The 57,671-nt window shown below is 69.7% G+C and carries 49 protein-coding genes and 1 pseudogene (2 of these 50 cut by a window edge); 25 read left to right on the forward strand and 25 right to left on the reverse strand.

Annotated elements, in window-relative coordinates; genetic code table 11:
* The 7 genes in view from M8I34_RS10880 to M8I34_RS10910 are tightly spaced (at most 35 nt apart) and all read right to left on the reverse strand, a layout consistent with a single transcriptional unit that may run on beyond the window.
* Nucleotides 1–1,994, reverse strand: the 5' portion of a protein-coding gene (locus M8I34_RS10880) for an NADH-quinone oxidoreductase subunit G (RefSeq protein ID WP_250049220.1). The gene continues 514 nt to the left of window position 1, outside the view; 1,994 of the gene's 2,508 nt are visible here — the first part of the coding sequence; it begins with the start codon at nt 1,992–1,994; its stop codon lies off the left edge, out of view.
* The gene (gene nuoF, locus M8I34_RS10885; RefSeq protein ID WP_250049221.1) at nt 1,991–3,373 is read right to left on the reverse strand and encodes an NADH-quinone oxidoreductase subunit NuoF; all 1,383 of its coding nucleotides are present in this window, start codon (nt 3,371–3,373) and stop codon (nt 1,991–1,993) included. Before nuoF ends, M8I34_RS10880 begins: the two co-directional genes overlap by 4 nt.
* A complete protein-coding gene (gene nuoE, locus M8I34_RS10890; protein WP_250049285.1) occupies nt 3,373–4,236 on the reverse strand; it encodes an NADH-quinone oxidoreductase subunit NuoE in 864 nt (287 codons plus the stop codon). The genes nuoF and nuoE overlap by 1 nt, the downstream gene beginning before the upstream one ends.
* Nucleotides 4,237–4,271: 35 nt before the next feature.
* Nucleotides 4,272–5,648 (reverse strand): NADH-quinone oxidoreductase subunit D, encoded by a 1,377-nt coding sequence (locus M8I34_RS10895; RefSeq protein WP_244414059.1) that lies wholly within the window; start codon nt 5,646–5,648, stop codon nt 4,272–4,274.
* Nucleotides 5,648–6,430, reverse strand: coding sequence for an NADH-quinone oxidoreductase subunit C (locus tag M8I34_RS10900; RefSeq protein WP_250049222.1), 783 nt, complete (start codon nt 6,428–6,430; stop codon nt 5,648–5,650). The genes M8I34_RS10895 and M8I34_RS10900 overlap by 1 nt, the downstream gene beginning before the upstream one ends.
* The gene (locus M8I34_RS10905) at nt 6,427–6,981 is read right to left on the reverse strand and encodes an NADH-quinone oxidoreductase subunit B family protein (protein WP_030074638.1); all 555 of its coding nucleotides are present in this window, start codon (nt 6,979–6,981) and stop codon (nt 6,427–6,429) included. Before M8I34_RS10905 ends, M8I34_RS10900 begins: the two co-directional genes overlap by 4 nt.
* A gap of 9 nt (nt 6,982–6,990) precedes the next feature.
* Complete coding sequence (locus tag M8I34_RS10910) at nt 6,991–7,350, reverse strand: NADH-quinone oxidoreductase subunit A (RefSeq protein WP_006604811.1); 360 nt, start codon at nt 7,348–7,350, stop codon at nt 6,991–6,993.
* A gap of 725 nt (nt 7,351–8,075) precedes the next feature.
* Between M8I34_RS10910 and M8I34_RS10915 the strand changes: the two genes are divergently transcribed.
* Both M8I34_RS10915 and M8I34_RS10920 read left to right on the forward strand, forming a co-directional pair.
* Nucleotides 8,076–8,876: a C40 family peptidase gene (locus M8I34_RS10915; protein WP_250049223.1), complete on the forward strand. Its 801-nt coding sequence runs from the start codon at nt 8,076–8,078 to the stop codon at nt 8,874–8,876.
* 269 nt (nt 8,877–9,145) lie between these two features.
* Complete coding sequence (locus tag M8I34_RS10920; RefSeq protein WP_250049224.1) at nt 9,146–9,982, forward strand: ATP nucleotide 3'-pyrophosphokinase; 837 nt, start codon at nt 9,146–9,148, stop codon at nt 9,980–9,982.
* 232 nt (nt 9,983–10,214) lie between these two features.
* Here M8I34_RS10920 and M8I34_RS10925 read toward each other — a convergent pair.
* Nucleotides 10,215–11,591: pseudogene (locus tag M8I34_RS10925) on the reverse strand (geranylgeranyl reductase family protein); the annotation flags it as partial.
* A gap of 40 nt (nt 11,592–11,631) precedes the next feature.
* Between M8I34_RS10925 and M8I34_RS10930 the strand changes: the two are divergent.
* Nucleotides 11,632–12,165 carry a GNAT family N-acetyltransferase gene (locus tag M8I34_RS10930; RefSeq protein ID WP_308372162.1) on the forward strand — a complete coding sequence of 178 codons (534 nt, stop codon included), beginning with the start codon at nt 11,632–11,634 and terminating at the stop codon, nt 12,163–12,165.
* Between the two features lie 67 nt (nt 12,166–12,232).
* Here M8I34_RS10930 and M8I34_RS10935 read toward each other — a convergent pair whose 3' ends face one another.
* From M8I34_RS10935 to M8I34_RS10955, 5 genes are all read right to left on the reverse strand, one after another.
* Complete coding sequence (locus M8I34_RS10935) at nt 12,233–12,934, reverse strand: demethylmenaquinone methyltransferase (RefSeq protein ID WP_250049225.1); 702 nt, start codon at nt 12,932–12,934, stop codon at nt 12,233–12,235.
* A 68-nt stretch (nt 12,935–13,002) separates the two neighbouring features.
* Nucleotides 13,003–13,569, reverse strand: coding sequence for a hypothetical protein (locus tag M8I34_RS10940; protein WP_250049226.1), 567 nt, complete (start codon nt 13,567–13,569; stop codon nt 13,003–13,005).
* 7 nt (nt 13,570–13,576) lie between these two features.
* Nucleotides 13,577–14,776: a cyclic dehypoxanthinyl futalosine synthase gene (gene mqnC / locus M8I34_RS10945; protein WP_250049227.1), complete on the reverse strand. Its 1,200-nt coding sequence runs from the start codon at nt 14,774–14,776 to the stop codon at nt 13,577–13,579.
* Nucleotides 14,777–14,949: 173 nt separating this feature from the next.
* Nucleotides 14,950–16,938 (reverse strand): serine/threonine-protein kinase, encoded by a 1,989-nt coding sequence (locus M8I34_RS10950; RefSeq protein ID WP_250049228.1) that lies wholly within the window; start codon nt 16,936–16,938, stop codon nt 14,950–14,952.
* Nucleotides 16,939–17,173: 235 nt separating this feature from the next.
* Complete coding sequence (locus tag M8I34_RS10955) at nt 17,174–18,073, reverse strand: menaquinone biosynthesis protein (RefSeq protein ID WP_308372165.1); 900 nt, start codon at nt 18,071–18,073, stop codon at nt 17,174–17,176.
* A 249-nt stretch (nt 18,074–18,322) separates the two neighbouring features.
* Here M8I34_RS10955 and M8I34_RS10960 point away from each other — a divergent pair, with 249 nt between their 5' ends.
* Nucleotides 18,323–18,526 carry a cold-shock protein gene (locus tag M8I34_RS10960; protein ID WP_003984261.1) on the forward strand — a complete coding sequence of 68 codons (204 nt, stop codon included), beginning with the start codon at nt 18,323–18,325 and terminating at the stop codon, nt 18,524–18,526.
* Between the two features lie 283 nt (nt 18,527–18,809).
* Here M8I34_RS10960 and eccCa read toward each other — a convergent pair whose 3' ends face one another.
* Nucleotides 18,810–22,766, reverse strand: coding sequence for a type VII secretion protein EccCa (gene eccCa / locus M8I34_RS10965; RefSeq protein ID WP_250049230.1), 3,957 nt, complete (start codon nt 22,764–22,766; stop codon nt 18,810–18,812).
* A gap of 117 nt (nt 22,767–22,883) precedes the next feature.
* Here eccCa and eccD point away from each other — a divergent pair, with 117 nt between their 5' ends.
* The 7 genes from eccD to M8I34_RS11000 all read left to right on the forward strand — a co-directional run bounded on the left by eccD (nt 22,884) and on the right by M8I34_RS11000 (nt 31,890).
* Nucleotides 22,884–24,419 (forward strand): type VII secretion integral membrane protein EccD, encoded by a 1,536-nt coding sequence (gene eccD, locus M8I34_RS10970; protein ID WP_250049231.1) that lies wholly within the window; start codon nt 22,884–22,886, stop codon nt 24,417–24,419.
* A gap of 84 nt (nt 24,420–24,503) precedes the next feature.
* A complete protein-coding gene (eccB, locus tag M8I34_RS10975) occupies nt 24,504–26,084 on the forward strand; it encodes a type VII secretion protein EccB (protein WP_250049232.1) in 1,581 nt (526 codons plus the stop codon).
* 15 nt (nt 26,085–26,099) lie between these two features.
* Nucleotides 26,100–27,386: a type VII secretion-associated serine protease mycosin gene (gene mycP, locus M8I34_RS10980; protein WP_374210886.1), complete on the forward strand. Its 1,287-nt coding sequence runs from the start codon at nt 26,100–26,102 to the stop codon at nt 27,384–27,386.
* Between the two features lie 190 nt (nt 27,387–27,576).
* The gene (locus M8I34_RS10985; RefSeq protein WP_250049233.1) at nt 27,577–28,059 is read left to right on the forward strand and encodes a hypothetical protein; all 483 of its coding nucleotides are present in this window, start codon (nt 27,577–27,579) and stop codon (nt 28,057–28,059) included.
* A gap of 1,767 nt (nt 28,060–29,826) precedes the next feature.
* A complete protein-coding gene (gene mycP / locus M8I34_RS10990; RefSeq protein WP_250049234.1) occupies nt 29,827–30,993 on the forward strand; it encodes a type VII secretion-associated serine protease mycosin in 1,167 nt (388 codons plus the stop codon).
* A gap of 166 nt (nt 30,994–31,159) precedes the next feature.
* Nucleotides 31,160–31,522: a WXG100 family type VII secretion target gene (locus M8I34_RS10995; RefSeq protein WP_037839414.1), complete on the forward strand. Its 363-nt coding sequence runs from the start codon at nt 31,160–31,162 to the stop codon at nt 31,520–31,522.
* A gap of 71 nt (nt 31,523–31,593) precedes the next feature.
* Entirely contained in the window at nt 31,594–31,890 is a 297-nt protein-coding gene (locus M8I34_RS11000; protein ID WP_250049235.1) for a WXG100 family type VII secretion target, read from the forward strand.
* A 195-nt stretch (nt 31,891–32,085) separates the two neighbouring features.
* On the opposite strand, the gene M8I34_RS11005 is transcribed toward M8I34_RS11000, so the two are convergent.
* The gene (locus M8I34_RS11005) at nt 32,086–32,454 is read right to left on the reverse strand and encodes a hypothetical protein (protein WP_250049236.1); all 369 of its coding nucleotides are present in this window, start codon (nt 32,452–32,454) and stop codon (nt 32,086–32,088) included.
* 967 nt (nt 32,455–33,421) lie between these two features.
* Here M8I34_RS11005 and M8I34_RS11010 point away from each other — a divergent pair.
* The 4 genes from M8I34_RS11010 to M8I34_RS11025 all read left to right on the forward strand — a co-directional run bounded on the left by M8I34_RS11010 (nt 33,422) and on the right by M8I34_RS11025 (nt 36,442).
* Complete coding sequence (locus tag M8I34_RS11010; RefSeq protein WP_250049237.1) at nt 33,422–33,880, forward strand: hypothetical protein; 459 nt, start codon at nt 33,422–33,424, stop codon at nt 33,878–33,880.
* An 8-nt stretch (nt 33,881–33,888) separates the two neighbouring features.
* Nucleotides 33,889–35,688, forward strand: a complete 1,800-nt coding sequence (locus M8I34_RS11015) for an alpha/beta hydrolase (protein WP_250049238.1) — start codon at nt 33,889–33,891, stop codon at nt 35,686–35,688.
* Between the two features lie 61 nt (nt 35,689–35,749).
* The gene (locus tag M8I34_RS11020; RefSeq protein ID WP_250049239.1) at nt 35,750–36,190 is read left to right on the forward strand and encodes a hypothetical protein; all 441 of its coding nucleotides are present in this window, start codon (nt 35,750–35,752) and stop codon (nt 36,188–36,190) included.
* Nucleotides 36,191–36,304: 114 nt separating this feature from the next.
* Nucleotides 36,305–36,442 carry a hypothetical protein gene (locus M8I34_RS11025; RefSeq protein ID WP_159481560.1) on the forward strand — a complete coding sequence of 46 codons (138 nt, stop codon included), beginning with the start codon at nt 36,305–36,307 and terminating at the stop codon, nt 36,440–36,442.
* Between the two features lie 735 nt (nt 36,443–37,177).
* Here the strand turns inward: M8I34_RS11025 and M8I34_RS11030 are convergent.
* Entirely contained in the window at nt 37,178–39,145 is a 1,968-nt protein-coding gene (locus M8I34_RS11030) for an AMP-dependent synthetase/ligase (protein ID WP_250049240.1), read from the reverse strand.
* Nucleotides 39,146–40,251: 1,106 nt separating this feature from the next.
* Nucleotides 40,252–40,959 (reverse strand): TetR/AcrR family transcriptional regulator, encoded by a 708-nt coding sequence (locus M8I34_RS11035; protein WP_250049241.1) that lies wholly within the window; start codon nt 40,957–40,959, stop codon nt 40,252–40,254.
* 200 nt (nt 40,960–41,159) lie between these two features.
* Here M8I34_RS11035 and M8I34_RS11040 point away from each other — a divergent pair, with 200 nt between their 5' ends.
* Both M8I34_RS11040 and M8I34_RS11045 read left to right on the forward strand, forming a co-directional pair.
* Complete coding sequence (locus M8I34_RS11040; protein WP_250049289.1) at nt 41,160–42,038, forward strand: alpha/beta fold hydrolase; 879 nt, start codon at nt 41,160–41,162, stop codon at nt 42,036–42,038.
* Nucleotides 42,039–42,561: 523 nt separating this feature from the next.
* Nucleotides 42,562–44,757 carry an IPT/TIG domain-containing protein gene (locus M8I34_RS11045; protein WP_284050184.1) on the forward strand — a complete coding sequence of 732 codons (2,196 nt, stop codon included), beginning with the start codon at nt 42,562–42,564 and terminating at the stop codon, nt 44,755–44,757.
* A gap of 222 nt (nt 44,758–44,979) precedes the next feature.
* Here M8I34_RS11045 and M8I34_RS11055 read toward each other — a convergent pair whose 3' ends face one another.
* The 5 genes from M8I34_RS11055 to M8I34_RS11075 form a co-directional block, all read right to left on the reverse strand.
* Nucleotides 44,980–46,335: a dicarboxylate/amino acid:cation symporter gene (locus M8I34_RS11055; RefSeq protein ID WP_250049242.1), complete on the reverse strand. Its 1,356-nt coding sequence runs from the start codon at nt 46,333–46,335 to the stop codon at nt 44,980–44,982.
* Nucleotides 46,336–46,826: 491 nt separating this feature from the next.
* Nucleotides 46,827–47,117, reverse strand: a complete 291-nt coding sequence (locus tag M8I34_RS11060; protein ID WP_030985976.1) for a DUF4229 domain-containing protein — start codon at nt 47,115–47,117, stop codon at nt 46,827–46,829.
* 237 nt (nt 47,118–47,354) lie between these two features.
* A complete protein-coding gene (locus M8I34_RS11065) occupies nt 47,355–47,879 on the reverse strand; it encodes a GNAT family N-acetyltransferase (protein WP_250049243.1) in 525 nt (174 codons plus the stop codon).
* Nucleotides 47,880–47,933: 54 nt separating this feature from the next.
* Nucleotides 47,934–49,097, reverse strand: coding sequence for an aminofutalosine synthase MqnE (gene mqnE, locus M8I34_RS11070; RefSeq protein WP_250049291.1), 1,164 nt, complete (start codon nt 49,095–49,097; stop codon nt 47,934–47,936).
* Nucleotides 49,098–49,254: 157 nt separating this feature from the next.
* Nucleotides 49,255–49,713 carry an Lrp/AsnC family transcriptional regulator gene (locus M8I34_RS11075; RefSeq protein WP_030074599.1) on the reverse strand — a complete coding sequence of 153 codons (459 nt, stop codon included), beginning with the start codon at nt 49,711–49,713 and terminating at the stop codon, nt 49,255–49,257.
* Between the two features lie 119 nt (nt 49,714–49,832).
* Here M8I34_RS11075 and M8I34_RS41260 point away from each other — a divergent pair, with 119 nt between their 5' ends.
* On the forward strand, nt 49,833–49,967 hold the full coding sequence (locus M8I34_RS41260; protein ID WP_260639410.1) for a hypothetical protein: 135 nt from the start codon (nt 49,833–49,835) through the stop codon (nt 49,965–49,967).
* On the opposite strand, the gene M8I34_RS11080 is transcribed toward M8I34_RS41260, so the two are convergent.
* Entirely contained in the window at nt 49,964–50,698 is a 735-nt protein-coding gene (locus tag M8I34_RS11080) for a UbiX family flavin prenyltransferase (RefSeq protein WP_250049244.1), read from the reverse strand. The two genes, M8I34_RS41260 and M8I34_RS11080, sit on opposite strands and share 4 nt — an antisense overlap.
* Nucleotides 50,699–50,815: 117 nt before the next feature.
* On the opposite strand from M8I34_RS11080, the gene M8I34_RS11085 reads away from it, so the two are divergent.
* Both M8I34_RS11085 and M8I34_RS11090 read left to right on the forward strand, forming a co-directional pair.
* Nucleotides 50,816–51,409 carry a rhomboid family intramembrane serine protease gene (locus M8I34_RS11085; protein WP_250049245.1) on the forward strand — a complete coding sequence of 198 codons (594 nt, stop codon included), beginning with the start codon at nt 50,816–50,818 and terminating at the stop codon, nt 51,407–51,409.
* Nucleotides 51,410–51,517: 108 nt separating this feature from the next.
* The gene (locus tag M8I34_RS11090; RefSeq protein ID WP_250049246.1) at nt 51,518–52,252 is read left to right on the forward strand and encodes a DUF4870 domain-containing protein; all 735 of its coding nucleotides are present in this window, start codon (nt 51,518–51,520) and stop codon (nt 52,250–52,252) included.
* 357 nt (nt 52,253–52,609) lie between these two features.
* On the opposite strand, the gene mqnP is transcribed toward M8I34_RS11090, so the two are convergent.
* Entirely contained in the window at nt 52,610–53,512 is a 903-nt protein-coding gene (mqnP, locus tag M8I34_RS11095; protein WP_250049247.1) for a menaquinone biosynthesis prenyltransferase MqnP, read from the reverse strand.
* Nucleotides 53,509–54,963, reverse strand: a complete 1,455-nt coding sequence (locus tag M8I34_RS11100) for a menaquinone biosynthesis decarboxylase (RefSeq protein WP_250049248.1) — start codon at nt 54,961–54,963, stop codon at nt 53,509–53,511. Before M8I34_RS11100 ends, mqnP begins: the two co-directional genes overlap by 4 nt.
* 88 nt (nt 54,964–55,051) lie before the next feature.
* Here M8I34_RS11100 and M8I34_RS11105 point away from each other — a divergent pair, with 88 nt between their 5' ends.
* The 5 genes from M8I34_RS11105 to M8I34_RS11125 all read left to right on the forward strand — a co-directional run.
* Nucleotides 55,052–55,498, forward strand: a complete 447-nt coding sequence (locus tag M8I34_RS11105; RefSeq protein WP_250049249.1) for a PLD nuclease N-terminal domain-containing protein — start codon at nt 55,052–55,054, stop codon at nt 55,496–55,498.
* Between the two features lie 154 nt (nt 55,499–55,652).
* Nucleotides 55,653–56,198: a nucleoside deaminase gene (locus M8I34_RS11110; protein ID WP_284050185.1), complete on the forward strand. Its 546-nt coding sequence runs from the start codon at nt 55,653–55,655 to the stop codon at nt 56,196–56,198.
* Between the two features lie 118 nt (nt 56,199–56,316).
* Nucleotides 56,317–56,655, forward strand: a complete 339-nt coding sequence (locus M8I34_RS11115; protein ID WP_250049250.1) for a hypothetical protein — start codon at nt 56,317–56,319, stop codon at nt 56,653–56,655.
* A 64-nt stretch (nt 56,656–56,719) separates the two neighbouring features.
* Nucleotides 56,720–57,355, forward strand: a complete 636-nt coding sequence (locus tag M8I34_RS11120) for a DUF4291 domain-containing protein (RefSeq protein WP_250049251.1) — start codon at nt 56,720–56,722, stop codon at nt 57,353–57,355.
* A gap of 214 nt (nt 57,356–57,569) precedes the next feature.
* On the forward strand, nt 57,570–57,671 hold the start of the coding sequence (locus tag M8I34_RS11125; RefSeq protein WP_250049252.1) for an alkaline phosphatase family protein. 1,326 nt of this gene lie beyond the right edge of the window; 102 of the gene's 1,428 nt are visible here — the first part of the coding sequence; its start codon is at nt 57,570–57,572; its stop codon lies beyond the right edge, outside the window.

The raw sequence follows: 57,671 nt of genomic DNA on the forward strand, positions 1-57,671 counted from the left end.
AGATGCCGGCGGGTCATCTGGTCCGGCTTGAGGGCGGCCTCGAACAGCCGCGCCCGGCCCTCCCAGTTGAGGAACGTGCCGGGCTTCTCGACCACGGCCGCCACCGGGAGGACCACGTCCGCCCGGTCGGTGACCTGCGAGGGCCGCAGCTCCAGGCTGACCAGGAAGCCGACCTCGTCCAGGGCGGCCAGCGCGCGGGCCGGGTCCGGCAGGTCCGCGACCTCGACGCCCGCCACGAGGAGCGCGCCGATCTCGCCGGTCGCCGCGGCCTCGATGATCTGGCCGGTGTCCCGGCCGTGCCGGTGCGGCAGCGCGGCCACGCCCCAGGCGGCCGCGACCTCGTCGCGGGCCCGCGGGTCGGTGGCCGGCCGGCCGCCGGGCAGCAGACCGGGCAGCGCGCCCGCCTCGACGGCGCCGCGTTCGCCGGCCCGCCGGGGGATCCACACCAGGCGGGCGCCGGTGGCACGGGCGGCGCGGACGGCGGCGGTCAGTGCGCCGGGCACCGCCGCCAGCCGCTCGCCGACGATGATCACCGCGCCGTCGGCCCGCAGCGCCTCGGCCGCGGCCTGCCCCGCACCGTCCAGGCCGACGCCGCCCGCGAGCGCGTCCAGCCATTCGGTCTCGGTGCCGGGCGCGGACGGCAGCAGCGTGCCACCGGCCTTGATCAGCCCGCGCGAGGCGTGACCGGCCAGCCCGTAGGTGCGCTGTCCGCTCCTGCGGTGCGCCTTGCGCAGCCGCAGGAAGACGCCCGGGGCCTCCTCCTCGGCCTCGATACCGGCCAGCAGCACGGCCGGCGCGTTCTCCAGCGCGGTGTACGTGACGCCCTCGCCGTCCACGTCGCGGCCGCGGCCGGCGACCCGGGACGCCAGGAAGTCGGCCTCCTCGGCGCTGTGCAGCCGCGCCCGGAAGTCGATGTCGTTGGTGTTCAGCGCGATCCGGGCGAACTTGGCGTAGGCGTAGGCGTCCTCAACGGTCAGCCGGCCGCCGGTCAGCACGCCCGTGCGCCCCTTGGCCGCGGCCAGTCCGCGGGCCGCCGTCTCCAGGGCCATCGGCCAGCTCGCCGGCTCCAGTTCGCCGGACTCCGGGTTGCGCACGAGCGGGTGCTCCAGCCGGTCACGCTGCTGCGCGTACCGGAAGGCGAACCGCCCCTTGTCGCAGATCCACTCCTCGTTGACCTCGGGGTCGTTCGCCGCCAGCCGCCGCATGACCTTGCCGCGCCGGTGGTCCGTACGGGTCGCACAGCCGCCCGCGCAGTGCTCGCACACCGACGGCGAGGAGACCAGGTCGAAGGGGCGGGAGCGGAAACGGTACGCGGCGGAGGTGAGCGCGCCGACCGGGCAGATCTGGATGGTGTTGCCGGAGAAGTACGACTGGAAGGGGTCGCCCTCGCCGGTGCCGACCTGCTGGAGGGCGCCGCGCTCGACGAGCTCGATCATCGGGTCGCCGGCGATCTGGTTGCTGAAGCGGGTGCAGCGCGCACACAGCACGCACCGTTCGCGGTCCAGCAGCACCTGCGTGGAGATCGGCACCGGCTTGGCGAACGTGCGCTTCTTGCCCTCGAAGCGCGACTCCGGGTCGCCGACCTGCATCGCCTGGTTCTGGAGCGGGCACTCACCGCCCTTGTCGCAGACCGGGCAGTCCAGCGGGTGGTTGATCAGCAGCAGCTCCATCACCCCGCGCTGGGCCTTCTCGGCCACCGGCGAGGTCAGCTGCGACTTGACGACCATGCCGTCGGTGCAGGTGATGGTGCACGAGGCCATCGGCTTGCGCTGGCCCTCGACCTCGACGATGCACTGCCGGCAGGCGCCCGCCGGGTCCAGCAGCGGGTGGTCGCAGAAGCGCGGGATCTCGATGCCGAGGAGCTCGGCGGCACGGATGACCAGCGTCCCCTTGGGGACGGAGATCTCGATGCCGTCGATCGTCAGGGTGACGAGGTCCTCCGGCGGGATCGCCGCCTCGCCGCCCCCCGAGGGAGCATTGGTCGTGACGGTCATGTGTTCACCCCCTGGTGAGCGTCGTTGTCGCCCCACAGGGTCGACTTGGCCGGGTCGAAGGGGCAGCCCTTGCCGGTGATGTGCTGCTCGTACTCCTCGCGGAAGTACTTCAGCGAGGAGAAGATCGGCGAGGCGGCGCCGTCGCCGAGGGCGCAGAAGGACTTGCCGTTGATGTTGTCGGCGATGTCGTCGATCTTGTCGAGGTCGTCCATCACGCCCTTGCCGGCCTCGATGTCGCGCAGCAACTGCACCAGCCAGTAGGTCCCTTCACGGCAGGGCGTGCACTTGCCGCAGGACTCGTGCGCATAGAACTCGGTCCAGCGGGTGACCGCGCGGACGACACAGGTGGTCTCGTCGAAGCACTGGAGCGCCTTGGTGCCGAGCATCGAGCCGGCCGCGCCGACGCCCTCGTAGTCGAGGGGCACGTCGAGGTGCTCGTCGGTGAACATCGGCGTCGAGGAGCCGCCCGGCGTCCAGAACTTCAGCCGGTGGCCTCGGCGCATACCGCCGCTCATGTCCAGCAGCTGGCGCAGCGTGACGCCCAACGGGGCTTCGTACTGGCCCGGGTTGGTGACATGGCCGCTGAGCGAGTAGAGCGTGAAGCCCGGGGACTTCTCGCTGCCCATCGACCGGAACCAGTCCTTGCCCCGGTTCATGATCGCGGGAACCGAGGCGATGGACTCGACGTTGTTGACGACGGTGGGGCAGGCGTACAGGCCCGCCACCGCCGGGAAGGGGGGACGCAGCCGGGGCTGGCCGCGACGGCCCTCCAGGGAGTCGAGCAGCGCGGTTTCCTCACCGCAGATGTACGCACCGGCGCCCGCATGCACGATCACATCGAGGTCGAGGCCCGAGCCCAGGATGTTCTTCCCGAGGTAGCCCGCCGCATAGGCCTCGCGCACGGCCTCGTGCAGCCGGCGCAGGACGGGTACGACCTCGCCGCGCAGATAGATGAAGGCGTGGTGCGAGCGGATCGCATGGCAGGCGATCACGATCCCCTCGATGAGGGAGTGCGGGTTGGCGAAGAGGAGCGGGATGTCCTTGCAGGTCCCGGGCTCCGACTCGTCGGCGTTGACGACCAGGTAGTGCGGTTTGCCGTCGCCCTGCGGGATGAACTGCCACTTCATCCCGGTCGGGAAGCCGGCGCCGCCGCGGCCGCGCAGCCCGGAGTCCTTGACGTAGGCGATGACGTCGTCCGGGGGCATCGCGAGCGCCTTGCGCAGGCCTTCGTAGCCCTCGTGCCGGCGGTAGGTCTCCAGCGTCCAGGGTTCGGGCTGGTCCCAGAAGGCGGACAGCACGGGCGTCAGAAGCTTCTCGGGGTTGATCTCCCCGCCGGCCTCCGGCCGGGAGGCGCCCCCGTGTTCGGCTGCCACTGTCATCACTCCCCCTCCTCTGCTGTGGGGCCGGCCGGGTGCTGGTCGTCCGAGGCCGAGGTCTGCTGCGGTGCGTCGTGGGAGCTGGGGTGCCCGGCGGGCGGCTCGTCGGCGGGGTGGCCGGACGGGGGTTCGCCGCCGGTTCCGTCGGAGGGGCCGTCGGTGGTGGCGCGCGGCGCGATGACGTGGTCGGCGCCGCGGCCGGGGACGGCTTCGCCCTTGGCGAGCCGCAGCCCGATCAGCGAGGCGGCGCCCGCTCCGCCGGTGGCCTCGACGGCGCCCGGCCGCTCGTCCGGGAATCCGGCGAGCATCCGGGCCGTGTCCTTGAAGGTGCACAGCGGTGCGCCGCGGGTGGGCTCGACGCTCCGGCCGGCCCGCAGGTCGTCGACCAGCTGCCGGGCGGACCGCGGCGTCTGGTTGTCGAAGAACTCCCAGTTGACCATCACGACCGGGGCGAAGTCGCAGGCCGCGTTGCACTCGATGTGTTCGAGGGTGACGGCGCCGTCCTCGGTGGTCTCGCCGTTGCCGACGCCGAGGTACTCCTTGAGGTCCTCGAAGATGGCGTCGCCGCCCATCACCGCGCACAGCGTGTTGGTGCAGACCCCGACCTGGTAGTCACCGCTCGCCTTGCGGCGGTACATGGAGTAGAAGGTCGAGACCGCGGTGACCTCGGCGGTGGTCAGGTCGAGCAGCTCGGCGCAGAAGCGGATGCCGGTGCGGGTGACGTGCCCTTCCTCGGCCTGGACGAGGTGCAGCAGCGGCAGCAGCGCCGAGCGCGCGCCGGGGTAGCGGGCGATCACCTCCTTGGCGTCCGCTTCCAGCCGGGCCCGTACGTCCACCGGATAGTCGGGGGCGGGGAGCGCGGGCATCCCCAGCTGCACGTCATGGTTTGCCGGAGTGGCGTTCACCGGTCGACGCCTCCCATCACGGGGTCGATGGACGCGACGGCGACGATGACGTCGGCGACCTGGCCGCCTTCGCACATCGCCGCCATGGCCTGGAGGTTGGTGAAGGACGGGTCGCGGAAGTGCACCCGGTAGGGACGGGTGCCGCCGTCGCTGACCACGTGCACGCCCAGCTCGCCCTTGGGCGACTCGACGGCGGCGTAGGTCTGCCCCGGCGGGACCCGGAAGCCCTCGGTCACCAGCTTGAAGTGGTGGATCAGGGCCTCCATCGAGGTGCCCATGATCTTCTTGATGTGGTCGAGGGAGTTGCCCAGGCCGTCCGGGCCCAGGGCCAGCTGCGCGGGCCAGGCGATCTTCTTGTCCGCGACCATCACCGGGCCGGGCTCCAGCCGGTCCAGGCACTGCTCGACGATCCGCAGCGACTGGCGCATCTCCTCCAGCCGGATCAGGAACCGGCCGTAGGAGTCGCAGGTGTCGGCGGTCGGCACCTCGAAGTCGTAGGTCTCGTAACCGCAGTACGGCTGGGTCTTGCGCAGGTCGTGCGGCAGTCCGGCGGAGCGCACGATGGGCCCGGTGGCGCCGGTGGCCATGCAGCCGGCCAGGTCGAGATAGCCGATGCCTTCCATGCGGCCCTTGAACACCGGGTTGCCGGTGGCGAGCTTGTCGTACTCGCCGATGTTCTTGCGCATCTTCTTCACGAACTCACGCACCTGGTCGACCGCGCCCGGGGGCAGGTCCTGCGCGAGGCCGCCGGGCCGGATGTAGGCGTGGTTCATCCGCAGGCCGGTGATCAGCTCGTAGAGGTCGAGGATGAGTTCCCGGTCGCGGAAGCCGTAGATCATGATCGTGGTGGCGCCCAGCTCCATCCCGCCGGTGGCGATCGCCACGAGGTGGGAGGACATCCGGTTGAGCTCCATCAGCAGCACGCGGATGACGGAGGCCCGGTCGGGGATCTGGTCGGTGATCCCGAGCAGCTTCTCCACGGCCAGGCAGTAGGCCGTCTCGTTGAAGAAGGGGGTGAGGTAATCCATCCTCGTGACGAAGGTGGTGCCCTGCGTCCAGGTCCGGTATTCGAGGTTCTTCTCGATGCCGGTGTGCAGATAGCCGATGCCGCAGCGGGCCTCGGTGACGGTCTCGCCGTCGATCTCCAGGATCAGCCGGAGCACGCCGTGGGTGGAGGGGTGCTGCGGCCCCATGTTGACGATGATCCGCTCGTCGTCGGACTTCACGGCGGCGGCCGCGATCTCGTCCCAGTCGCCACCGGAGACGTTGTAGACGGTGCCCTCGGTGGTCTCCCGGGCCAGGGACTCCGTGGTGTCGAAGTCGCTCGAGGTGCGGTGGCCGTTCGGGGAGTGGGAGTGCGGTGCAGTAGTCATCAGCTGTACGACCTCCGCTGGTCGGGAGCCGGAATCTGGGCGCCCTTGTACTCGACGGGGATGCCGCCGAGCGGGTAGTCCTTGCGCTGCGGGAAGCCCTGCCAGTCGTCGGGCATCATGATCCGGGTCAGCGCCGGGTGGCCGTCGAAAACGATTCCGAAGAAGTCGTAGGTCTCGCGCTCGTGCCAGTCGTTGGTCGGATAGACCTCCACCAGCGAGGGCACGTGCGGGTCGGCGTCCGGGGCGGAGACCTCCAGCCGGATCAGCCGGTTGTGGGTGATCGAGCGCAGGTGGTAGACGGCGTGCAGCTCGCGGCCCTTGTCGCCGGGGAAGTGCACCCCGCTCACGCCCGTACACAGCTCGAAGCGCAGCGCGGGGTCGTCGCGCAGGGTCCTGGCGACCGTCGGCAGATAGCCGCGCTCGATGTGGAAGGTCAGCTCGGCGCGGTCCACGACCGTTTTCTCGATGACGTTCTCGGGGATCAGGCCCTGCTCGTCGAGGGCGCCCTCCAGCTCGTCGGCGATCTCGTCGAACTCCCCGTAGCCTTCTTCACCACGCGCTCCGCCGTACGGCCGCTGGGTCGCGCCGGGCAGCCGGACGGTCCGGACGAGGCCGCCGTAGCCGCTGGTGTCGCCGCCGTTGTCGGCGCCGAACATCCCGCGGCGGGTGCCGATCACCTCGCCGGTGTCGTCGCGCTGCGCGGGAACGGCGTCCTCCTGGCCGTTCTGGCCGTTCCGGCCGTCCGGCTCGCCGGGACCCTCAGGGTTCTTCTGCTCACTCACCGCAGCAGCCCCTTCATCTCGATCAGCGGGAGCGCCTTGAGCGCCGCCTCCTCCGCCTCACGGGCGGCCTGCTGCTGATTGACCCCGAGCTTGGTGTTCTGGATCTTCTGATGCAGCTTGAGAATGGCGTCCATGAGCATCTCGGGACGCGGCGGGCAGCCCGGCAAATAAATGTCGACGGGAACGATGTGGTCGACGCCCTGCACAATCGCGTAGTTATTGAACATTCCGCCCGATGAGGCGCAAACCCCCATGGAAATCACCCACTTCGGGTCCGGCATCTGGTCGTAGACCTGCCGCAGAACGGGCGCCATCTTCTGGCTCACCCGGCCGGCCACGATCATCAGATCCGCCTGCCGCGGTGAGCCGCGGAAGACCTCCATACCGAAGCGGGCCAGGTCGTAGCGCCCGGCGCCGGTCGTCATCATCTCGATGGCGCAGCAGGCCAGCCCGAAGGTCGCGGGGAAGACCGATGATTTGCGCACCCAGCCCGCGGCCTGCTCGACAGTGGTCAGCAAAAAGCCGCTCGGCAGCTTCTCTTCAAGTCCCATGTGTGACCCCTAGTCCCATTCCAGGCCGCCACGACGCCAGACATAGGCGTAGGCGACGAAGACGGTGAGCGCGAAGAGGAGCATCTCGACGAGCCCGAACAGCCCCAGGGCGTCGAAGGTGACGGCCCAGGGATAGAGGAAGACGATCTCGATGTCGAAGACGATGAAGAGCATCGCCGTCAGGTAGTACTTGATCGGGAAGCGACCGCCACCGGACGGATGTGGCGTCGGCTCGATTCCGCACTCGTACGCCTCGAGCTTGGCCCGGTTGTAGCGCCTGGGCCCGACGAGGGTGGCCATCACGACGGAGAAGATCGCAAAGCCTGCCCCGAGGGCTCCCAGTACGAGGATGGGCGCGTAAGCGTTCACCGTCCTCGCTCCCTTCAGTCGACGATGACTGGATGGCGGTCCGCTCGGGCCTTCCGGCTGCCCCATGGAGATCGTGCATATGTGAGGCAGTTCACAAGCCCGAACCGCCAGCATCTTATGCCCGCTGGTCTGTGATCTGCGACACGGGAGTGGACAACGCCTTTGTGATCTCCACCACCCGGCGAAGGATCATGAAGTCGGATGAGCGGTGATCTTCATACGTGAAGCGCGCGAGTGATCACGAGAGGTGACATTCACCTGGGTTACCGCTGGTCAGGGCGGGCTTGCCACTATCAAGTGGGGGCAGCTACGGGCAAATTGGTGCTGGACGCAACCAACTGCTATACGCGGAGGGCCCGCAGGCGTGATCCGCTCGTGACCTGACCGTGATCGTCGGCGCGTGCTCCGATTCACGAGCGAGCGGGCGGCGCGAGATCACAGGAACATAACGGACACTCAAGAGTGACCTATCCCACGCTATTTCCAGCACTAAGTCCTTGACGCACGGGAAGCCTTGGCGTGGCGGATGGGGAAGTGATAGGCGCCCACCGCCCCCGCGTCGAGCAGCAAATGCCATGCGTAGGAACATGATCGCGAAATTCGGACATCCCGCCGCGGGCTTGGTGGGCGGCCAAAAGTCCGTTTTATTCGCCGCGTACACGTCAAGTGTGGCGCACTGCACCTTTCTTGGCAGCAACCTGTGGCGCCTGATAGCCGTTGTTGCCATGTCCCCGAACGCACTCATACCCAGCCACCGGAAGCCCCGCCGTCCTTCCGCGTCCTCCCGGGCGTTGCGCGCGGGCGTGACCGGTGGCTTCCTCACCCTCGCGGTGACCGGTGCCACCGTCCCGGCCAACGCCGCGGAGAAGCCCGTCGCCGAAACCCAGGAGATGCCGACGATCACGACGGCGCTGGCCACCAGCGCCGCCAAGAGCGCCGACACTGCCGAGCAGGTCGCGTTCAACTACGAGCGCCAGGCCCTCCAGGACAGCGCCTTCTCCAAGGCCTCCAAGGCCGCCGAGAAGCACAAGGCCGAGGCCGTCAAGAAGGCCAAGGCCGAGGCCAAGAAGAAGGCCGAGGAAGCCCGCAAGGCCAAGGAGGCCGCGCAGGCCCGTGCCTCGCGCTCCTCCGAGCGTTCGACCCTGTCCGCGCCCTCGACGTCCACCGCCACCGGCAGCACCGCCACGCTCGTCTCCTTCCTCAAGGCGCAGCTGGGCAAGGCGTACGTGCTCGGCGCCACCGGCTCCTCCGCGTACGACTGCTCCGGCCTGACCCAGGCCGCCTTCAAGCAGGTCGGCATCGACCTGCCGCGGGTGTCGCAGGACCAGTCCACCGCCGGCACCCAGGTCGGCCTGGACAACCTCCAGGTCGGCGACATCCTGTACTGGGGCAGCGCGGGCAGCGCCTACCACGTCGGTGTCTACGTCGGTGACGGCAACTTCATCGGCGCCCAGAACTCCAGCACCGGCATCGTCGAGCGCCCGCTCAACTACGACATGCCGACCGGCGCGGTGCGCGTCCTCTAGGACCGCCGCACCCTTCGTGCCTCAGAAGGACCGTCTCTTTCGCCGCTCGGGAGGGACGGTCCTTCGGCATGCGGTCCCGCGGGCCGCCCACACGTCGTGAGGCGGCCGAATCGCGCCGTGCAGCGCCGGATTCAAGCCAGGTACCGGGCCGGGGGCCGCCCGTAGAGCTACCCCGCCACGGCGCGCGCCGTTGCACCTCTCGCCATATGCCGTACATATGCCACTTCGGCGCCGTGCGGCCTCCGCAGAGAGAGGGTCACCGCGCTCCGATGAACACCCACCGCACCGCCCGCCGCCTCGTCACCCGGGCCGCGACGGCCGCCGCACTGGCCACCGCGCTCGGCCTGGGCGCCGTCCCGGCCGCGACCGCCACCGGCCCGTCCGCCGCGGCGCCCTCCGTCCGCCCCGCGGGCACCGACCCCGACGGCAGCTGGCACCGGGACGGGCTGCGCCTGAAGGCCGCCGACAACAAGAAGGTGGACGCCTTCGTCCTCCGCGCCCGGCGGGCCGAGCGTGCCATCAGCCCCGGGGTACGCGCGGCCGCCAGGATCAGCCATGCCGACCTGATCGGGTTCGACCAGCGGCTGAAGTCGCCGGACTCGCTCAAGCGCAAGGTCGCCACCTCGATGCAGGAGTCACCGGGTCGGTCGGTGGACACCTCGCTCGGCGCGATCAACGACGCGGTCCGCTTCACCCTCCAGTGGCCCGCCGACCGCTACAGCCAGGGCGTCCACACCGCGGCCGGGCTGCTGTCCGCGTGGGGCAACGACTCCACCCGCTGGGCCAACACCTGGAACCGGACCGCCGGCTACAAGGCGATCAACTCCGCCTGGCGCGCGCCCCGCTCCCACCAGCTCTTCGAGGTCCAGTTCCACACCCCCGAGAGCAAGGCGGCCCAGCTGGAGACCCACAAGCTGTACGAGGAGCAGCGGCTGCCCGGCACTCCCCGGGAGCGGGTGCGGGAACTTCAGGACCAGCAGAACGCGATCTTCGCGGCGGTCCCGGTCCCGCCGGGCGCCGAGCGGCTGACCGCCCCGGCCCGCGGGGTGCCGGCGCCGGACCCGGCACGCCGGCTCCCCGTCCCGGCTCACGCCCCGGCCGCCTGACGGGACCCTCGCCCACGGCAAGCGGCCCGCCGGATGCACCGACGGGCCGCAGAGGCCTCTTCCCGGGCCGTCACGGGCAATACGGCCGCAACACGCCCCCAACGGGCCGCCAACGGGCGTAACACGCTCAACGGGCCCACCAGGCCGCTCCAGGCCCCGCCAGGCCGCTTCAAGGGCATCAGGACCGAAGCCCTCAGGGGGCGGGCACTCCTGCGCCCGCCCCGTCCCTGCGTCACGCCTTCGGCGCGACCTTGCTCAGGCCGTTGATGATGCGGTCCATCGCGTCGCCGCCCGTGGGGTCGGTGAGGTTGGCGAGCATCTTGAGGGTGAAGCGCATCAGCAGCGGGTGGGTCAGGCCGCGCTGGGTGGCGATCTTCATGACCTTGGGGTTGCCGATGAGCTTCACGAAGGCGCGGCCGAGGGAGTAGTAGCCGCCGTAGGTGTCCTTGAGGATCTTGGGGTAGCGCTGTAGGGCGAGTTCGCGCTGCGCGTACGTGGCGCGGGCGTGTGCCTGCACGATGACCTCGGCGGCGATCGCGCCGGACTCCATGGCGTAGGCGATGCCCTCGCCGTTGAACGGGTTGACCAGCCCGCCCGCGTCACCGACCAGCAGCAGACCCTTGGTGTAGTGCGGCTGGCGGTTGAAGGCCATGGGGAGCGCGGCGCCGCGGATCGGGCCGGTCATGTTCTCCGGGGTGTAGCCCCAGTCGGCGGGCATCGAGGCGCACCACGCCTTGAGGATCTCCCGCCAGTCCAGCTCCTTGAAGGCGGAACTGGAGTTGAGGATGCCGAGGCCGACGTTGCTCGTGCCGTCGCCCATGCCGAAGATCCAGCCGTAGCCGGGCAGCAGCCGGTCCTGGGCGCCGCGGCGGTCCCACAGCTCCAGCCAGGACTCCAGGTAGTCGTCGTCGTGGCGGGGCGAGGTGAAGTACGTCCGGACGGCCACGCCCATGGGGCGGTCCTCGCGGCGGTGCAGGCCCATGGCCAGCGAGAGCCGGGTGGAGTTGCCGTCGGCGGCGACGACCAGCGGGGCGTGGAAGGTGACCGGGGTCTTCTCCTCGCCGAGCTTGGCGTGCACGCCGGTGATGTGGCCGGTCAGCTCGTGGACGATCGGCGCACCCACATTGCAGCGCTCGTAGAGCCGCGCGCCGGCCTTCTGCGCCTGCCGGGCGAGCTGCTCGTCGAAGTCGTCGCGCTTACGGACCAGTCCGTAGTCGGGGTAGGAGGCCAGCTCCGGCCAGTCGAGCTGGAGACGTGAGCCGCCGCCGATGATCCGCAGGCCCTTGTTGCGCAGCCAGCCCGCTTCCTCGGAGATGTCGATCCCCATCGCGACCAGCTGCTTGGTGGCGCGGGGGGTCAGCCCGTCGCCGCAGACCTTCTCGCGCGGGAAGGCGGTCTTCTCCAGAAGGAGGACGTCCAGACCGGACTTGGCGAGGTGATAGGCGGTCGCCGAGCCGGCTGGCCCGGCACCGACGACGATCACGTCCGCGCTGTGCTCCGAGCGGGCTGTGGTCACGGAATCGGTCACGGACGCGGACTCGGTCACGGCGCTGTCTCCCGGAAGTCGATCTGGATATCTGGGTGCCGACCGGCACTGGGCACGTGCAGTCTATGGGGGCCGTGGTGATCAGAACCTGAAGGGTTGTGCCGTGAAGTCTGTGAACACCCCGCCCGCGAACCGGCCGCTCCCCGCCGTCGAGCTGCGCGTGCCCACCGAGGAGGACGCGATGAACTGGCACCGGGTCTTCGACGACCCGGAGGTGATGGAGTTCCACGGTGGCCTGCCCGCCGAACTCTCCGTCTACGAGGAGCTCACCGCGCGCCAGCGCAGACACCACGCGGAGCGGGGATTCTGCCTGTTCACGCTGCTGGATCCGGCGGACGGCGCGGTCATCGGCTTCACCGGTGCCCAGCCGTGGCCGTGGGACTGGGGCCCGGCGGGCGAGGTCGAGATCGGCTGGCGGCTCGGCCGCGCGTACTGGGGCAAGGGCTATGCCACGGCCGCGGCGCGGGCGGCGCTGGATGCCGTGCGCACGGCCGGGGTCCGCCATGTGGTCGCCATGGTGGACGCGCGCAACGAGCGGTCGATCGCGGTGACCCGGCGGCTGGGGATGCGGCAGGCGGAGACGGTGATCACGCCGCGGGGAAAGCGGACGGCGTACTGCCATCGGCTGGATGTCTGAGCCGATGACCGTGTGAGCCGTACGCGGGACGGAGGGGCCGGCGCGCGCCGGCCCCTCTTGCCGTCCGTCAGCCCTCGGCCGGCTTGGTCGCCCGGTGCAGCGCCACGATGCCGCCGGTCAGATTGCGCCAGGCCACCCCGGCCCAGCCCACGCCCTGCATGCGGGCGGCGAGTTCGGGCTGGTTCGGCCACGTACGGATGGACTCGGCGAGATAGACATAGGCGTCCGGATTGCTGCTGACCGCACGGGCGACCGGCGGCAGCGCGCGCATCAGATACTCGGTGTAGACGGTCCGGAACGGCGCCCAGGTCGGCTCGCTGAACTCGCAGATCACGACCCGGCCGCCGGGCTTGGTGACCCGGTGGAGCTCCGCCAGCGCGGCGTCGGTGTCCTGGATGTTGCGCAGCCCGAAGGAGATGGTGACGGCGTCGAACACCCCGTCCGCGAACGGCAGCCGGGTGCCGTCACCGGCGGTGAACGGCAGCCACGGATGGCGCTTCTTGCCCTCCCGCAGCATGCCGACGGAGAAGTCGCACGGCACGACGTAGGCACCGGTCCGGGCGAACGGCAGCGAGGAGGTGCCGGTGCCGGCCGCGAGGTCGAGCACCCGCTCGGCGGGCCGGGCGGCCACCGCGCGGTCCACCTCCTTGCGCCAGAGCCGCGCCTGCCCCAGGGACAGCACGTCGTTGGTGAGGTCGTACCGCGCCGCCACGTCGTCGAACATCGCGGCGACTTCGTGCGGCTGCTTGTCCAGGGATGCTCGGGTCACCCGGCCATTGTCCACCGTGCCGGGCCCGGCGCCCGCACCGGGCACGGCCTGATCGCCGGGCGGCGGTCTCAGCGGCGGCGGAAGACGAGGCGGCCGTGGAGCGCGGTGACCAGGCAGCCGCCGTCCTCGGCGAAGACGGCGAAGTCGGCACAGCCGCCGGACACCAGGGCGCGCGGGACACGCTCCGCCAGCTCCCGCAGGCCGGAGCGCTCCACGGCCGTGCGGACCGCGGGGCGGTGGAAGGGCCCGGTCAGTGCCGTGGTCCCGGTGGCCATCAGGCGTTGCAGTCCGCGCCGGGCGCTCGCGCCCCAGCGGGCGTCGGTCATGCCGAGGGCGGTGAGCGCCTCGCCGGTGACCGGCTCGCTGCCGAGGGTGTCCGCCTCGCGCGGGTCGGGGTGGTAGGCCGCCTCCAGCAGGGCGGCGCCGTCCGGTTCGTAGCGGCCGGGCGTCAGCACACCGTCCCACTCCCGGACGCGGGCCTGTGCGCCGTACTCCGCGAACAGCTCGTCGAACGGCCCGACGGCGGCCAGCCGGTCGCCCCTGACGACGACCGCGTACCCGGCCTCGTCCGCCTGGCCGTGATCCGGACCGTCCACGACCGGGCGGACCGCGCGCACCCGGTGAATCGTCAGCACGGCAGGCTCAGTTGGCCTCGACGAGCTTCAGCTCCGGATGCGCCGTGCCGCCCTCGATCGCCGTCGACGAGAGATGCGAGACGACCTTGTCGTCGACGGGGTCGTTGGCCGGGTCGTCGTGCACGAGCAGGTGCTCGTAGGTGGTCGCGCGCTGCGCCGGGACCCGGTCCGCCTTGCGGATCAGGTCGATGATCTCCATGCGGTTGGAGCGGTGCTTGGCACCGGCCGAGGAGACCACGTTCTCCTCCAGCATGATCGAGCCGAGGTCGTCCGCGCCGTAGTGCAGCGACAGCTGGCCGATCTCCTTGCCGGTGGTCAGCCAGGAGCCCTGGATGTGCGCGATGTTGTCGAAGAAGATCCGGGCGAGGGCGATGATGCGCAGGTACTCGAAGAGGGTGGCCTGCGTCTGGCCCTTCAGGTGGTTGTTCTCCGGCTGGTAGGTGTACGGGATGAAGGCGCGGAAGCCGCCCGTACGGTCCTGGACGTCGCGGATCATCCGCAGATGCTCGATCCGCTCGGCGTTGGTCTCGCCGGTGCCCATCAGCATCGTGGAGGTCGACTCCACGCCCAGACCGTGTGCCACCTCCATGATCTCCAGCCAGCGCTCGCCGGACTCCTTCAGCGGGGCGATCGCCTTACGGGGGCGGGCCGGGAGGAGTTCGGCACCGGCACCCGCGAAGGAGTCGAGCCCGGCGGCGTGGATGCGCGAGATCGCCTCCTCGACGGACACCTTGGAGATCCGGGCCATGTGCTCGACCTCGGACGCGCCGAGGGAGTGGATGACCAGCTGCGGGAAGGCCTTCTTGATGGCGGAGAAGTGCTCTTCGTAGTACTCGACGCCGAAGTCCGGGTGGTGGCCGCCCTGGAACATGATCTGGGTGCCGCCCAGTTCGACGGTCTCCGCGCAGCGGCGCAGGATGTCGTCGAGGTCGCGGGTCCAGCCCTTGGCGGTGTCCTTGGGCGCGGCGTAGAAGGCGCAGAACCTGCACGCCGTCACGCAGACGTTGGTGTAGTTGATGTTGCGCTCGATGATGTACGTCGCGATGTGCTCGGTACCCGCGTAGCGACGGCGGCGCACGGCGTCGGCGGCCTGGCCCAGCGCGTGCAGCGGAGCGGAGCGGTACAGGTCGAGCGCTTCCTCCGGCGTGATGCGGCCGCCCTGCGCGGCGCGGTCGAGTACGGACTGGAGGTCGGCGTTCTCGGTCACCGGGGCGTCCCTTTCGCAGGCGGGCATCACGAACTGAACCAGCGTACGTCAGGGGTCCGACAGCCTCGCCGCCGGTCAGCCGGCGCTTCCACCGGACGCCCGGCCGACGGCGGGACCCGCTTTGCCCGGCGCCTTGGCCCGGTGCCTCGCCCCGGCGCCTCGCCCCCGCATCTTCAGCGCTTCGTCAACGTCGCCTTCGGCGTGCCGCCCACGTCGTCCTGCGAGGCGAAGCCGAGCGTGCCGCCCTTGCCGAGCGTGTACGTCACACGGGACTTGTTGCCCGTGCAGCCGGGCCCCTGCTTGCCGTCCGACCGCTCCATGAGCACCAGCCGCTGCCCCGTGGCCGATTCCAGCTTCGCCTTGGCCCGGCACTTCACCAGCACCGCGTCGTAGGTGGTGTGGATGACGTAGTCGCCCTTGCCGCCCGGCTTGATGACGCTGGTGATCGTGCCGTTGGGGATGCCGTGCGCCGTCGTGACACTGCCCGTCCAGGTGCCGAGGAAGGGCTTGGCCACCGTGGCCCGGCCGCTGCCCGCGTCCCCCGGTTCGGTGGGCCGTGCGGTCGGCGCGCCGTCGGCCGGCGGCTTGGCTCCCGTCTGCGCCCCGCTGTCCGTGTCACCGCCCATGCCCGGCAGCAGGCGGAAGACGAACCCGGCGGTCGTCGCGACGGCGAGCGCACCGGCCACCGACAGCACCAGAGTGCAGCTCATCCGCCGCGGCCTGCCCTCGCCGCCGACCGCACCGGACAGCGCGATCCGCCGCTCCTTGGCGGCGGCGGGCGGTGCCCCGGTGGGGAGGTCGGCGAAGCCGGGGCCGGCCGACGGACGGTCCGTGCCAGTGGCCGCGGGGTGGTGGCCGGCGCCGGCCGTCGCGGGGTGACCGTGGTCGACCGTCCCGGGGTGACCGCTACCAGCCGTCCCGGGGTGACCGCTGCCGGCCGTCGCAGGGTGGCCGTAGCCGCTTGCCGCGGACGACGGCGCCCCGCCGGCCACCGGCCAGGACGCCGGCTGTGGCGGAGGACCGGGTGGCCGGCCGGGGATGCCAGGGCCGCCGGGGAAGCCCGCCGGGCCGCCCGGCGCCTGACCGGGCGGCCCGCCCGGAAGCGCGCTCTCGAACGGCACCAGCCCGGACGCCGCCCCGTACGAGGGATCCGGCGGCCCGAACGCCCCACCGGGCGACACGCCCGCCCCTCCGGGCGACACGCCCGCCGGACCGGCGCCCGTCCCGGCCGGAGCTCCGGCCTCCGCCCCCTCCCCCGCATCAAGATTCAGCAGCTCCACCGCCTGCCGGCTGACCCGCTCGACCAGCGGACCGGGCAGCCACCCGGCCCGCACCAGCCCCGCCGCGCCACCGCTCCCCTCCCCCGCGAGACGGACGGCCAGCGCCTCCGGGGCGGGACGGTCCGCGGGGTTCTTGGCCAGGCAGCCGGCCACCAGCTCCCGCAGATCGCCGACGAGCGGGGAGCCCAACTCGGGCTCCTCGTGCACAACCTTGTAGAGCAGCGCGGCGGATGAATCACCCGAGAACGGACTGACCCCGGTCGCCGCGAAAGCCAGCACCGCGCCGAGCGAGAAGACATCGGCGGCACCTGCGGCGCCCTTGCCCAGGATCTGCTCGGGCGCCATATAGCCGGGCGACCCCACCGAGACCCCTGTGGAGGTCAGCGATGCGGTGCCCTGGGTGGCCCGCGCGATCCCGAAGTCGATCAGCAGCGGCCCGTCGAGGGTCAGCAGCACATTGGACGGCTTGACGTCCCGGTGCACCAGCCCGAGCGCATGCACCGCGGTCAGCGCCTCGGCCAGCCCGGCGCCCAGCGCCCGTACGGAGTGCTCGGCCAGTGGCCCGAGGCCGGCAACGGCCTGCGCCAGCGAGGGGCCCGCGGCATAGCCGGTGGCGACCCACGGGACGGCCGCGTCCGGGTCGGCGTCCAGCACCGGCGCGGTCCAGGCGCCGCCCACCCGCCGCGCCGACTCGATCTCGCGCCGGAACCGCGCCCGGAACTGGTCGTCCACGGCGAAATGCGCATGGACGACCTTCACGGCGACGGTACGGCCGCCCGCGCTGCGTCCGAGATAGACCCGGCCCATCCCGCCCGCGCCGAGCCGGCCCAGCAGCCGGTACCCGCCCAGGACCCGTGGATCCTCCGCTGCCAACGGCTCCATGGCGCCTCCCCCTCGATACGGCGCACCCAGCTTATGACGCGGCCCCTGCCGGGCCCCCGGAACTCCGTACCCGGGACGGCCCCGCGGCACGGACACGGGGACGACGGCCCCTGCCCCGACACCCGGGACGACGGCCCCGGCCCCCGTACGACGCCTCCCCGGCCCCGGCCCGGCACGCGCGCGCCACCAGGCCTCGCGCCGCGCCCCACCGGTCGGCCGTCCGGCATGCGGCGGGCTACCCGGCCGGCTGCCCCAGCAGCGACACCTTCACATCGGCCGGGAATCCGGTCGTCGGCCCGACCCGCCGGGCGAACTCCGTGACACCGCCCAGCTGCGCGGGCCCGAAGCGGAAGTCGAGCGTGGTGAAGTAGCGCTCCAGGACGGGCTCGTCGAAGGTCTCCCAACGGGCCGCCTGCTCGGCGACCTTGGCGACCTCCTCCAGCGACAGATCACGCGAGGCGAGAAACGCCTCGTGCACCTTCTGCACCACGAGGGGCTCGCGCTCCAGGTACTCGCGCCGGGTCGCCCAGACGGCGAAGACGAACGGCAGGCCCGTCCAGTCCTTCCACATCTGGCCGAGGTCGTGCACCTCCAGGCCCAGCCGCGGCCCGTCGTGCAGATTGGCGCGCAGCGCGGCGTCGCCGATCAGCACAGCCGCGTCCGCCTCCTGCATCATCACGCCGAGGTCCGGGGGGCACGTGTAGTAGTCGGGCTGCACGCCGATCTTCTCGGCCAGCAGCAGCTGGGCCAGCCGTACGGACGTACGCGACGTCGAGCCGAGGGCGACCCGGGCGCCGTCGAGCTGGTCCAGCGGCTTCTGCGACACGATCACGCAGGACATCACCGGGCCGTCGCAGCCGACGGCGAGGTCGGGGAAGGCGACGAGGTCGTCGGCGGCGCGCAGGAATTCCACGAGGGTGATCGGCGCGATGTCGAGCTCCCCGCGGACCAGCTGCTCGCTGAGCTTCTCCGGCGTGTCCTTGGTGAGGTCCAGATCGAGCAGGGTGCCCGTACGGGCGAGGCCCCAGTAAAGGGGCATGCAGTTCAGGAACTGGATGTGGCCCACTCGCGGCCGGCTGCGACGGCGGCCGGCGTCGGCTCCCGCGGGTGCGTCTCCGAAGGTTGAATTGTCCACATGCGGAGGCTAGACCTGTCTCCCGAGGGGCAGCGCGGCGGGGCGGCGTATGGACGTTAGTGCGGTCGGTTAAACGTGATCTTTGGCTCTTCCGCCTCAGGAGCAGCACATGCTACGCTCAGCGCAAGTTGCAGTTTGGTTTCCCTTGCAGTACAGAGCCTGCGGAGCATGTGACCCCGCAGGCTCTTGTAGTTTCAGACTTCTTTGCAGGTTCTGGAGCAGGGCAACCCTTTGGCCCAAGGAGGGCTTATGGCTACCGGAACCGTCAAGTGGTTCAACGCTGAAAAGGGCTTCGGCTTCATCGCCCAGGACGGCGGCGGCCCGGATGTCTTCGTCCACTACTCGGCGATCAACGCCTCTGGTTTCCGCTCCCTGGAGGAGAACCAGCAGGTGAACTTCGACGTCACGCAGGGCCCGAAGGGTCCGCAGGCGGAGAACGTTACGCCGGTCTAAGTTGCCCGGCCCGGAATTTTTTCCAGGTCGCCCCTAGCAGTACCCAAGGAGCCCCGCTCCGCCACTTCGGTGGCGAGCGGGGCTCCTGCCTTTTATCCGCCGCACCGGCTCGGCCGGCAGCTGCATGAATTCCTGGCGTCCGGCACATGGCGCACCGAATGGCCCACGCAATACGGAATTGCCGCGGCATTGAGCGCACCGGTCCGCGTGGCACCTTGACGCCCCGGTCGGTTTCCGGCGACGGGACAACGGAATAGCGGTCCGGCGCGCCCGTTCGCTCCCGCTACTGATCGGGCAGCCACCCGAGCTGCACCAAGGGAGTCCCCCGCTTCCGCGAAACGAAATGGGCGCGTCCCGGGGGCATGGGGTGGGGGCGGGTGGTGCCGAGGATGTCCCCTTCGTGCGGATCGCCGGAGAGGATCAGCCCCTGGGCGCCGAGCTCCTTGATGCGCTGGAGGAAGGGCTCGAAGAGGGCCCGGGACACTCCGGCGGTGGTGCGGGCGATGAGGAAGTGGATGCCGGCATCGCGGGCGAAGGGGAGGTGGTCGGTGAGCACGGCGAGCGGGTTGCCGGCGGACGAGGTCACCAGGTCGTAGTCGTCGATGACGACGAAGAAACGGGGGCCGCTCCACCAGCTGCGGTCACGGAGCTGCTGCGGGGTGACGTCGGGGCCCGGACGGCGGCGTTCCATGAGACCGGCCAGGGCCTCCATGTGGCCGGTGAGCGCCGTGTCGGTGGCGGCGTACTCGAGGAGGTGATCGGGCGAGACGGCGCCGAGCAGGGTGCGCCGGTAGTCGCCGACGACGATCTTGGCCTCGTCGGCGGTGTACCGCTCGGAGATCTTGTGGGCGAGGTGGCGCAGGGCCGCGGTCTTGCCGGATTCGCTTTCGCCGAAGACGAGCAGGAAAGGGTCGGTTTCGAAGTCCACATGGACCGGTTCGAGGCTGGTCTCGCCGATGCCGATGGGGATGCCGCGGTCCGGGTGGTCGGAGCCCTTGGGAAGGTGGCCGGCGGGGACCTTCCGCGGGAGGAGGCGGACCGCGGGGGCCGAGGGGCCCTGCCAGGCTTCCGCGGCCTGCCGGACGAAGGCGGCGGTGGCGTCGGCGAGTTCCGTGCCGGCGCTGCCCGAGTCGGTGCGCGGGAGGGCCGCCATGAAGTGGAGCTTGTCGGGGGTCTGGCCGCGTCCGGGGACACCGGCGGGGACATTGGCGGCGGCCTTGCGGTCGAACTCGGAGTCGAAGGGGTCGGCGAGACGGAGTTCGAGGCGGCCGAGCAGCTGGTCCTTGAGCGCGGCGCGCACCTCCATGTGCCGGGAGGCCGTCAGGACGACGTGGACACCGAAGCCGAGGCCGCGCGAGGCGATGTCGGTGACGACCGGTTCGAGCATCTCGTACTCGTCCTTGAAGGGGCCCCAGCCGTCGACGAGGAGAAAGACATCGCCCCAGGGCTGGTCAGGGAAGCGGCCTTCGGCCCGCCGGCGGCGGTAGGTGGCGATGGTGTCGATGGAGTGGGCCCGGAAGAACTCCTCCCGCTGCGCCAGGATGCCCGCGACCTCCGCGACGGTCCGGCGGATGCGTTCGGGGTCGAGGCGGGAGGCGACGGAGCCGACGTGCGGGAGGTCCACCGTCGAGCTCAGGGCGCCGCCGCCGAAGTCGAGCCCGTAGAACTGGACTTCCTGCGCGGTGTGGGTGAGCGCGAACGCGCCGATGAGGGTGCGCAGCAGCGTGGACTTGCCGGACCGGGGGCCGCCGACGACCAGGAGATGGCCGGTGGCTCCGGAGAAGTCGTGGGCGAGGATTTCGCGGCGCTGTTCGAAGGGCTTGTCGACCAGGCCGAGGGGGACGGTCAGCCCGCCGGTGGCGCGGTAGGACGGGGCGTGCAGGCCGCGTTCGGGCGTGGTCGCCAGGGCGGGCAGGAGCTGGTCGAGGGCGGGAGCCTTGTCCAGAGGGGGTAGCCAGACCTGGTGGGCGGCCGGGCCCTGGCCCTCCAGCCGGCCGACGATCACGTCCAGCACGGTGTCGGCGAGGGCGTCCTCGGGCGCGGGACGGGTATCCGTGCTCGGGACGGTGTCCGGATCCGGCGCGATGTCGGCCAGCGGGACGGGCGGCGCCTGGAAGAGCGCGGCGCGCCGCTGGACGGGGTGCAGGCCCTCGTCCGCGCCCTCGGTGCCCGAGCGGTACGTCCCGGACACATAGGCGGCCTTGAAGCGGGTCATCTCGTCCGTGCCGAACTTGAGATAGCCGGAGCCGGGGACGGACGGCAGGTGATAGGCGTCCGGGACGCCGAGGGCGACACGGGATTCGGCGCCGGAGAAGGTGCGCAGGCCGATGCGGTACGAGAGGTAGGTGTCCAGACCGCGCAGGCGGCCTTCCTCCAGACGCTGGGAGGCCAGCAGGAGGTGCACGCCCAGGGAGCGGCCGATGCGGCCGATCTGGATGAACATCTCGATGAAGTCGGGCTTCGCGGTGAGCAGTTCGCTGAACTCGTCGATGACGATGACGAGCGAGGAGAGCGGGTCCAGGGCGTGTCCGGCGGCGCGGGCCTTCTCGTAGTCGTGGACATTGGCGAAGTTGCCCGCCTGGCGCAGGAGTTCCTGACGGCGCTGGAGTTCACCGCGGATGGAGTCGCCCATACGGTCGACCAGGGAGAGGTCGTCGGCCAGGTTGGTGATGACGGCGGCGACGTGCGGGAGGGCGGACATCCCGGCGAAGGTGGCGCCGCCCTTGAAGTCCGCCAGGACGAAGTTCAGGGTCTCCGAGGAGTGGGTGACGGACAGCCCCAGGACGAGGGTGCGCAGGAGTTCGGACTTGCCGGAGCCGGTGGCGCCGACACAGAGGCCGTGCGGGCCCATGCCGTTCTGCGCGGCCTCCTTGAGGTCGAGCATGATCGGCCGGCCGGCCTCGTCGACACCGATGGGGACGCGGAGGCGTTCGGCCTGGGAACGGGGGCGCCAGGTGCGGGCGGTGTCGACCGAGGCGGGGTCGCCGAGGTCGAGCAGATCGGTGAAGTCGAGGTTGGCGAGCAGCGGTTCGTCGTCGTCGGTGCCCTCGATCCGCAGCGGGGCGAGCCGGCGGGCGAGGGTGTCGGCGCGTTCGAGGGAGAGCGTGTCGGGCGTGCCGTCGTAGACGGAGACGGCGGATTCCAGACGGAGGCGGGCGGGGTGGACCTGTACGGACAGGCCGCCGCGCGGTTCGTCGAGTTCCCCCGGGACGACCTCGACGACGGTGACGCCCTGGAGTCCTTCGGGGGCGGCGAAGGCGGAGTCCGGGGGGACCATGCCGCCGTCCAGGACGATCACGAGGTGCGGCCGGTCCAGCAGCGGCGGGGCCTCCCGGCTGAAGCGGGGGCGGTCGGCCAGCTGGTCGCCCAGGAGGGTTTCGAGTTCGGCGAGGTCGTCGCCGAACAGGCGCTTGGTGCCGGCGCCGTCGAGGGAGCCGGGCAGTTGGGCGTGCGGCAACCACTTGGTCCATTCCCACCGGGCGACGGCACCGGGGGCCGCGACCACGGCGACCATGAGGTCCTGCGGCGAGTGCAGCGTGACGAGTTGGCCGATCAGCGCCCGTGCGGCGCCATGGGCGGCCTCCGGGTCGCCGGAGACGGTCAGGTGGTAGAAGGCGCGCATCGAGACCGCGACCGGCATGTGCGGGAGCGAGCCGTGGGCCGTGAGGAAGCGCTGCATGACGCCCGCGGTGAGCGGTTCGAGCTCGTCGACGGGCGCGGTGTCGGGGGCGACGAGCGGGGTGGCGAGCTGCTGGGTGCCCAGGCCGATACGGGCCTGGCCGAAGTCGGCGTCGCCGATCCGCCGCTCCCAGACCCGGCTGCCTTCGGCGACCACGGCCCACAGCTGGTCGGGAGCGGGATGGAGGTAGTGCTGGGCGCTGCGCTGCGAGGCTGCGGTACGGCGGATCCGGCGCCGGGTCTGTGCCAGATACTTCAGGTAGTCACGGCGACTTTGCGCCATCTCTCCCTGGGTGCCCCGGCGGTAGCGGACGATCTGCGCGATCACCATGCCGAGCGTCGAGGCGAGCATCAGCGCACCCATGATGCGCATGAAGCCGGGCATGCCCGGCATGAAGAAGAACACCACCGACGAGCCCATGCCGATCATCGGCAGGAGCTGCATCAGCACGCCCTCCTGCTGGCCACGCGGGAGTTCCGGCGGCGCTTCGAGGCATAACTCGTCCGTGGGGACGACGGGCGGAAGCGCCCGCGGCGGACGCTTGACGACGATCTGGCTCACCGCGCACCAATCCCTCGCTGCGGAAGGGAAATCTCCGTACCGCTCACCCCCCTGGCGACGGCGCCTTCCGCATCGGACGATCCTACTGCCGACTAATGTGGCCAATGGGGAAGGATCATGCGCCACGGCCGGCCGGGCGCGGATCCGGGCGGCGGACAGGGGGAAGAAGTGCGAACGAGCGTGGGGACCGGTTTCCGCAGGGTGACCGTGGTCGCGCCCGACAGCCGTGTCGATGTGGCACTGCCCGAGACCATCGCGGTCTCCGACATCTATCCGGAGATCCTCCGGCTGACCCGGCAGACCCAGCCCGCGGACGCGCCGACCGGCTACTACCTCTTCCGGACCGACGGCAGCGCGCTGGACAGCTCCCGCTCGCTCGCCGACCAGCGGGTCGTCGACGGCGAGATGCTGCATCTGCGGCCCTTCGCGCAGTCCCTGCCGCCGGCCGTCTACGACGATGTCTCCGACGCCGTGGCCTCCGCGGTCGCCCGGGACAGACGCCTGTGGAACGACGGCATGCTGCGGGGCGTCGGCCTGGTAGGAGTGGGCGTACTGCTCGCCCTCCTGGGAGCCGTCCTGTGGTGCGCCGACCCGGTACGCCACGACATGCACAGCCTGCCCGGCGTCATCGCCGCCACCGCCGGACTCCTGGTGGCCGCGTTCGCGGGCGTACGGGCACGCGTCTACCGGGACCAGCCGTCCGCCATCGCGCTGGGCCTGGGGGCGTTACCGGTCGTGTGGGCCGCGGGCTCGGGGATCGTCGGCCCGGACAGCGGACAGGGGGCCGGGCGGCTCCAGTTCCTGCTGGGCTGCATCGCCGCGCTCGTCGTCTCCGTCGCGCTCGTCGCGCTGTCGCCGCAGGGCGACGCCCCGTTCATCGCGGCCACGTTCGTGGCTGCCGCCGGCACCCTTGCGGCCTTCCTCGCCATCGTCACCGAGGCCTCCGCCGACCGGGCCGCCGCCGTCTGCGCACCGGTGGCGATCGGACTGATGGCCTTTCTGCCCGGCCTCTCCACCCGGCTGGCCAGGCTGCCCGTCGGCTACGTCACGCCCCGCAGCCTGGCCGAAGGAGAGGGCGGCGCCGATGCCGGTGGCGCGCACCCCGCCGAGGCCGGCCCCCTCGGTCCCCTGGCGATGGCGGACATCGCCGCCCAGGCCCGTCGCGGCCATGAGCTGCTGCTCGGACTGCTGGGGGGCTGCTGCGCGGTCGTCATCGCTGCCGCGGGCGTCCTGGGCCTGTCGGAATCGGTGTGGGGACGGCTGCTCGCGCTCACGGCCGGCCTGGCCGCACTGCTGCGGGCCCGGCTCTTCCGCTACACCACACAGGTGGCCTGCGCGATCGTTGCGGGGTTCGGCGCGCTGGCACTGCTCGTCCTGGGCATGGCCGTCAGCCCACCGCCCGGCGCACTCACGGAATTCCTCGCGGGCGACCGGGCGCAGCTCGACATCCGTACCGTCTGGCTGACCCTCGCGCTCGCCGGGGGCGTGGCGCTGCTGACCCTGATCGCGCTGACCGTGCCGAAGCGGGGACTCACCCCGTTCTGGGGACGCGCCCTCGACCTCGCCGACGGGCTGCTCCTGTTGACCCTGCTGCCGCTGTGCCTGGCGGTCCTGGACCTGTACGGCCGGGCGCGCAGCATGACCAGTGGGTGACACGCGGACGTCGGCACAGGCGGTCGGGCCCGGAAGAAACACGACCGCGCACTCGGGTAACGGTCTCAGGGGGAACTCAGCACCATGGCATCACGGCGGGACGAGCTCAACGGCTACACCTTCGCCAAGAAGCGACTCGTGGCCGCTTTCCTCCAGCCCTCCCCCGACCGTACGGACGAAGGGGCCCCGGCCCCCTTACGCTCCGTCCTCCCCGGCCTGGTCATCGCCGCACTTCTCCTGGCGGGCTTCGGCGCCTGGGGCATGTTCCGCCCCCAGGCCCCCAAGGGATGGGACACGCCGGGTGAGCACGTCCTGCTCGGCAGCAAGTCGGCCACGCTCTACGTCGTCCTCACCACCGGCGGCAAGCCACAGCTGCACCCCGTCCTCAACATGGCCTCCGCCCGGCTGCTGCTGAAGACCGAACAGGCCAACGCTCTCAAGGTCGATGAGCACGAACTCGACAACGGGAAGATCCCGCACGGTCCGACCCTGGGCATCCCGTACGCCCCCGACCGCATTCCGGAGGCCCCGGAAGCGCAGAAGAGCAAGCGCTGGGCGGTGTGCGAGCAGCCGGGCAGCAACGGCAAGGCCGTACAGAAGGCCACGTTCCTCTTCGCCGGGCGCGACGAGCACAAGGTGGAGGGTCCTGGCCGGCTGCGCGGCGGCCAAGTGCTCTACGTCCAGGAGACCGGGGACCACGGAGCCCGCTATCTGATCGACCCCCGGGGCACCAAGTACCCCATCGGCGAGGGCAAGTACGCCGAACTGCTGCTGCGCGCGCTGGTGGGGAGCCGGCAACCCCAGCAGGTCACCAAGGAATGGCTGGCCACGTTCCACGACGGCACACCGGTCACCTTCCCCGAACTTCCGGGGACGGTCGGCCAACCGGCCCACGTCAAGGGCCTCGGCACGGACGAGAACCGCGTGGGCATGGTGCTGCGCGCCACGACCGGCGCCGGAGCCCAGCAGTACGTCGTGCTGCCGGGCAAGGTCGTGCCCGTCTCGGACTTCGTCGCACGGCTGCTCCTGTTCTCCCCGCAGACCGGCCGGCTACAGCAGCACAACGCGCCCACAGCGGTGGGCGCCCAGTCCTTCACCCCGGAGAGCGGGAACCTCTTCGCGGAGAAGAAATGGCCGCAGCATGCCGCCGAGCAGGCCAACACCGCCGCGGCACCGGGCAGGCGCGGCACCGTGTGCAGCGTGCTGCGCAAGGTGTCCCCGGCCGGCGGCACGGACCTCAGCACCTGGGCCGGCGGGGACTACCCCCAGCAGGTCGTCAACGGCGGGACCAGCGCCTACGTGACGCCCGGAACCGGCCTGCTCTACCAGCAGATCCAAGCCGGGGACGAGGCAACGGGACTGACCTTCCTGGTGACGGACACCGGCCTGCGGTACGGCGTACAGACCAACAACGACAGCACCGCAAAGCCCTCCGACTTCGGCGCGGACGCCCAGGACGACAAGGACAACAAGGACGACAAGGCCACCCAGGACGACCAGCAGAGCCAGGCGGCGAAACAACAGCAGCAGGAGACCCACCGGGCGCAAATGCTGCTCGGCTACAAGGACATCAAGCCCGTGCGCGTCCCGGCGAACTGGTCGCAGTTCCTGCCGATGGGCCCCCGGCTGGACATCAAGGCCGCACGGCAGCCGCAGGGCTCGTAGGAACGGAGTCGGCAGGTGAGGAGGAAGGGATCCGCGGCGTGGGCCACGGCCGCGCTGTTCGTGGCGGTGGCGGCCCCACCTGCGACGGCGGCAGGAGCGGAGGGCACCACGCCCGTACCGGAAGGGAACGGTGCCTGCACCTTCCCCATGAAGCAGCAGATCAAGGAGCGGCCCTGGGCCCTGCAACGGATCGTCTTCGACCGCCTGTGGCAGCACACCAAGGGACGTGACGCACAGGGCCGTCCGGTCCGCGTCGCGGTGATCGACACGGGCGTCGACGACACCAATCCGCAGCTCGCCGAGGCCGTCGAGGCCAAGCACGGCGCGGACCTCCTCGGCAAGGGCAAGGACGCGGATCCCAAGGCCCCGACGGACGGCACCTACGATCCGGTGGGCCACGGCACCAAGGTCGCGGGCATCATCGCGGCCCGCCCGCGCCCCGGCACCGGCTTCGTCGGCCTGGCCCCGGAGGCGCTCATCATCCCCATCCGCCAGAACGACGAGAAGGGCACCGGAAACGTCGGCACATTGACCACCGCCCTCGGCAAGGCCGTGGCCGCGGGCGCCGACATCATCAACATCTCCCAGGACACGGCACGCCCCGTCCCGGAGGACTCCCGGCTCGCCCAGGCGGTACGCGAGGCACGGCGCAAGAACATCGTCGTGGTGGCCTCCGCCGGCAACGACGGCTTCGACGGCCGGCTCAAGAAGACCTATCCGGCCGCGTACGAGGGCGTCTTGGCCGTCGCCGCCTCCGACCGCAACAACGAACGCGCCGCCTTCTCCCAGAGCGGCGACTTCATCGGCGTGGCCGCTCCGGGTGTGGACATGGTCTCCACCGTCCCCAAGGGCGGCCAGTGCGTCGACAACGGCACCAGCTTCTCGGCCCCTTACGTCGCCGGCATCGCGGCCCTCCTCCGGGCCGAGCACCGCGACTGGAAGGAATCCCAGATCGTCGCCCAGATCGAGCAGACCGCCGAGCGCTCCGTCAACGGCCGGGACAGCTTCGTGGGCTGGGGCGTCGTCGACCCGGTGCGCGCCCTGACCGAGGACGACCGCCCCCTCGACCACGCACGGGCGGACGACGGCCCGCCCCGGGCCGCTCCCCCGGACCCGGTCACCCCGGTGGACGGCGAGACTCCGCAGAAACGGATGGAGCGATATGCGACATACGGTCTGGGCTCAGGAGGCGTTGCGGTGGCGGTCATCGCGGGAGTGGCGGTCATCCGACGGGACATCCGCAGACGGACAGCGGCTTCTGCGGCGGAAACCGCGACGGCGCCCCCACAAGTCAATGAGTAGCCGTACTCAGATTCCAGCGGAATGGAGCTCTCCGGCCCCGAAACCGCCCGCACTCCCTTTGTCTCGGGCTTTCCAGGAGCCTGCCCATCATTGGCGAATTCTGAACGGTACCGACTCAACACCACCGGCCGTTGTCAGAGGTGGTGACTAGAGTGACTCATGAAGTTACTGACTTACGGGGGGAGTCACAGTGGGGGCTGACGAGCGCACAGGCGTGCAGGTGAACGGGGCGGGGGGCGGCGGCGCAGGCGGGTCGTTCGAAGTCGACCCCGAGGAGCTGGCGAAGCTGAAACGGCGCGTGGACGACCTGCTGGACCGGCTCAAGGGCTCGAATGCGGATCACCGTGCGCTCAGCCACCGCAAGATCGCTCCGTCTTCCTTCGGCCAGGGATTCATCGAGGCGCAGGGCATCGCGGACACCTACGAAAAGGTGTTGTCCCAACTCGAGACATTCTCCAAAGTGTTCGGCGACCAGATCGAGACGCTGAGCCTGGGAACCGAGTTCATCGGCCGGGACTACGAAGCGGTGGATGCCGACGTACGGAACCGCCTGGCCGCGATCCAACGTCGTACCCAAGGCTTCTACAAGGCGCCACAGCCCAAGCACCAGCCTGCCGACTCCACCGGCCCGGAGCTGGGCGACGGCAAGTCCGCCGGCTCCGACGGCATCTGAGGCAAGGGGGAACGGAAATGGCAGAAAACACCGGCGCCTTAGGCATTTCGGGCTGCACCAACTTCGAGAACATGTCCCACCACGACCTCTACGCCATGGTGGCCGACGGCGACCACATGCAGATCGGTCTGATGGGAACGGCACTGGTCGACGCCGGCAAAGAGATCTCCAGAATCACCAAGGACCTGGAGGCATACGCCAAACAGGTCCACTGGCAGGGCGACGGCGCCCAGGCTTTCGACGACTGGACCAAAACAACCGCCGCCGAAAGCCACAAGCTGGGCCACTACGCCAGAAGCACAGGCGAAGCAATGGTCGAGGCCGCAAGCGCACTGGGCCAGGCCAAGCTGATGCCCAAGCCGCCCGCGCTGAGGAATTTCGTAGAAACGGCCCCCGGAAAGGCGAACGGCGTCACCGCCCTCACCAAAGACCCGGCCAGAGAAGACGCCCTGGCCGAAATGAACCGGCTGGCGTCTTACTACCGAACGGCCCAGCAGAAGATCGCGGGGCAGGAGGCGCCTAACTTCCAGCCGGCTTCTGGGTTTGTGCCCTGGGACGACGGCGTTGATGGAAATTACGTCCTGGACCGTCCCGCGATCAGCGGTAATGCGGATGCACCAGGCACCGGAACCACCCCCTCGTCGCACAGCGCCACCGATGAGCAACACACAGGGGCTGCCACGCCGACTGCCGGTGCCCAGCAGGCCCAGCAGGCCCAGCAGGTGAGTACATCCGTCGACTCCACTGCAACCGTCGCCCCAACCGATACCGCACCACCTCACGGGGGTTCCACTCCGCCTCATTCCGGAGGTTCCGGCGATACTTCACGTATCAATGTGCCAGGCCCCACAACCCTCCCAGGGGGATGGAAAGCCCCCGGCAGAAGTGAGGGCACGGCAAGAGGCTCGCAACGGATAACCGGCCGCCCGGGCAGGGTGCAGGGACAGCCCATCAGGGCCACGGACGACGGCATCGTCGGTGCCACTGGCCGACGCGGCGGCACTGCCACCGGACGACCGCGGTTGCCGGGAGGGTCTGTCATCGGGGAGGACCGTGGCGTGATCCCACCCAGGCAGACCGCCGGCGGAGGAAATCCTCCGGGTACGGGAAGCGGAACGCCCCAGGGAAGCACGGGAAATTCTGGGCAGCGCACTACTCCTCCACGTGGAGAGACCGCGGGAAAGGCTCGCGGAGCAGTCATGGGCGAGGAACACGGGTCGCCGGCGCGCGGCCTCACAGGCGGCGGCCTCCCAGGGGGCTCCGGGAACGGCGTAAGGCAAGACATGCGCAGTGTCCCGGGGCGCCGTCTGGTATACGAGCCCGGCGGCACCGTGGGCACAGGATCCGGTGGACCAGTGGCAGGAGCCGAGCAGCGCTCCGGACTGCACGGCTCCACGCAGGGCAAGAACGGCTCAAGAGGCGTTACCGAAGGAGCCGCCGATGGGATGCCGTCCGCCACGGGGCGCAGTTCTGCACCGGGCAGGACGAGCGGACCAGCAGCGGCATCACGTGCCGGGGCAGGCGATTTTACGTCTGGCGGATCGGGATTGACGCGGAGCAACACCCCTGGGGGCATGCTCCCCATGTCAGGAACCCCGTCCTCGCAAGCCAAGAGACGCACCGCTCAACGGCCGGACTATCTCCGGGAGGACGAGGAGATGTGGTCGGCACAGAGCCCAGCAGTTGTGCCCCCAGTGATCGGATAACCCTGGCGTGTCGCGGCAACGGAGAGGAGGACACCGCATTTTGACTCGTGCGGAGATTCGTATGCGGTGGAAGAACCAGCTGCCGGCAGCTGCGGTCTTATGCCTCACTGCGCTGTGCCTGGATACGTTCGCACCGGCCGCCGTTGCGGAGGACAAAAGATCCCACCAGTGGTACCTGGACGCCATGCAGGCCGAACGCATGTGGCGGACCAGCACGGGAGCAGGCGTCACCGTCGCCGTGATCGACAGCGGTGTCGACGGTTCCGTACCCGAGCTGCACGGACAATTGCTGGCGGGCAAGGACTTATCAGGCGAAGGGCGCGGCGCACACTACGACGGTGAGGGCCACGGGACCAGCGTGGCCGTGGTCATCGCCGGCAAGCGGGGCGGACAGAACACCTGGGGGCTGGCGCCGGGGTCGAAACTGCTTCCCATCAGAGCCCAAGGTTCAAATGGGATCACCAGCATGGCGAAATCCATCCGCTATGCGGCGGATCAGGGTGCGAAGGTCATCAATATCTCCCGAGCCGGACCATCCGGAAAAGCAGCGAAGGACGAACTGCAACCAGCGGTTGACTATGCGAACAAAAAAGGAAGCTTGATCTTCGCGGGAACAGGCAACCATGGCACCGAAGGTAACGCGCCTGTCTACCCTTCAAGCCTTCCTGGGGTTGTCGGAGTCGGGGCCGTGGACAAGTACTTGAAGGCAACGAAGTTCTCAGTCCATGGACCGCAGGTGGCACTGGCAGCACCTGGGGTCAGCATCCCCACTCGCTGCACAAAGAAATTCCTCGGCTGCACAGCGGACGGCACCAGCTACTCCACCGCCATCGCCTCCGCCTCCGCCGCCCTGATCTGGTCCGCCCACCCCACCTGGACGAACAACCAGGTCCTGCGCGCCATGATGGAAACCGCCGGCAAGCCGGAGGACGGCAAGGTCCCGAGCGAGTACCTCGGCTACGGGATCGTCCGCCCCCGGAAGGTGCTGCTGGACAAGGAGGGCGATCCCGGGCCCGCCGATGTCAATCCGCTCCTTGCCGCCCGGGAGACCACCGCGCCACCCAAGACCCCGCAGTCGGGGGCAGACGACTCTGCGGCCGGTTCAGCACAGAAGCCGGCCGACCACCCGGACGACTCACCGACCTGGCCCCTCACTGCCGGATTGGCCGCAACGGTCGCGGCCCTGGCAGCGGGCGGCCTGGTCATCGCTCGACGGCGGAAGGCGTGACGGCGGGCCAGGACAGCAAGACGACCAGAACTCTGGCTGCTCACGCCCCGAGCAGCCGGCGCAGAAACCCGCATCTCTCGAGATACGGCCAACAATCCGAGCTGAGGACCAAGACCTACCACTCAGCTCACTCAGCTCTGTAACCCACTCAGGGGGAAGGTGGATCATGGCAGGGAATACCGCACTTACCTATGCGGAGATCGAAAAGCTCAAGAACGAGATCCAGAGCGGAAGTCAGGCGATGTCGTCCCAGCTGCGGACGCTGATCAACGCCATCTCCGCAGTCGAGTCGGCGTGGACCGGCCAGGGCGCCAGCGCCTTCAAGCAGGCCCAGAACGCCCTCAACGAGGACCACGCCGCCCTGCGCCGCATGCTCGACGGCATCAACGACGCCATCGCCCAGACCGGCACCACCAGCCAGTCCAACGACTCCGAGGTGCTCTCCAGCTTCCGCGGCATCGACGTCAACGGCGGTGCGTCCGGCGGCCAGCTCAACACGGGCTCCGCCAGCGGCATCAGCAACTACTGAGCACCTCTACCTGGGAGCAGGCTTCCAGGTAGAGCGACATCCACCAATCAGCCACCAGTAGTGGGGGAGAAATGGCCGGCGACGAGAACCTTCGGGTGACATACGGCGCGGTAGAGCAGACCGCCGCCGACATCGAGCGTTCCGCCAAGGAACTGCAAGCCGAGCTCGACAAGATCTGGGGCGCGGTCAAGCGCGTCTCCGACTCCTGGGAAGGCGAGGCCCACCAGGCCTTCCAGGCCGCGGAACGGCAGTGGAACAGCCGCGCGAGCCACATCCAGAGCACCCTGCACGAGGTCGCCACCAAGATCCGTTCAGGCAGCGCGGACTACCGGGCAACGGACCGTCGGGCTGCTGGGTTCTTCCAGTAACGACCGGCAGTTGACGTGATGCGGGGTGGGCGTACAGCGGATGTACGCCCACCCCGACTGCTCTTCGAGAGCCGGCACGGAGAAGTTTCCACAGGCTTAGCCGCGGAAGCGTCAACCGGGTGCGGCTGCGACGGCGTGCGTGGAGGCCACCCAAGTGCCGCCGTACGTCTTGCCGGGGAACAGGGCGGTGCCCCCTCAGAAGAAAACCGTGAGCAGCAAAGGCACTGTTGATGTTGCCAGTGCGGTCGCAGCGGAGGCGAGAACGATGCGCGGATTGCGCCAGCGAAGCGTCCATGGGAATGCACCGGAGAGCAGGGCCACACCCGCGCCGGTGAGGTAGAGATAGGGCGCGTTCTCCAGAGGGAAGGTCACGCTGCCGGGGCAGTTGTGCGGGCCACAGGAGTCCGTGGCCATGGTGGCGAAGGCGTAGAGGGAGAAGGCGGGTACGTAAAGAGCCCCGATGAAGGACACAGCGACCAGTGGCGGGCACCACCACCAACGGTCGCGGGACTTCTGCACCGACGGGAGAGCGGCCGGGCCCTGGAGCCCCGTTGGGTTCACCACGCAGCTTCCGCCAGCAAACTCGGGCACGTGGTGGCATGCGGCGGGCTCCGACGGCGGCGAGGTCGCGTGCATCATGACGGAATTCAACGCCTCCGGAGCATGGCCTGCCATCAGGCAACGTACTCAACCGGCTGCGAAGAGGTACTCACCACTCGACGGACATGAGGCCACCCTCACACGCAAAAGCGCCCAGCCTCACGCTCTGTTGAATATGGACCTTTTCATCGGCGAGGTGTGAAGCACGTCGACTGTAGTCAGAAACTTCACCCTCACTCGCTAGTCGTGGGAGGGATCCTTGGCCGTCGACTTCGGAATGGTGCGCAGCAGCACTGCGCAGGCCATCGACTCCGCTGCTTCCGTTCCCTGCCCCATGCTGCTTGCTTTCCAGCTCCCGCAGAGCGCTCTTCAGGTTTACATGCACCGAGCCAAGCGCCTGGGCTCCTTTGTTCCACACCTGCCGTGACGAACGGAGGTCGCCCTCACCACCGCCCGCATTCCACCCCGCCCCGCCGGCGCCGGCCAGACTCATGCGGACCGAACTCTCACGTTTGAGCTCAGCCCACTCCGCTTCGAACGTCACTCCGCCCCCTGACAAGCCATGTGTGCGTAGACATCACACACAGAGGCGAAACTAGCAGGGGAGTTGAGGGCAGTACGTGAGTATCCGTACTCAATCGGCACGCTGTCGGAGCGGGCGTGCGGGGACAACAACACCACCCTTTTCGGCCTTCTACGTCGTCGGCATGGCAGCCCTCCTCCGCATCGAAAACCCCCACGACACGAGTGGGTGGCATCACACGCAAGGGACGCCTTGGGGCCGGAGGAGGAGCGGCAGTTGATGGCCGGCGTGGCAGTGGCGCTCATCCGGCGGGAGCTCGTGGCGCATAAGTAGCCGTACTCAGGTCCGGCATGGCGCATCGCCGTAGGATTTCCAGCCGTACAGCCAGCGATGATGACGGGGGACGCTGTGTCTTGGGACGAAGAATGGGCCGCGCTCAAGCAGAAGGCCGCCGACGGCGGTGGGATGCAGCTCGCGAGCGCAGACGGGGGCGGTTGGCGAGGTGGTTCGGGCGACGGCTCGGGCAACTTGAAATCCACGAAGTCCGCGTGGTCCGGAGCGGGGCGCGAGGTTCAGGGGTTACGCGGGGACATCAAGAAGGCCCTGACGAAGCTGGAAGACGGGCAGCAGGGACTTGGCGCCGGCGGTAGCGGAGTGCAGAGCGCGGCGGCACAGCAGGAGGCGTACCACTCCTGGAAGCGCTATTTGGATGCCATGAGCGGGCGATGCAGTGCCCTCCAGACGCAGTTGGAGAAGGCCTCCGACCATCTGGAGAAGAACGACCAGGCTGTCAGGAGCTCGTTCGACAGGTTGTCCGACCGGTACGAGGACACCCCCGGCGTCGGCGGCCGACGCGGGGAGAAGTGAGCCGGGCCATGGACTACTCGACTCTCAAGAACTTAAAGACCTCCGAGTTCGAAAAGGCCGCCGACGGATACCGGGCCGTTAGCGACATGGCAAGCGCCGCCCAGGACGCTCTTGAGCAGCGGATCAGCGTCAAGATGCGGAAATCGCTGTCCGGCAGTGCCGTGGACGCCGCTCTCAAGCAACTCCGGGAGCTGGCGAAGGACTTCCACTACACGCAGGTCGAATGCGGCGTGCTCAGCACCGCCCTCAATGCCCTGGCGGCGGACCTACAGGCCGCCAAGAGCAAGCTCGACGCGGCGGTCGCGGACGCCGAGGGCGAAAAGCTGACCGTGGAGACGAACGGTTCGGTCACCTACCCGGAAGGGGGTGACAAGTACCAGGGCAAGACCCCTCCGGGCGGCACGGTGAACGGTGTCACGGATCCGACGGCCAAAGCACTGCACCGGCAGGCCGCCCACATCCACCCCAACCCGTATTTCGCACGGGCTCTGGCGTGTGCCGACCGGATCACCGCGGCCCTGGAAGAAGCCACGGAGGCCGACGAGAAGTGGGCCCCGAAGCTGCGGAGGCTAAAGGCTGATGACGACCTGACGGTATCCGCCGCGGACTGGGTCGACGCCAAGAAGGACACGGGTGGCATACGCGAGGGCGCCGAGCGCTATCTGGACGCGATCAAAGCCCCGCCCAAGCACGGCGACCCGGAGGACAACGCGGAGTGGTGGAAGCACCTGTCCGCCGATGAACGGGACGCCTATGTGTCGATGCACCCCGCGAGCATCGGAGCGATGAACGGCCTACCCGCCGATGCCCGCGACGAGGCCAACCGGACCGTCCTCGCAGAAACCCGTGGCCGGTACGAGATGAGGCTGGCTGCGCTCAACAAATCGGAGCCACCCGAGTTCGAGGACGTCGGGGCCCGCGGCGACATGAAGTACAGCCAGAAATGGCTGGACTGGCACCACGGAAAGGAGCGCCTGGAGGGGAAGCTGAAGGGGATGCGGGCCATTCAGGACCGCTTCGACCGGACCGGCCACGACGGTCTGCCCGAGGCATACCTCCTGGGGTTCGCCCCAGACGGCGAAGGCAATGGCAGAGTGATTCTCGCCAACGGAAACCCCGACACGGCCCACCACACCGCCATATACGTCCCCGGCACCAAGACGGATATTTCAACAATCGGCGAGGATGATGGCGACACGCCTTCGGATCTCAAGCGCAGCGAAAACCTCTGGAAGCAGAGCAGCCGATTCGCGCCCGGCCAGAACGTATCCACCATTACCTGGCTCGACTACGACGCTCCCGACAACGTCCTATATGAAGCCACACTCGACACATATGCAGAGCGCGGCGCACCCAGACTGTATGAGTTCCTCGACGGCAACAGAACAGCGCACGAGGTCAGTTCCGGTAGTACGGGCCATACCACTGTCATGGGCCATAGCTACGGCAGCACGCTGATCGGTGACACGGCCAAGACGGTCGGCTGGGGCGAGAGACCCATCTCCGCGGATGACGTCATGGTGGCAGGCAGCCCCGGCATGCAGGCGGACCGTGCCGCAGACCTTGGCATCGACCCCAAGCACATGTGGGCTATGGAAGGTGGAGGCAGCGACAACTTCGTCACGTTTGGGGGCAGATTCGCTGGGCTCGGCGACAACTGGAAAATTCCCACAGACTCGAGTTTCGGCGGCAACATCATGAAAAGCGACGCAGAAAATCACGGCGCATTCTGGAAGGAGGGCTCACTGAGCCTCCGAAACCAGGCCGCAGTCGCCACCGGAAACTACAATATGGTCGAGCATGAATAAACGAATTTCGATGGCGGTGCACATCATCTTCGCGTGCACTTTACTGGCGGGATGTTCGCAAATGGACAACGATAAGCTGAAGGTGCGCGGAATCGCAAAGATAAAGGAGGATACCAAGAAGAGCTCCCGTGAGATTCTGGATCTCATCGACCTGAAGGGCAAGGTCACCGAACCGGGCCCCTACGACACACCGTGTTCGGGTCACTCCGGGGGAAACGTCTACAGGGCTGTTCATCCCTGGAGCGTGTATGACGTCCCCGTCGACGACATGCGGAAGTCCATGGACCGGCTCAGGCGTGACCTCCCCAGGCACGGCTGGAAGATTGTCAAAGACGGTCCCGACGGCAGCCCGTCCAAGGCTCCGCAAATCGTCGCGAACCACGAAGGGGGCGAGTTCTCCGTCGACATCAGGTTGCACGACGAGCGGAAATACGGAAACAAGCCCTCGCTGATCGAAGTCACCGTCGAATCCGCTTGTTTCAAGACCAAGAAGCCTGATTAGCCTCTGGGCACTGCCGCCGAGGTTGCGGAGGGGGTGGGGGCGGGGTGGCGCCCATGGTGAAGTGATCACGGAAAGTGCTCACATGACAACATGGAGCGGCCTATCTTGGGCAAGATGAGCGAGGACATGCCCCCACAGAAGCCCTGCCCCGACTGTGGCGGCAGCGGCACCGTGGAGTGGGAGACGCCGATGGGCGATGCGGTCACCACGCAGTGTTCCGGGTGCGGTGGCACCGGAACCGTCCTGGCGTAGAGGAGGCAGAGGCAGGCATGGCGGCCTTCAACAGGAACGGCAGGCCGGTCGGCCTGGACGCGCAGTACGTCGGCAGGCTGCCGTGCGCGACCTGCGGGATACGTTCGATGAAACTGCCCGGCCAGCAGGGCGGGTTGTGCATTCCCTGCTATGCCGATGAGTGTGCGGTCGCCGGCCGCCGCGCGGCGACCGCGGGGGCTTGGGTTCCGGCGAGTTTCGTGGGCGATCCGTGCCTTGCGTGCGGCTCGAGGTCCGTTGACGCCAACGGGTGGGCGTTCTGGTGCAACTCGTGTGAGATTCAGACGGCGGTCGCCCTGCCCCCGCAGTGACGGCTGTGGCCCTGCCCCGCAGTGACGGCTGTGGCTCGGCCCCCGCAGTGGGAGAGCCGCGGGTGCGGTGAGGCAGGGCGGTGTTTCGGCCCAGAACCTCGGAGACGGACCGGCGACGACGAGCGTGGGGCGGGGCCTGGCGCTGCTGGAGGCCGTCTCGCTGCGGGGTGGGGTGTACGCCCAGAGATCAAGAGATCAAGAGATCAGCCGCAAGACCGTCTGGCCGTCTGACCGTCTGGCCGTCTGGTGCGAATTCGGCGGGACGTAGCACCGCGGCAACGGACCACGTCACAGCGCCGCGGCACGCCACCGCGACAGCGCACGTCAGACCCCGTGCCACCTCCCCCACAGAGGTGACACGGGGTTCCAGTTTGACGCGCCGAGGGCCGTGGCTCCAGAGCGGGGGTCACCTGCTTTCGTAAAGGCCCGCTATGTCTTCGGAGAAGTCGCGGGCGACGGCGGCGCGGCGGAGTTTCAGGGACGGGGTGAGATGCCCGGTTTCCACGCTGAAGTCCGCCGGGAGGATGGCGAAACGGCGGATGGATTCGGCGCGGGAGACCAGTTCGTTGGCGTCGTCGACGGCGCGCTGGATGTCGGCGAGCAGGATTTCGTCGTGGACCAGCTGCTGGGGCAGGAGGTCCTGCTTCTTGTGCATCTGGCGCCAGTGGGCGAGGCCGTCCGGCTCCAGGGTGATCAGTGCGGTGATGTACGGGCGGTTGTCGCCGATCACCATGCACTGGCCGACGAGGGGGTGGGAGCGGAGGCGGTCCTCCAGGGGAGCGGGGGCGACGTTCTTGCCGCCCGTGGTCACGATGATCTCTTTCTTGCGGCCGGTGATCGTGAGGTAGCCGTCGGCGTCGAGGGATCCGAGGTCACCGGTGGCGAGCCAGCCCTGGTCGGTGATGGGGCGGGCCGCGCCGAGGGCCGCGTCCCAGTAACCGGAGAAGATGTGGCCGCCGTAGAGCAGGATCTCGCCGTCGTCGGCGATGCGTACGGCGCTGCCGGGGAGGGGCCAGCCGACCGTGCCGATACGGGGGCGGAGGGGTGGGGTGATGGTGGCGGCCGCGGTGGATTCCGTCAGGCCGTAGCCCTCGAAGATCTCGATGCCGGCGCCGGTGTAGAAGGCGGCGAGGCGGTGGCCTAGGGGGGAGCCGCCGGAGAGTACGTGGCGGACCTTGCCGCCGAGGGCGGCGCGGATACGGCGGTAGACGAGCGGGTCGTAGAACTTGCGGGCGGCTTTGAGGGCGACGCCGGGGCCGGCCCCCGTCCCGTGCTCCTTGGCCTCGATGGCCTCGCCGTAGGAGCGGGCGATACGGGCCGCACGGTCGAAGGAGGAGGCACGGCCCATCTTCTCCGCGGTGGCACGGCCGGTGTTGTAGACCTTCTCCAGGACGTACGGGATGGCGAGGAGGAAGGTCGGCCGGAAGCCCGCCAGGTCGGCCAGCAGGTCGTCGGTCTGGATGCTGGGGGCGTGGCCGAGGCGGACCCGGGCGCGCAGACAGCCGACCGCGACCATCCGGCCGAAGACGTGCGAGAGGGGCAGGAAGAGGAGGGTGGAGGCGGGCTCCTCGCTGACCGACTTGAAGACGGGGTGGAGGAGTTCGACGGCGTTGTCGACCTCGGCGAAGAAGTTGGCGTGGGTGAGGGCGCAGCCCTTGGGACGGCCGGTGGTGCCGGAGGTGTAGATGAGGGTGGCGAGGTCATACGGGCCGGTGGCGGCGCGGCGCTCGTCCACTGCGGTGTCCGGCACCTCACGTCCCGCGGCGACGAGTTGCGAGACGGCGCCGGTGTTGAACTGCCAGAGGTGGTCGAGGCCGGAGAGCTGGGTGCGCAGACCACTGATCAAACGCGTCTCGTCGACGTTCTCCACGACGCAGGCGCGGGCACCGGAGTCGTCCAGGATCCACTGCACCTGGCGGGCCGAGGACGTGGGATAGATCGGGACGGTGACCAGGCCGGCCGCCCAGGCGGCGAAGTCGATGAGGGTCCACTCGTAGGTCGTACGGGCCATGATCGCGACCCGCTCGCCGGGGTGCAGGCCGTACGCGATCAGGCCCTTCGCCACCGCGCGCACCTGGACGGCGAATTCCGCGGCCGTGAGGTCGTGCCAGTTGCCGCTGGGCTGCTTGCGGGACAGGACGATCTCGGCGGGCGCCTCGATGGCGTTGGTGAAGGGGATGTCGCCGAGCGAGCCACTGTGTACGGGCGGGGCCAGCGGGGGGACGTAGACCTCGCGGACCGTGCCGCCGGCCAGAGTCTTTTCCGGCTCTGCGAGGACGGGGGCGGTGGCGGGAGTGGGGTGCGAGGGGGAGGTGGCGGGGGCGTCGGCTGGGCCTGTAGGTGATCCGGTGGCTGCACTTTCCTGGTTGAACACGAGCGGGGCCTCGTTTCTCCTGTGGAGTGCGGGGAGGGGAGGGAGGGCGGAGAGGGGGCGGGGCGGGGTTGCGGATGTGGGGGCCGGGTGCGGTGGTGCCGGATGCGGGGGCCTGATGCGGTGTCGCCGGCGGGCCGCTGACGGCTACTGGCGGCTATGACGGCTACTGACGGCTGTTTACGGGCTGTTGGCGGTGCTCGTGCAGGCCGGTGGGGACGTAGAGGGCCGTCCGCAGGGCCGGAGTTGAAGGCGGGGGCCCTCCCTGGCCGAGGGCCGCCCGCACCGCGCGTGGGCTCGGCGGGCAAGGGAAGGCACGGGGGCCGTCCCACCGGGCAGCGGCGGACGAAGCCCGTGCCGGCCTCTCTCTGGCGTCGCACTGCCGGCAACCGTCATCGTGACGTCGGCGTCGGCGTCGGCGTCGGACTCGGCGTCGGACTCGGCGTCGGCGTCGGACTCGGAGTCACAGTCGGAAGGGGACTCGGCCGCGGCCACGTACACGGACGCGGGTGCGCCCACGTACACGGACGCGGACGCGGGCGCGTCAGGCCTGAACAACCGTTGGCGCCAGGCGAGTTACGGCAGCGCGGGAGCGGCGATAACGACCGATGGCGGAGGGCTCGCCCCCGGCGGGGGAATCCGTGGAACACATCCTCGACCCAGTTTCTGACCGGACAGTAACCTTACTTCGAGGTAAAGCTACGCGAGGAGCGGGAGTTGGCCAATGCCCGTCACTCCCTTCATCTCGGCAATTCCGGGCCCGGCCGCCCCGCCGTCAGCCCCTTCGCCGCCCCTTCGTCCGTCTCCTCCCCCACCGTCCCGGTCTGCCGCGGCCCACGCGACCGGCCGAGTACGGGGAGCCCACCCCCGCCGGATGCTGAGCCCGAGTACGAACACGGAGCCCCGGCGCGGCCGCAGCACGGAGCGACCCCGCCCCCCAAGCCCGAGCGAGCCGAACCCCGAGCCCACGGGCGCCCACCGCCCCCACTGAAGCCCACCGAAGCCCCAAAGCCCGCCCGGCGCGCCCCCACCTAAGCCCACGCCCGGCCGGCCCGAAGCCCCAACGCCCCATTCCCCCAAGGCGCCGCCCAACAACCCACCCGCCCCCGTCACCCCCTGGCGGCAGACCGCCCCTCCTGGTCGACGGCGAGTCCGCCGGGCGCCCACCGCTCGCCCCCCGTGAGCCGGCCGAGGCCCGTCCAGGCGAAGTTCATCATCGTGGCCGCCGTGTCCTTCGCCGACGGATGCTCGTGCTGGCCCGAAGCCCCTTCGTCCGTACGGGCATTGGCCCACTCGGCGAGTGACTCGGCCGCGCCGACCAGGGCATGGGCGAGCCCCGCGACCTCCCGTTCGGCCAGTTCGCCGACGCAGCCCGCCTCCTTTGCGGCCGCACCGAGCAACTCCGTGACGAATGCGACGATTTCCGTCCGCATCGCGGCCACTTGGCGCGCGAACGGCTCACCGTGCGTGCGCGCCTGCTGATGGAGCACGGCCCAGCCGTCCGGATGCTCGGCGGTGTGCGCGAAGAAGCCCTCCAGGCCGCTCCACAGCTGCCGGTCGGCCGTTCCCCCTGGCTCCACGGCCGCCGTCACGGCCGCCACCAGCGCCTCCGACTCCCGCCGGATCACCGTACTGAACAGGTCTTCCTTCGAATTCAGGTAGAGATAGACCAGCGGCTTCGAGACCCCGGCCACCTCGGCGATCTCATCCATCGAGGCCGCCCGATAACCACGCCGTGCGAACGTCAGCACCGCGGCGTCCAGCATCTGCCGCTCCCGGACCGCGCGCGGCACCCGCTTGCTCTTCACAGCTCCCACCCTGAATGTCCCTCCATCCCGCCCCTTTACTGCAAAGTAAGTTTACGATCTTCGCCTCCAGACCTCCCTCCCTTGACACGTTCCCGCCATGACGAGACGATACGTCTCGTCATGCTAGCGCGGCGTGTGCTGCGCTACGCGGCGCAGCGCAGCACACGGACGTGATGCCCGCGCACCCACTCCCCCTGGAGGACAGCCCCATGCAGCAGTTCATCGACGCCGCCCCCGGCGTCCGCCTGTGGACCGAGCAGCGCGGCGCCGCCGACGCGGCCCCCTTGCTGCTGATCATGGGTGCCCAGGCGACCGGCGTCGGCTGGCCGGAGCCACTGGTCGACGCGCTTGCCGAGCACCACCGGGTCATCCGTTACGACCACCGCGACACCGGCCGTTCCACCTGGCCCTTCGAGGAACGGCCGTACCGGATCGCCGACCTCGCCGAGGACGCGATCGCGGTACTGGACGGGCTGGGAGTCGGCCGGGCGCATGTCGTCGGCATGTCATTGGGCGGCATGCTGGCCCAGATGGTGCTCGCCGACCACCCCGACCGACTGCTCAGCGCCACTCTCATCGGCACCAGCGCCCTCAGCAGCACCCCGTACACCCGCCCCGACGGCAGCACGGTGCCGGTCGACGAGCTGCCGGGCATCGCGCCCGAGGTCCTGGAGCTATGGGCCCGTCCGGTCGAGGATCATGGTCCGGCGGCCGAGGTGGAGCGCCGGATCGAACACTGGCGGGTACTCGTCGGTGACCAACTTCCCTTCGACACCGAGTATTTCCGCGCCTTTGAGCACCGCGTCATCGAGCACACGGGGCATCACCGGACCGGCACCGCACACGGCCGTGCGGAGCACGAGGGCATGCTCCGCACGGACCGCCTCGCCGCGAACGAGGTGCCGACGCTCGTGGTCTGCGCGCCCGCCGAACCGGTCTTCCCGCCGCCGCACCCCCAGCACCTCGCGCAGTGCGTCCGCGGCGCATCCGTCGTCGAGATCCCGGGGATGGGGCATGCGCTGCCGCCCGCCGTATTGGAGCCGCTCGCCACGGCGGTCCTGGCCCATACGGGAGCGGCGGCGGACTGAGGCCGAAGCCCGGGGCCGGGGAGGCCGCGGATGGCCGGCACCGGCGCCGCAGCCATGCCCTCGCTGCTGATGGTCTCGGCGTCCGCCGCAGCTGCCGCACGCACACCTCCGCGGCACGGCAGTGAGCACCGCCGGCATGACGGACGAGCCGGAGAACCACGCGCACAGCCTGCACTTGAGCCTTCCGGCCGCGAAGCTCACGGACGCCTGATGGCGGGACTGATGACGGAGCTGGTGACGGGGCTGATGACGGGACTGAGGGCGGAGCACGGCCCGGCCGCCTGGCAGGCACGGCCATCCGGGTGAGCTCCCGTCAAGGACGTTGCCAAGCCGTCACTCCGATGGGTTACTTGAGGCAAACCGGTGGGCTGCCCATCCCTCCCCGGGGGATGAGCAGCCCATGCCTGTGTGGCCACCTGCCAGGAGGGTGCGCCTTCGGCGTGAGGGCCGCGATGCCCGGTGCCGCACAGGGCCCGGGCGAGGACCAAGGGCAGCCCCCTTCATCGCGAAGAGAGGGCCCCTCATGAGCACGACCGTTCAGCCGTGGATGACGCCGCGGATTCCTGCCGCACTCGCCCAGGGCTCCCCGCCGGGCGGGCTTCCCACAGCCGCGACCGTGGCACACGACGCCCAGGGGGTCTCGGCGCTCCAGCCGTCGCTCACTCTTCTCCTGGCGACCCTCACCATCCCCGTCGGCACGACCCCGGTCGGGGTGGCGGCGGCGCCCAACGGCAACCTCTACGTCATCAACTTCGGTTCGGCCAACGTGACGGTGATCAACAGCGCCACCAACACCGTGATCGCCACCGTGCCCACCGGCAACAGCCCGTCTTCCGTGGCGGTGGCGCCCAACGGCAACGTCTACGTTGCCAACCAGAGTTCGGCCAACGTGACGGTGATCAACAGCGCCACCAACACTGTCATCGCCACCGTGCCCGCCGGCACCAACCCGTTCGCGGTGGCGGTGGCCCCCAACGGCAACGTCTACGTCACCAACGTCGCTTCGGCCAACGTGACAGTGATCAACAGCACCACCAACACCGTCATCACCACCGTGCCCACCGGCGCCGGTCCGGACGCGGTGGCGGTGGCACCCAATGGCAACGTCTACGTCACCAACCAGGGTTCGAACAGCGTGACGGTGATCAACAGCGCCACCAACACCGTCATCGCCACGGTCCCTGTCGGCGCCAGCCCGCAGTCGGTGGCGGTGGCCCCCAACGGCAACGTCTACGTCGGCAACACCAATGCGAACAGCGTGACGGTGATCAACAGCGGTACCAACACCGTCATCACCACCGTGCCCGTCGGTGCCAACCCGTTCAAGGTGGCGGTGGCCCCCAACGGCAACGTCTACGTCGCCAACTTCGCTTCGGCCAACGTGACGGTGATCAACAGCGCCACCAACACCGTCATCGCCACCGTGCCCACCGGCAACATCCCCATCGCGGTGGCGGTCGCGCCCACCGGCAACGTCTTCGTCGCCAACGCGGGCTCGAACACGGTGTCGGTGATCAACAGCGCCACCAACACCGTCACCGACACGGTCCCTGTCGGCACCGACCCGGAAGCGCTGACGGTCGCGCCCAGCGGCAACGTCTACGTCACCAACACCGGCTCGAACACTGTCAGCGTCATCCTGCTTGCCCCCACGGTGACCTCGATCAGCCCGGCGCAGGGGCCGGCCACGGGTGGCACGGTGGTGACGATCACCGGCACGAATCTGTCCGGTGCCACGGTGACGTTCAACGGCAACGCGGCAACCAACCTGTTCTACAACGCCGCGGGAACGCAGATCATCGCCACCACCCCGGCCGGCGTTCCCGGCCCGGCGACCGTAGTGGTGACCACCTCGGTCGGCACCGCCACCCAGCCCGGCGCATTCACCTACGTCGCCGCCCCCACCACATCCGGCATCACCCCCACCCAAGGGCCGGTCGCCGGCGGCACGTTCGTCACCATCACCGGCACCGACCTGACCGGCGCCACCGTCACCCTCTGCGGCCGCCCGGCCTCCAACGTCATCGTCAACCCCGCCGGCACCCAGATCACCGCCATCACCCCGCCCGGAACCCCCGGCACCTGCCCCGTGGCCGTCACCACCCCGAGCGGCACCAGCACCGTGCCAGGCGGCTTCACCTACCTCGCCATCCCGGTGCTGACCTGCATCACCCCCGGACAAGGCCCCGCGGCCGGCGGCACCGTGGTCACGATCAACGGCACCGGGCTGACCGGCGCCACCGTCACCTTCAACGGCGTCCCCGCCACCGCCGTCTCCGTCAACCCCGCCGGCACCCAGATCACCGCCACCACCCCGCCCGGCAGCCCCGGCACCGCCGTCGTCACCGTCACCACCCCCGGCGGCACCGCCACCCTGGCCTGCTGCTTCACCTACCAAGCCGTGGTCACCCCGCACGCCACCAGCCTCACCGCCACCCCCGCCCTCATCCAGCTCTTCCCCCTCCAACTCCACTTCCCGTTCCTGACCGCCACGCTGACCGACACGGTCACCGGACTGCCCGTCCCCGGCCAGGTCATCACCTTCAGCACCGGCGGACACTTCCTGGGCACCGCCATCACCGACGCCAACGGCACCGCAAGCCTCGTCGAGATCCTCAGCCTCCCGCTGATCATCCTCAACGGCGGCTACGACGCCACCTTCGCCGGCACCCCCACCCTCCAGCCCTCCACCGCCCACGCCCCCTTCCTCGCCCTCTGACACTGCCCCCGGGCGCCCCATCCGCGCAGAGCCCACCACCCACAGCCGGGGTCAACGGCCATGGGCCCGCGGCGAGAAGGACCGGCCGGCACGACACACACCGGGCCTCCGCCGTGCACGAAAAACGCGATCCGTGTTCCTGACCACCCACATCGGGCGACCAGGCACACGGATCGCGTTCGCACACCCTCCCCGAGGGCGCAGCCAAAGGACGAGCTCAGGTCATGCGGCGGCCGGCACGGGGATCTTCGCCTCCGCGTCATCCGCAGCCGCCGTGTTCAGGCTGATGCTCTCGGCGCTGTTGTACGCGTCGCGGTCCAGGATCTTCTCCCTGGCGGAGACCAGGATCGGGATGACCGACTGACCGGCGACGTTGGTGGCCGTACGCATCATGTCCAGGATCGGGTCGATGGCCATCAGCAGGCCGACGCCCTCCAGGGGCAGGCCCAGCGTGGAGAGGGTCAGCGTCAGCATGACCGTCGCGCCGGTCAGGCCGGCGGTGGCGGCGGAGCCGATGACGGAGACGAAGGCGATCAGGAGGTAGTCGCCGATGCCGAGGTGGACGTCGAAGATCTGGGCGATGAAGATCGCGGCGATCGCCGGGTAGATCGAGGCGCAGCCGTCCATCTTGGTCGTCGAGCCGAACGGCACCGCGAAGGAGGCGTACTCGCGCGGCACACCGAGGCGCTCGGTGACCTTCTGGGTGACCGGCATGGTGCCGACCGAGGAGCGGGAGACGAACGCCAGCTGGATGGCGGGCCAGGCGCCGCGGAAGAACTGGAGCGGGTTGACCTTGGCGACGGTCGCCAGCAGCAGCGGGTAGACGCCGAACAGCACCAGGGCGCAGCCGACGTAGATGTCGACGGTGAAGGTCGCGTACTTGCCGATCAGGTTCCAGCCGTACGTCGCGATGGCGTTGCCGATGAGGCCGACGGTGCCGAGCGGGGCGAGCCGGATGACCCACCACAGGGCCTTCTGGAGCAGTTCGAGGACCGAGCGGCTGATCGTGAGGACCGGCTCGGCCTTCTCACCGAGCTGGAGGGCCGCGATGCCGGCGACGGCCGCCATGAAGACGATCTGGAGGACGTTGAGCTCGGTGAACGGCGTGATGATGTCGGTGGGGACGATGCCGGTCAGGAAGTCGATCCAGGAGCCCGCGTGGTCGGGGAGCTTGCCGTCCTTCGGGGTCAGGCCGGTGCCCGCGCCGGGGTGGGTGAGCAGGCCGATCGCCAGGCCGATCGCGACCGCGATCAGCGAGGTGACCATGAACCACAGCAGGGTGCGGGTGGCGAGCCGGGCGGCGTTGTTGACCTGCCGCAGATTGGTGATCGAGACCAGGATCGCGAAGAAGACCAGCGGGGCCACGGCGAGCTTCAGCAGCTGGACGAAGAGGTCGCCGATGTGCTGGAGCGTGGTGGTGAGCCAGCCGATGTCACCGCTCTTGGCGATCCAGCCGAGCAGCACGCCCAGGGCGAGGCCGGCCAGGATCTGCACCCAGAACGGGATCTTGGCTATGCGGGAGGGCTTGGGGGACCGGGGGGCCTGTGAAGACTCGGTGGTCTCGGCAGACGTGGACAACGGACACACTCCGGGGACAGGTAAGGCGTCGGGACGGCGAAAAGAAGCGCCAGGAAGGTGAGCGACTGCGGGGCAGACGCGAAGGGGGCCTCTCCCGCCCGGAGGGTGAGGGAGAAGATCTCCGGCCGCTGAGGAGAGAGGTCAGCGACGGCAACAGGCCGCGGACATACAGCGGCAGAGATCGACGTGCAGGCGCGCCACGAGCGGAGTGCTCCTGGGGGACGGAGGCGCGGCTGCTGTCTTCATGACAAGCACGTTAACACTTGAACTTTGAGGAACCCAAAGAAAATCTTTGAGTTCCGGGGAGGCCTGCGCGACGGACCACCCGTCAACAACGCGACAGACGCCCGGCCATGGAGCGAAATCCATGGCGGCGGGCGCCTGTGATGGAGAAGAGGCTGTGAGGCGTCTTACATAAAGGTCCAGGCCTTCAGGCCCAGGACGTCTGTGGCATCCAGGCCTTCAGTCCAGGGCTTACTTCGGCCCGGGGCTCACTTCAGCCCGTCCTCCTGGCCGGCGTTGGCCATGAGGCGCTCGCGCTGGCGGTCGACCTTGGTGACGATCTGCTCGGACATCGCGTCCCGCTGCTTGCGCAGCAGCACGAAGCTGAGCGGCGCGGAGATCACGATGGCGAGCAGCAGCATCCAGACGGTGTTGGAGGCGCCGATGGCCAGCGGGATGACGTGGAAGTACGCCAGCACCCACACCACGGCGAACGAGGCGACGAAGAGGCCGATGCGAAGGGCGGTGTAGCGGAGCGTGGCGAAGTTGTGGCTACTCACGGATGGGACCTTCTCCTCAACGGCAACCTAAAGGGTCTGCATCCAGTCAAGCACAGCGCATCGGGCGATCTTCGCGGCCCCCGCCGCGGCCCCCGCCGCGGCCCCGCCCATGGCACGTCGGCCCACCGCATCACCCCACCGCGGCGGCCCTGCCCCGCGACCCCGGCCCGCGGGCCGCGCCCGTCAGCCCAGCCCGGCCCAGCCCGCTCAGCTCAGCCCGGCCCAGTTCAACCAGGCTCAGCCCAGCTCCAGCCACATGGTGATGTCGTCGCGGTAATCGTCCCCGGCCAGCCGTATCGCGCCGGGCACGCGGCCGACCTCCTTGTAGCCGCAGGCCTCGTAGAAGGGGCGGGCGCCGGAGCCGCCGCGGCAGGTGAGGCGCAGGGCGGTGATCCCCTCGACGGTGCGGGCGGCCTTGGCGACCGCGGCCATCAGCCGACGGCCGGCGCCCCGGCCCTGGAGGGAGGGGTGGACCATGACGGTGTAGACCCACAGCCAGTGCGTCATCAGGCGGTGGCCGTTGAGGGTGAGGAACGCCGTCGCCACGACCCGGCCGTCCCCGTCACGGCCGACCACCAGGCGCGCGCGGCCCTCGGCCATGGCGGTCAGATGCCTCAGCAGGTCGGGGCGGACCTGCTCGGGCGCCACCGGCGGGAGGAAGCCGACCGCGCCGCCGGCATTGGACACATCGGCCCACAACGCGCATATCCCGTCGCGGAGTTCAGGAGTGACAGAAGGGTCCGGGTCGAAATGCACGTCCATGACCCGGACCCTAACTCTCCCCGACGCTCCCCGCCGAAAGCGCCGCTGACCAGGTCAGACGCGCATCGGCTGGGGCGATTCGCGGCGCTCCGGATCCGGGCCCGGGTACTCGCGGATCGCCTCGTAGCGGGTGTTGCGCTCGACGGGGCGGAAGCCGGCGTCGCGGATCAGGTCGAGCAGGTCCTCACGGGTCAGCTTGTTGGGCGTGCCGTAGTTGTCCGCGTCGTGCGTGATCTTGTACTCGACGACCGAGCCGTCCATGTCGTCCGCGCCGTGCTGGAGGGCGAGCTGGGTGGTCTGGAGACCGTGCATGACCCAGAAGCACTTGATGTGCGGGACGTTGTCGAAGAGGAGGCGGGAGACCGCGAAGGTCTTCAGGGCCTCGGCACCGGTCGCCATCGTCGTGCGCGCCTGGAGCTTGTTGCGGACCTTGCCGTCCTGCATGTCCACGAAGTCGTGCTGGTAGCGCAGCGGGATGAAGACCTGGAAGCCGCCGGTCTCGTCCTGGAGCTCACGCAGCCGCAGGACGTGGTCGACGCGGTGGCGGGGCTCCTCGATGTGCCCGTAGAGCATCGTCGAGGGGGTCTTGAGGCCCTTCTCGTGGGCGAGGCGGTGGATCCGCGACCAGTCCTCCCAGTGGGTGGCGTGGTCGACGATGTGCTGCCGGACCTCCCAGTCGAAGATCTCGGCGCCGCCGCCGGTCAGCGACTCCAGTCCGGCGTCGATCAGCTCGTCGAGGATCTCGGAGGCGGACAGGCCCGAGATGGTCTCGAAGTGGTGGATCTCGGTGGCGGTGAAGGCCTTGAGGGAGACCTCCGGGAGGGCTTCCTTGAGGGCCTTGAGGGAGCGCGGGTAGTAGCGCCACGGCAGGGTCGGGTGCAGGCCGTTGACGATGTGCAGCTCGGTGAGGTTGTCGTTCTCCATCGCCTTGGCGAGGCGGACGGCCTCCTCGATGCGCATCGTGTACGCGTCCTTCTCGCCCGGCTTGCGCTGGAACGAGCAGTAGGCGCACGACGCGGTGCACACATTCGTCATGTTGAGGTGACGGTTGACGTTGAAGTGGACGACGTCGCCGTTCTTGCGCGTGCGCACCTCATGGGCGAGACCGCCCAGCCATGCCAGGTCGTCGGACTCGTAGAGGGCGATACCGTCCTCGCGGGTCAGCCGCTCCCCGGCGTGGACCTTCGCCTCCAGCTCACGCTTGAGGCCCACATCCATCGACGCAGCCATCCGGTCGCCTCCCAGTCTCTGCCTTGTCGGTGCCGTTTCTGGTGCGGGAAACGGGCTTCGTCGAGCGTACTCCCCCGTAAAAGGGGCGGACGGGGGCCCCTTGGTGCGCCCGTCCGCTCCGGTGTGTCCCGCCGCTGCCGAGGGCCTACTCGGCCTCCTCGGGCAGTTCGCCGACGCGGTTCTCCCACTTGGTGGAGAGCACGATCGTGGTGCGTGTACGGGAGACGCCCTTGGTGCCGGACAGCCGCCGGATGGTGCGCTCCAGCCCGTCCACGTCGCCCACCCGCACCTTGAGCATGTACGAGTCGTCGCCGGCGATGAACCAGGCGTCCTCGATCTCGGCGAGGTCGCGCAGCCGGCGCGCGACGTCCTCGTGGTCGGCCGCGTCCGACAGGGAGATGCCGACCAGTGCGGTGACGCCGAGACCGAGCGAGGCGGCGTCGACCGTCGCGCGGTACCCGGTGATCACACCGGCCGCTTCGAGGCGGTTGATCCGGTCCGTGACGCTGGGCCCGGAGAGGCCGACGAGCCGCCCGAGCTCCGCGTACGAGGCCCGGCCGTTCTCGCGAAGTGCCTGGATGAGCTGCCTATCCACCGCGTCCATGCCCTCAAGCCTTCCAATCTTTACGCATTTTCGGGTTCTGCATGTAGAATCTAAGGCACACAGGGTCTGTTCCCTGCGAATCTTTCAGACGATCAAAGACGATCTCAGGAGTTGTCACCGTGTACTCGATCGAGATGGCCTACGCCCGCATGCGCGAGCTTCAGGACCAGGCCAATCGTTCACGTGCCCACCGGGCCGCGGCACCGCGGACCCGCCGCCTCTTCGGCCGCGCCGCCGCAGCGAAGAAGCGCTAGCGAGCGTCCGGGGCCTCCTCCGCTTCCTTTTCCCTGGAGCCGCCCCGCAGCTCCCCCTCCCAGCGCCGGTACAGCCCGTGCGGCACCTCGGCCGCATCGAGCACCCGGCCGGCGACGAAGTCCACCAGATCCTGGATGTGCGTCGCCCCCGCATAGAACGCCGGTGAGGCGGGCAGCACCACGGCGCCCGCCTCGTCCAGCGCCACCAGATGCTTCAGCGTCGGCCCGTTCAACGGGGTCTCGCGAACCGTGACCACCAGCCGCCGCCGCTCCTTGAGCGTCACGCTCGCCACCCGCTGGAGCAGGTCCTTCGAGAGCCCGAGCGCCACCCCGGCCACACACGCCGTGCTCGCCGGGACGATCAGCATCCCCTTCACCGGATACGACCCCGACGAGGGCCCGGCCGCCAGATCCCCCGCCGGCCAGTACCGCACATCCGCCAGGTCCGCCTCCGTCACCGGAAACGTCGACGGCTTGCCATCGGCTCCGCGCGCCAGCCATTCCCGCAGGTCGGCGCGCCAATGGGCGTCCCGGAACGCAATGCCGGTCTCGTCCAGCAGGGTCAGCCGCGACGCCCGGCTGACGATCAGATCCACCGCCTCCCCGGCGGCGAGCAGCCCGCGCAATACGGACGCGGCATACGGCGTCCCGGACGCGCCGGAGATCCCCACGACCCACGGACGGCGTCGGCCGGGGCCCTGCTTACTGGTGTCGTTGTGCGGCGGCTCCACGCATCGAGCCTATCCGGCGGAACCACGGACCCCATCACGGCCGTTCTTACCTGTGCGCCCCTCGCCGAGCACCGCCGAGGGCCGCCCCACCGGGGGACGAGAAAGGGACGGCCACAGATGACCTCACGCGCGAAGCCCGCGATCTGCCTGATGCTGGGCTGGGTCGCACTGCTCTGGCTGCTGGAGGGCGTCGACGTCGTCACCGGCGGCTCGCTGGACACCTTCGGCATCCAGCCGCGCGAGCCCGCCGAGCTGCTCGACGTGGTGCCCGCCGCCTTCCTGCACTTCGGCTTCGGCCATCTCGTCGCGAACACCCTCCCGTTGCTGCTCCTCGGCTTTGTGGCCGCGCTGCGCAGCGGGGTGCACCGGCTGCTCGCCGTCGTCCTGCTGATCATCCTCACCAGCGGGCTGGGCGTATGGTTCACGGCCGCGCCGGACAGCAACACCGCGGGCGCCTCCGGTGTCGTCTTCGGCCTCTTCGGCTATCTGCTGGTGCGCGGCTTCATCGAACGCAAGCTCCTCGACATCGGCATCGGCCTGGTCGTCGGCGTGCTGTACGGCTCGATCCTGTGGGGCGCGCTGCCGACCGACAGCGGGATCAGCTGGCAGGGGCATCTGTTCGGGCTGATAGGCGGGCTGCTGGCGGCCTTCGCCTTCCGGGAGCGCCCGCGCGGCGCCCTGACCGGCGCCGGTGTCGGACCCCTCACGTAGCCTCAGGGCGAACGGGAGCCGCGGCATCGCGCGCACTGCCTCACAGCACGCGCGGCGACGGCGCAGTGCGCAGTACATGGTGCGCAGTACATACGGGGTGAGCAGAGCATGTCCGACTACCACCAGCCCGGTTACGGCCCTCCGACCGGCGGACCACAACAGCCGTACGGAACCCCGCCGCACGGGGCTCCACAGCAACAGCCGTACGGGGCTCCACAGCAGGGGACTCCGCCGCAACAGCCGTACGGGGCTCCGCAGCACGGGAATCCACAGCAACAGCCCTACGGAACTCCGCAGCAGGGCTGGGCCGGCGGCACGTCCGGCGGCGGCTACGGCTACCCCGGCGTGCAGCAGCCCGGCCCCGGTTACCCCGGCCCCGGTTACGGCACCCAGCCGCCCGCGCCCCCGACGGGCCCCGCGATGTGGGCCCACCTCGGCGCCCTGCTGACCATGACCGCGGGCACGATGATGTGCTGCGGCCTCGGCGCCTTCCTCGGCTGGATCTTCCCGCTGTCCCTCCGCGGCAACGACCGCCACAAACACGACCCGTACATCCGCCACCACGCCACCCAGGCCGTGAACTTCGGCATCACCCAGGCGATCATGGCGGCCCTCGGGGTGGTGCTGTACGTCGCCAGCGCCTTCACCTTCGCCGCGGCCGCCACGACGGACGCCCAGCGCAACAGCTCCGGCCTGGCGGTCCCGCTGCTGACCGTGATCGGCATCTTCGGCAGCTACGCCCTGTCCGGCGTGATCTGCGCCGTCATCGGCACGGTCAAGGCGACCCGCGGCGAACTGTGGACCTACCCGCGACTGATCGCCTGGCCCCTCAGCAAGGGCTGACGCCACCACGGCCTGACGCCACCACACCACAGCCCGCCAGGAACTGATTACTCTCCGTAATCGTTGCCGGAAAAGAAGGAGGCAGCACACAAGGCCACACAGACCCATAGAACAACCGACAGCCCAAAGCCTCCGCCCCCAAGCCTCCACAGCTGTACGACCGATAGCCCACGAGACCCGCAGGGCATTAGGGCCCCCAGGGCAGTAGGGCCGTCCCCCGCAAGACCCGCCCGGCCGGCAGCCGCACGACCGACGGATCGCAAGGCCCGCCCAGCCGCCCAGCCACCAGCCCGCAGGGCCACCCCTAAGGCCCAGCAGACCCAGGCGAACCCGGTGGACCGTCAGCCCCGTAAGCCGTCAGACCGTCAGCCCGCGCACCAGCAGGTCCAGCAGCGCGCAGACGAAGAGCGCGATCCCGATGAACCCGTTGACCTGGAAGAACGCCCGGTTCAGCCGGGTCAGGTCGTGCGGCTTCACGATCGTGTGCTCGTACAGGAAAGCCACCGCCACGATCGCCAGGCCCAGCCAGAAGAACGCGCCCGCGCCGGTCGCGAGCGCGTACCAGACGAAGAGCGCCGTCGTGACGAGGTGACAGCCGCGGGCGCCCCAGATCGCGGCCGGGATGCCGAACCGGGCCGGCACCGACTTCACGCCGACCTCACGGTCCGTCTCCACGTCCTGGCAGGCGTAGATCAGGTCGAAGCCGCCGATCCAGATGCCGACCGCGAGGCCGAGGATCGCCGCCTCCCAGGACCAGGAGCCGGTGATCGCGAGCCAGGCGCCGACCGGACCCATCGCCTGGGCGAGGCCGAGGATCGCCTGCGGGAAGTTCGTGAACCGCTTGCCGTACGGATAGACCACCATCGGCACCACCGCGAGGGGCGCGAGCGCCAGGCACAGGGGGTTCAGCAGCGCTGCCGCGCCCAGGAAGACGACGAGCGCGATCAGCGCGCCCGTCCACGCCGACTTCACCGAGACCGCGCCGGTGACCAGCTCCCGGTGCGCGGTGCGCGGGTTACGGGCGTCGATCTCACGGTCGATGATCCGGTTCGCGGCCATCGCGAAGGTGCGCAGGCCGACCATGGCGATGGTGACGAGGAGCAGCCGTCCCCAGTGGATGTGCCGGTCCCACTGGTACATCGCGGTCAGGGAGGCGATGTAGGCGAAGGGCAGCGCGAAGACCGAGTGCTCGATCATCACGAGGCGCAGAAAGGCCTTGGTGCGGCCCGGCTGCGGGACCGCTGCGGATGCGCTGCTCACGAGAGTCCGTACTCCTTCCAGCGGCGGTCGACCATCGCCGCCGTCCGCGGGTCGGACTCGACCATGTGGGGCCAGCCGCCGTCGCGCGTATAGCCCTCCTCGGGCCACTTCTCCGTCGCGTCGATGCCCGCCTTGCCGCCCCAGAACTGCTGGTAGGAGGCGTGGTCGAGATGGTCGACGGGCCCTTCGACGACGGTGAGGTCACGGGCGTAGTCGGTGTTGCCCAGCGCCCGCCAGGAGACCTCGTGGAGGTTGTGCACATCGCAGTCCGCGTCCACGACCACGATCAGCTTGGTCAGCGACATCATGTGCGCGCCCCAGATGGCGTGCATCACCTTTTGCGCGTGTTTGGGGTACTTCTTGTCGATCGAGACGATCGCGCAGTTGTGGAAGCCGCCGGACTCGGGGAGGTGGTAGTCCACGATGTCCGGAACGATGATCTTGAGCAGGGGGAGGAAGAACCGCTCCGTCGCGCGGCCCAGCGGGCCGTCCTCGGTCGGCGGGCGGCCGACGACGATCGACTGGAGCAGCGGCCGCTTACGCATCGTCACACAGTCGATGGTCAGCGCCGGGAACGGCTCCTGCGGCGTGTAGAAGCCGGTGTGGTCGCCGAACGGGCCCTCGGGCAGCATCTCGCCGGGCTCCAGCCAGCCCTCGATGACGACCTCGGCGTGCGCCGGGACCTGGAGCGGGACGGTCTTGCAGTCGACCATCTCGATCCGCTTGCCCTGGAGGAAGCCCGCGAAGAGGTACTCGTCGATGTCACCGGGCAGCGGCGCGGTCGACGCGTACGTCACGGCCGGCGGGCAGCCGAAGGCGATGGCGACCGGCAGCCGCTCCCCGCGCTTGGCGGCGACCTGGTAGTGGTTGCGGCTGTCCTTGTGGATCTGCCAGTGCATGCCGATGGTGCGCTTGTCGTGGCGCTGGAGGCGGTAGAGGCCCAGGTTGCGCACGCCGGACTCGGGGTGCTTGGTGTGCGTCAGGCCCAGATTGAAGAAGGAGCCGCCGTCCTCGGGCCAGGTGAACAGCGCGGGGAGCTGGTCGAGATCGACGTCGTCGCCCTGGAGCACGACCTCCTGGACGGGGGCTTCCTTGATCTTCTTGGGCGGGACGTGCGCCATGCCGGCGAGCTTCCCGAACGCCTCGCGTACGCCGACGAAGCCGTGCGGCAGCTCCGGCTTGAGCAGTCCGCCGATCTTCCCGCTGATGTCCTCGTACGCCTTGAGGCCCAGCGCCTTGAGCAGCCGGCGGTCGGTGCCGTAGACGTTCATGGCGAGCGGCATCGCCGAGCCTTTGACGTTCTCGAAGAGCAGCGCCGGGCCACCGGACTTCTGCACCCGGTCCACGATCTCGCCGACTTCCAGATACGGATCGACCTCGGCCTTGATGCGCTTGAGGTCGCCTTCCCGCTCCAGTGCACGCAGGAACGAGCGAAGATCGTCGTAAGCCATGCCTTCCAGTATCGGGTACGCACTACCCTGGACGGGTCACCGGGCCCCGGCGAGGGCCCGCCGCCGTGTGCAGGGGGCTCGTTCCGCAATGCTCAGGTATCTGCCGTTCCTCTTGGTGCTGGCACTGTGGATCTATGCGTTCATCGACTGCCTGAACACGCCCGAATCACAGGTGCGCGGACTGCCCAAGGTGATCTGGGTGATCATCATCCTGCTCTTCGGCGAGGTGCTGGTCGGCCCGGTCGCCTGGCTGGTCGCGGGCAAGCAGCGCCGGCCGGTGACGGGAGACGGCTCCACGCCCTCGCAGTGGCACCGCAACCACCGTACGAAGTTCGTCGCGCCCGATGACAATCCCGAGTTCCTCGCGTCCCTCAAGAGCGAGAACGGCGGGAACGGCGCGAACAACAAGGACGAGGCGCTGCTCAAGGACTGGGAGGCGGACCTGCGCCGCCGCGAGGAGGAGCTGCGGCGCACCGAGGCCAAGAAGGACGAGACGAACGGCCCGGACGACCCCCAGCCGCCCGCGAAGGGCTAGAAGTTCCTCCCGCCGTCGCGTCGTGGACGGCCGCGACGCCGACCGTCACGGCGACGCCCCCGCCACGACGGCGGCCGTCACGACGTCGACCGGTCACCACGACGTTGGTCCGTCGGAACCCGCGGCGGCGGCCGCCCCGGCGTACGGTGAGCGCATGGACCGTACGCAGGACTGGGGGCAGGACCGCGACGAACTGCGGCTGCACGGCCACGTCGACGGCGACAGCGACCCGGTCGGCCACCCCGGCCATGTGCAGGAACAGGCCCGCACCATGCTGGCGACAGCGATCGCCGAGGCGCGCACCGGACTCGCCGAGGGCGGCATCCCGATCGGTGCGGCCCTCTACGGCCCCGACGGCGCCCTCCTCGGCCGCGGCCACAACCGCCGCGTCCAGGACGACGACCCCACCATGCACGCCGAAACCGCGGCCTTCCGCGCCGCCGGCCGCCAGCGCACCTACCGCGGCACCACCATGGTCACCACCCTCTCCCCCTGCTGGTATTGCAGCGGCCTGGTCCGCCAGTTCGGCATCTCGCGGGTCGTGATCGGCGAGGCGCGGACCTTCCACGGCGGCCACGACTGGCTGGCCCGGCACGGCGTACGGATCGTGCTGCTGGACGACCCCGAGTGCGCGGCGCTGATGCGGGACTTCATCGGGGCGCGGCCGGAGCTGTGGCAGGAGGACATCGGGGGCGGGTGAGGGGCGGTCGGGCAGGGCGGCCCGGCGCGATTCCGGTGCCTGTGGACGCCCTTCCGGACCGAGGACCGGCACTTGTTATCGTGCGGTTCCGAGCTGGAGCCGACGAGGCGGGGAACCCATGACGATGATCCATGAACTCGGCGTGGTGGTGGCCGAGCGAGAGCTGGAGGCCCGCGGCATCAACGGCGAGCGCAGGCCCGTGGTGGTGAAGCTCGGCAAACCGCATCCGGACCCTCTGGGGGACGGTGAAGACTGGTGCTGTCCGCATCAGATTCTGGGCCTGGGCGACGAAAGCGTCATGGCGACATTCGGAGTTGACTCCCTACAAGCTTTCCTGCTCGGTGTGCGCCACCTGAAATTGGAGCTGACCGAGCGCGCAGCAACCGGGGCCGTCGCGTTGACATGGCTGGGGAAGCCCCACCTTGGCCGCCTGAATATCTACCCGGAACCGGAGTAGCTCTTCTCCCCACCCACACAATTCGCTGGCCCGCGCCCGCCGCCATCCACCACTATGACCAGCCATGAGCACCAGCCCCGCCCCTGTCCAGGGCCCCGTACCCCCCGCCGAACCGCACCGCCGTATCCGCGCCCTGCACACCGACGAGACCATCACCGTCTACCAGGCGTACTCCCCCGCGCTGGGCCTCCCGGCCGCGCGGGACGGGCGGTTCCCGGTGGCGTGGAAGCGGGAGCGGATGACATGGATCAAGCCGTCGTTCCTGTGGATGATGTACCGCTGTGGCTGGGGCACCAAGGCCGACCAGGAGACCGTGCTCGCCGTGGAGATCGACCGGGGCGGCTTCGACTGGGCGCTGCGGAACGCCTGTCTGTCGCACTACGACCCGGACGAGCACCCCGACCGCGGGGCCTGGCAGCGGCAGTTGAAGGGGGCGCCGGCGCGGGTGCAGTGGGACCCGGAGCGCGATCTGCGGCTTCAGGCGCTGCCGTACCGGTCGCTCCAGCTGGGGCTGGCGGGGGAGGCGTCGCGCCGGTACGCCGACGAGTGGACGGTGGCCATCTCGGACGTCACCCCGCTCGCCCGTGAGATCCATGCGCTGGTGCGTTCCGGGGACACCGCGGCGGCCGCCGCGCTGCTGCCCGAGGAGCGTCCCTACCCGGCACCCGAGGGAACTCCGGGCCTCGGCCGCGTGTCCTGACACGCCGTCGCAAACGCGTAAATCCGGCCACCGCGGGGTCCGCGGCGCACTGCTTCGCGTGACGTACGGGACGTAGGGGTGTCCGGCCAACTGAGGGCCGTTCACAGCCAATTGATGCATCGTTCAGCTACCTCCCCCTGCCCGGGAAACCCGGGCACCGCCACAGTCATGTCGGCCCACCGAGGGCTCACGCGACTCAGGGAGAGTGGCACATATGCCCGACATGACCCGACGAAGACTCCTCGGCTCCACGGCCGGCGTGGTCGGCGGCGCCGCCGCGCTGTCACTGCTGCCGCCCAGCGTGCAAAAGGCCGTC

It is taken from the genome of Streptomyces sp. MCA2 (genome assembly GCF_023544705.1).
GTDB lineage: Bacteria > Actinomycetota > Actinomycetes > Streptomycetales > Streptomycetaceae > Streptomyces > Streptomyces decoyicus.

Coding starts and splice junctions, on each gene's coding strand:
- nuoF (WP_250049221.1), bottom strand. CDS start 3,373: ATGACAGTGGCAGCCGAACACGGGGGCGCCTCCCGGCCGGAGGCCGGC.
- nuoE (WP_250049285.1), bottom strand. CDS start 4,236: ATGCCCGCGCTCCCCGCCCCCGACTATCCGGTGGACGTACGGGCCCGG.
- M8I34_RS10895 (WP_244414059.1), bottom strand. CDS start 5,648: ATGACTACTGCACCGCACTCCCACTCCCCGAACGGCCACCGCACCTCG.
- M8I34_RS10905 (WP_030074638.1), bottom strand. CDS start 6,981: ATGGGACTTGAAGAGAAGCTGCCGAGCGGCTTTTTGCTGACCACTGTC.
- M8I34_RS10915 (WP_250049223.1), top strand. CDS start 8,076: ATGTCCCCGAACGCACTCATACCCAGCCACCGGAAGCCCCGCCGTCCT.
- M8I34_RS10920 (WP_250049224.1), top strand. CDS start 9,146: ATGAACACCCACCGCACCGCCCGCCGCCTCGTCACCCGGGCCGCGACG.
- M8I34_RS10950 (WP_250049228.1), bottom strand. CDS start 16,938: ATGGAGCCGTTGGCAGCGGAGGATCCACGGGTCCTGGGCGGGTACCGG.
- M8I34_RS10960 (WP_003984261.1), top strand. CDS start 18,323: ATGGCTACCGGAACCGTCAAGTGGTTCAACGCTGAAAAGGGCTTCGGC.
- eccD (WP_250049231.1), top strand. CDS start 22,884: ATGCGCCACGGCCGGCCGGGCGCGGATCCGGGCGGCGGACAGGGGGAA.
- eccB (WP_250049232.1), top strand. CDS start 24,504: ATGGCATCACGGCGGGACGAGCTCAACGGCTACACCTTCGCCAAGAAG.
- mycP (WP_250049234.1), top strand. CDS start 29,827: ATGCGGTGGAAGAACCAGCTGCCGGCAGCTGCGGTCTTATGCCTCACT.
- M8I34_RS10995 (WP_037839414.1), top strand. CDS start 31,160: ATGGCAGGGAATACCGCACTTACCTATGCGGAGATCGAAAAGCTCAAG.
- M8I34_RS11000 (WP_250049235.1), top strand. CDS start 31,594: ATGGCCGGCGACGAGAACCTTCGGGTGACATACGGCGCGGTAGAGCAG.
- M8I34_RS11015 (WP_250049238.1), top strand. CDS start 33,889: ATGGACTACTCGACTCTCAAGAACTTAAAGACCTCCGAGTTCGAAAAG.
- M8I34_RS11020 (WP_250049239.1), top strand. CDS start 35,750: ATGGACAACGATAAGCTGAAGGTGCGCGGAATCGCAAAGATAAAGGAG.
- M8I34_RS11025 (WP_159481560.1), top strand. CDS start 36,305: ATGAGCGAGGACATGCCCCCACAGAAGCCCTGCCCCGACTGTGGCGGC.
- M8I34_RS11040 (WP_250049289.1), top strand. CDS start 41,160: ATGCAGCAGTTCATCGACGCCGCCCCCGGCGTCCGCCTGTGGACCGAG.
- M8I34_RS11045 (WP_284050184.1), top strand. CDS start 42,562: ATGAGCACGACCGTTCAGCCGTGGATGACGCCGCGGATTCCTGCCGCA.
- M8I34_RS11065 (WP_250049243.1), bottom strand. CDS start 47,879: ATGGACGTGCATTTCGACCCGGACCCTTCTGTCACTCCTGAACTCCGC.
- mqnE (WP_250049291.1), bottom strand. CDS start 49,097: ATGGATGTGGGCCTCAAGCGTGAGCTGGAGGCGAAGGTCCACGCCGGG.
- M8I34_RS11075 (WP_030074599.1), bottom strand. CDS start 49,713: ATGGACGCGGTGGATAGGCAGCTCATCCAGGCACTTCGCGAGAACGGC.
- M8I34_RS11085 (WP_250049245.1), top strand. CDS start 50,816: ATGACCTCACGCGCGAAGCCCGCGATCTGCCTGATGCTGGGCTGGGTC.
- M8I34_RS11090 (WP_250049246.1), top strand. CDS start 51,518: ATGTCCGACTACCACCAGCCCGGTTACGGCCCTCCGACCGGCGGACCA.
- M8I34_RS11100 (WP_250049248.1), bottom strand. CDS start 54,963: ATGGCTTACGACGATCTTCGCTCGTTCCTGCGTGCACTGGAGCGGGAA.
- M8I34_RS11105 (WP_250049249.1), top strand. CDS start 55,052: ATGCTCAGGTATCTGCCGTTCCTCTTGGTGCTGGCACTGTGGATCTAT.
- M8I34_RS11110 (WP_284050185.1), top strand. CDS start 55,653: ATGGACCGTACGCAGGACTGGGGGCAGGACCGCGACGAACTGCGGCTG.
- M8I34_RS11115 (WP_250049250.1), top strand. CDS start 56,317: ATGACGATGATCCATGAACTCGGCGTGGTGGTGGCCGAGCGAGAGCTG.
- M8I34_RS11120 (WP_250049251.1), top strand. CDS start 56,720: ATGAGCACCAGCCCCGCCCCTGTCCAGGGCCCCGTACCCCCCGCCGAA.